Origin of the sequence: Paenibacillus sp. NPDC056722, assembly GCF_042790635.1 — a bacterium.
GTDB lineage: Bacteria > Bacillota > Bacilli > Paenibacillales > Paenibacillaceae > Paenibacillus_AQ > Paenibacillus_AQ agri.
The window spans coordinates 229,473-286,599 of the sequence record NZ_JBHTYV010000001.1 but is presented as its reverse complement, the minus strand read 5'-3'; the positions used below and the strand labels follow the sequence as shown (position 1 = coordinate 286,599).

63 protein-coding genes and 1 other annotated feature are annotated in these 57,127 nt (G+C 46.2%); of the genes, 53 read left to right on the top strand and 10 right to left on the bottom strand.

Annotation, left to right across the window (positions count from 1 at the left end):
• Nucleotides 1–41: 41 nt before the first annotated feature.
• Nucleotides 42–491, bottom strand: a complete 450-nt coding sequence (locus tag ACFRAM_RS01415; protein WP_379464237.1) for a hypothetical protein — start codon at nt 489–491, stop codon at nt 42–44.
• A gap of 88 nt (nt 492–579) precedes the next feature.
• Here ACFRAM_RS01415 and ACFRAM_RS01410 point away from each other — a divergent pair, with 88 nt between their 5' ends.
• The 9 genes from ACFRAM_RS01410 to ACFRAM_RS01370 all read left to right on the top strand — a co-directional run bounded on the left by ACFRAM_RS01410 (nt 580) and on the right by ACFRAM_RS01370 (nt 6,773).
• The gene (locus ACFRAM_RS01410; RefSeq protein WP_379464236.1) at nt 580–777 is read left to right on the top strand and encodes a hypothetical protein; all 198 of its coding nucleotides are present in this window, start codon (nt 580–582) and stop codon (nt 775–777) included.
• Nucleotides 778–801: 24 nt separating this feature from the next.
• Entirely contained in the window at nt 802–1,455 is a 654-nt protein-coding gene (locus ACFRAM_RS01405; protein ID WP_379464235.1) for a hypothetical protein, read from the top strand.
• A 16-nt stretch (nt 1,456–1,471) separates the two neighbouring features.
• Nucleotides 1,472–1,762 carry a hypothetical protein gene (locus tag ACFRAM_RS01400; protein ID WP_379464234.1) on the top strand — a complete coding sequence of 97 codons (291 nt, stop codon included), beginning with the start codon at nt 1,472–1,474 and terminating at the stop codon, nt 1,760–1,762.
• 143 nt (nt 1,763–1,905) lie between these two features.
• Nucleotides 1,906–2,631: a hypothetical protein gene (locus tag ACFRAM_RS01395; protein ID WP_379464233.1), complete on the top strand. Its 726-nt coding sequence runs from the start codon at nt 1,906–1,908 to the stop codon at nt 2,629–2,631.
• Between the two features lie 418 nt (nt 2,632–3,049).
• A complete protein-coding gene (locus ACFRAM_RS01390) occupies nt 3,050–3,589 on the top strand; it encodes a hypothetical protein (protein ID WP_379464232.1) in 540 nt (179 codons plus the stop codon).
• A gap of 66 nt (nt 3,590–3,655) precedes the next feature.
• Nucleotides 3,656–4,207 (top strand): tyrosine-type recombinase/integrase, encoded by a 552-nt coding sequence (locus tag ACFRAM_RS01385; protein ID WP_379464231.1) that lies wholly within the window; start codon nt 3,656–3,658, stop codon nt 4,205–4,207.
• Between the two features lie 270 nt (nt 4,208–4,477).
• On the top strand, nt 4,478–5,527 hold the full coding sequence (locus ACFRAM_RS01380) for a YecA family protein (protein WP_379464230.1): 1,050 nt from the start codon (nt 4,478–4,480) through the stop codon (nt 5,525–5,527).
• A gap of 187 nt (nt 5,528–5,714) precedes the next feature.
• Nucleotides 5,715–6,473, top strand: a complete 759-nt coding sequence (locus ACFRAM_RS01375) for a hypothetical protein (RefSeq protein WP_379464229.1) — start codon at nt 5,715–5,717, stop codon at nt 6,471–6,473.
• A gap of 72 nt (nt 6,474–6,545) precedes the next feature.
• On the top strand, nt 6,546–6,773 hold the full coding sequence (locus ACFRAM_RS01370) for a hypothetical protein (protein WP_379464228.1): 228 nt from the start codon (nt 6,546–6,548) through the stop codon (nt 6,771–6,773).
• 626 nt (nt 6,774–7,399) lie between these two features.
• On the opposite strand, the gene ACFRAM_RS01365 is transcribed toward ACFRAM_RS01370, so the two are convergent.
• The gene (locus tag ACFRAM_RS01365; RefSeq protein WP_379464227.1) at nt 7,400–7,825 is read right to left on the bottom strand and encodes a hypothetical protein; all 426 of its coding nucleotides are present in this window, start codon (nt 7,823–7,825) and stop codon (nt 7,400–7,402) included.
• 238 nt (nt 7,826–8,063) lie between these two features.
• Complete coding sequence (locus ACFRAM_RS01360; RefSeq protein ID WP_379464226.1) at nt 8,064–8,249, bottom strand: hypothetical protein; 186 nt, start codon at nt 8,247–8,249, stop codon at nt 8,064–8,066.
• Nucleotides 8,250–8,470: 221 nt separating this feature from the next.
• On the opposite strand from ACFRAM_RS01360, the gene ACFRAM_RS01355 reads away from it, so the two are divergent.
• Entirely contained in the window at nt 8,471–8,749 is a 279-nt protein-coding gene (locus ACFRAM_RS01355) for a holin (protein ID WP_379464225.1), read from the top strand.
• 13 nt (nt 8,750–8,762) lie between these two features.
• Here ACFRAM_RS01355 and ACFRAM_RS01350 read toward each other — a convergent pair whose 3' ends face one another.
• Nucleotides 8,763–9,437 (bottom strand): SOS response-associated peptidase, encoded by a 675-nt coding sequence (locus tag ACFRAM_RS01350; protein WP_379464224.1) that lies wholly within the window; start codon nt 9,435–9,437, stop codon nt 8,763–8,765.
• A 447-nt stretch (nt 9,438–9,884) separates the two neighbouring features.
• Between ACFRAM_RS01350 and ACFRAM_RS01345 the strand changes: the two genes are divergently transcribed.
• Nucleotides 9,885–9,986, top strand: coding sequence for a sporulation protein YjcZ (locus tag ACFRAM_RS01345; RefSeq protein WP_175373271.1), 102 nt, complete (start codon nt 9,885–9,887; stop codon nt 9,984–9,986).
• A 79-nt stretch (nt 9,987–10,065) separates the two neighbouring features.
• Here ACFRAM_RS01345 and ACFRAM_RS01340 read toward each other — a convergent pair whose 3' ends face one another.
• Entirely contained in the window at nt 10,066–10,404 is a 339-nt protein-coding gene (locus ACFRAM_RS01340) for a L,D-transpeptidase (protein ID WP_379464223.1), read from the bottom strand.
• 162 nt (nt 10,405–10,566) lie between these two features.
• Nucleotides 10,567–11,193, bottom strand: a complete 627-nt coding sequence (gene lexA / locus ACFRAM_RS01335) for a transcriptional repressor LexA (protein WP_066361701.1) — start codon at nt 11,191–11,193, stop codon at nt 10,567–10,569.
• Between the two features lie 328 nt (nt 11,194–11,521).
• Between lexA and ACFRAM_RS01330 the strand changes: the two genes are divergently transcribed.
• The 18 genes from ACFRAM_RS01330 (at nt 11,522) to ACFRAM_RS01245 (ending at nt 29,711) form a co-directional block, all read left to right on the top strand.
• On the top strand, nt 11,522–11,935 hold the full coding sequence (locus ACFRAM_RS01330; RefSeq protein ID WP_379464222.1) for a LysM peptidoglycan-binding domain-containing protein: 414 nt from the start codon (nt 11,522–11,524) through the stop codon (nt 11,933–11,935).
• Between the two features lie 110 nt (nt 11,936–12,045).
• A complete protein-coding gene (locus tag ACFRAM_RS01325) occupies nt 12,046–12,219 on the top strand; it encodes a DUF896 domain-containing protein (protein ID WP_379464221.1) in 174 nt (57 codons plus the stop codon).
• Nucleotides 12,220–12,300: 81 nt separating this feature from the next.
• Nucleotides 12,301–12,819 carry a DUF502 domain-containing protein gene (locus ACFRAM_RS01320; RefSeq protein ID WP_379464220.1) on the top strand — a complete coding sequence of 173 codons (519 nt, stop codon included), beginning with the start codon at nt 12,301–12,303 and terminating at the stop codon, nt 12,817–12,819.
• A gap of 42 nt (nt 12,820–12,861) precedes the next feature.
• Nucleotides 12,862–13,647: an HAD family hydrolase gene (locus tag ACFRAM_RS01315; protein ID WP_379464219.1), complete on the top strand. Its 786-nt coding sequence runs from the start codon at nt 12,862–12,864 to the stop codon at nt 13,645–13,647.
• Between the two features lie 470 nt (nt 13,648–14,117).
• Nucleotides 14,118–14,546, top strand: a complete 429-nt coding sequence (locus tag ACFRAM_RS01310; RefSeq protein ID WP_379464218.1) for a FixH family protein — start codon at nt 14,118–14,120, stop codon at nt 14,544–14,546.
• A gap of 172 nt (nt 14,547–14,718) precedes the next feature.
• Nucleotides 14,719–18,096 (top strand): methionine synthase, encoded by a 3,378-nt coding sequence (gene metH, locus ACFRAM_RS01305; RefSeq protein ID WP_379464732.1) that lies wholly within the window; start codon nt 14,719–14,721, stop codon nt 18,094–18,096.
• A 131-nt stretch (nt 18,097–18,227) separates the two neighbouring features.
• Nucleotides 18,228–19,166, top strand: coding sequence for a ribonuclease Z (gene rnz, locus ACFRAM_RS01300; RefSeq protein ID WP_379464217.1), 939 nt, complete (start codon nt 18,228–18,230; stop codon nt 19,164–19,166).
• A 224-nt stretch (nt 19,167–19,390) separates the two neighbouring features.
• Nucleotides 19,391–20,179 (top strand): TIGR01457 family HAD-type hydrolase, encoded by a 789-nt coding sequence (locus tag ACFRAM_RS01295; RefSeq protein ID WP_379464216.1) that lies wholly within the window; start codon nt 19,391–19,393, stop codon nt 20,177–20,179.
• 47 nt (nt 20,180–20,226) lie between these two features.
• Nucleotides 20,227–21,042: an Fpg/Nei family DNA glycosylase gene (locus tag ACFRAM_RS01290; RefSeq protein ID WP_379464215.1), complete on the top strand. Its 816-nt coding sequence runs from the start codon at nt 20,227–20,229 to the stop codon at nt 21,040–21,042.
• Complete coding sequence (locus ACFRAM_RS01285; protein ID WP_379464731.1) at nt 21,032–21,889, top strand: deoxyribonuclease IV; 858 nt, start codon at nt 21,032–21,034, stop codon at nt 21,887–21,889. The genes ACFRAM_RS01290 and ACFRAM_RS01285 overlap by 11 nt, the downstream gene beginning before the upstream one ends.
• A gap of 2 nt (nt 21,890–21,891) precedes the next feature.
• Nucleotides 21,892–22,236 (top strand): cyclic-phosphate processing receiver domain-containing protein, encoded by a 345-nt coding sequence (locus tag ACFRAM_RS01280; protein ID WP_379464214.1) that lies wholly within the window; start codon nt 21,892–21,894, stop codon nt 22,234–22,236.
• The gene (locus ACFRAM_RS01275; protein ID WP_379464213.1) at nt 22,233–22,565 is read left to right on the top strand and encodes a thioredoxin family protein; all 333 of its coding nucleotides are present in this window, start codon (nt 22,233–22,235) and stop codon (nt 22,563–22,565) included. The genes ACFRAM_RS01280 and ACFRAM_RS01275 overlap by 4 nt, the downstream gene beginning before the upstream one ends.
• Nucleotides 22,562–23,344 (top strand): ABC transporter ATP-binding protein, encoded by a 783-nt coding sequence (locus tag ACFRAM_RS01270; RefSeq protein WP_379464212.1) that lies wholly within the window; start codon nt 22,562–22,564, stop codon nt 23,342–23,344. Before ACFRAM_RS01275 ends, ACFRAM_RS01270 begins: the two co-directional genes overlap by 4 nt.
• A complete protein-coding gene (locus ACFRAM_RS01265) occupies nt 23,335–24,405 on the top strand; it encodes an SAM-dependent methyltransferase (RefSeq protein ID WP_379464730.1) in 1,071 nt (356 codons plus the stop codon). The genes ACFRAM_RS01270 and ACFRAM_RS01265 overlap by 10 nt, the downstream gene beginning before the upstream one ends.
• 707 nt (nt 24,406–25,112) lie before the next feature.
• On the top strand, nt 25,113–26,615 hold the full coding sequence (locus ACFRAM_RS01260; RefSeq protein WP_379464211.1) for a serine/threonine protein kinase: 1,503 nt from the start codon (nt 25,113–25,115) through the stop codon (nt 26,613–26,615).
• 339 nt (nt 26,616–26,954) lie between these two features.
• A complete protein-coding gene (locus ACFRAM_RS01255; protein ID WP_379464210.1) occupies nt 26,955–28,508 on the top strand; it encodes an ABC-F family ATP-binding cassette domain-containing protein in 1,554 nt (517 codons plus the stop codon).
• Nucleotides 28,509–28,528: 20 nt separating this feature from the next.
• The gene (locus tag ACFRAM_RS01250) at nt 28,529–28,837 is read left to right on the top strand and encodes a Dabb family protein (RefSeq protein WP_379464209.1); all 309 of its coding nucleotides are present in this window, start codon (nt 28,529–28,531) and stop codon (nt 28,835–28,837) included.
• Between the two features lie 124 nt (nt 28,838–28,961).
• Nucleotides 28,962–29,711 (top strand): winged helix-turn-helix domain-containing protein, encoded by a 750-nt coding sequence (locus ACFRAM_RS01245; RefSeq protein ID WP_379464208.1) that lies wholly within the window; start codon nt 28,962–28,964, stop codon nt 29,709–29,711.
• Between the two features lie 43 nt (nt 29,712–29,754).
• Here the strand turns inward: ACFRAM_RS01245 and ACFRAM_RS01240 are convergent, their stop codons facing one another.
• Both ACFRAM_RS01240 and ACFRAM_RS01235 read right to left on the bottom strand, forming a co-directional pair.
• Nucleotides 29,755–30,255, bottom strand: a complete 501-nt coding sequence (locus ACFRAM_RS01240; RefSeq protein WP_175373254.1) for a C40 family peptidase — start codon at nt 30,253–30,255, stop codon at nt 29,755–29,757.
• Nucleotides 30,256–30,537: 282 nt separating this feature from the next.
• Entirely contained in the window at nt 30,538–31,179 is a 642-nt protein-coding gene (locus ACFRAM_RS01235) for a thiamine diphosphokinase (RefSeq protein WP_379464206.1), read from the bottom strand.
• Between the two features lie 178 nt (nt 31,180–31,357).
• On the opposite strand from ACFRAM_RS01235, the gene ACFRAM_RS01230 reads away from it, so the two are divergent.
• Nucleotides 31,358–31,822 carry a low molecular weight protein-tyrosine-phosphatase gene (locus tag ACFRAM_RS01230; protein ID WP_379464729.1) on the top strand — a complete coding sequence of 155 codons (465 nt, stop codon included), beginning with the start codon at nt 31,358–31,360 and terminating at the stop codon, nt 31,820–31,822.
• 148 nt (nt 31,823–31,970) lie between these two features.
• Here ACFRAM_RS01230 and ACFRAM_RS01225 read toward each other — a convergent pair whose 3' ends face one another.
• Nucleotides 31,971–32,696 (bottom strand): alpha/beta hydrolase, encoded by a 726-nt coding sequence (locus ACFRAM_RS01225; RefSeq protein WP_379464204.1) that lies wholly within the window; start codon nt 32,694–32,696, stop codon nt 31,971–31,973.
• 268 nt (nt 32,697–32,964) lie between these two features.
• On the opposite strand from ACFRAM_RS01225, the gene pdhA reads away from it, so the two are divergent.
• From pdhA to ACFRAM_RS01165, 12 genes are all read left to right on the top strand, one after another.
• A complete protein-coding gene (gene pdhA / locus ACFRAM_RS01220; protein ID WP_175373251.1) occupies nt 32,965–34,032 on the top strand; it encodes a pyruvate dehydrogenase (acetyl-transferring) E1 component subunit alpha in 1,068 nt (355 codons plus the stop codon).
• 14 nt (nt 34,033–34,046) lie between these two features.
• Nucleotides 34,047–35,024, top strand: coding sequence for an alpha-ketoacid dehydrogenase subunit beta (locus ACFRAM_RS01215; protein WP_379464202.1), 978 nt, complete (start codon nt 34,047–34,049; stop codon nt 35,022–35,024).
• Nucleotides 35,025–35,072: 48 nt separating this feature from the next.
• Complete coding sequence (locus ACFRAM_RS01210; RefSeq protein ID WP_379464200.1) at nt 35,073–36,395, top strand: dihydrolipoamide acetyltransferase family protein; 1,323 nt, start codon at nt 35,073–35,075, stop codon at nt 36,393–36,395.
• Between the two features lie 4 nt (nt 36,396–36,399).
• Nucleotides 36,400–37,812, top strand: a complete 1,413-nt coding sequence (gene lpdA / locus ACFRAM_RS01205; protein ID WP_379464198.1) for a dihydrolipoyl dehydrogenase — start codon at nt 36,400–36,402, stop codon at nt 37,810–37,812.
• A 141-nt stretch (nt 37,813–37,953) separates the two neighbouring features.
• Complete coding sequence (locus ACFRAM_RS01200; RefSeq protein WP_379464728.1) at nt 37,954–38,640, top strand: class I SAM-dependent methyltransferase; 687 nt, start codon at nt 37,954–37,956, stop codon at nt 38,638–38,640.
• A 57-nt stretch (nt 38,641–38,697) separates the two neighbouring features.
• Complete coding sequence (locus tag ACFRAM_RS01195) at nt 38,698–38,943, top strand: hypothetical protein (RefSeq protein ID WP_379464196.1); 246 nt, start codon at nt 38,698–38,700, stop codon at nt 38,941–38,943.
• A gap of 497 nt (nt 38,944–39,440) precedes the next feature.
• Nucleotides 39,441–40,235 (top strand): thymidylate synthase, encoded by a 795-nt coding sequence (gene thyA / locus ACFRAM_RS01190; protein ID WP_379464194.1) that lies wholly within the window; start codon nt 39,441–39,443, stop codon nt 40,233–40,235.
• Nucleotides 40,236–40,260: 25 nt separating this feature from the next.
• Complete coding sequence (locus tag ACFRAM_RS01185) at nt 40,261–40,758, top strand: dihydrofolate reductase (RefSeq protein WP_379464192.1); 498 nt, start codon at nt 40,261–40,263, stop codon at nt 40,756–40,758.
• Nucleotides 40,759–40,981: 223 nt separating this feature from the next.
• Nucleotides 40,982–42,469: a glutamate synthase subunit beta gene (locus ACFRAM_RS01180; protein WP_175373243.1), complete on the top strand. Its 1,488-nt coding sequence runs from the start codon at nt 40,982–40,984 to the stop codon at nt 42,467–42,469.
• A gap of 529 nt (nt 42,470–42,998) precedes the next feature.
• Nucleotides 42,999–44,699: a proline--tRNA ligase gene (locus ACFRAM_RS01175; RefSeq protein ID WP_379464190.1), complete on the top strand. Its 1,701-nt coding sequence runs from the start codon at nt 42,999–43,001 to the stop codon at nt 44,697–44,699.
• Nucleotides 44,700–44,887: 188 nt separating this feature from the next.
• Nucleotides 44,888–45,114: a binding site (T-box leader), on the top strand.
• 60 nt (nt 45,115–45,174) lie between these two features.
• On the top strand, nt 45,175–45,981 hold the full coding sequence (locus ACFRAM_RS01170; RefSeq protein WP_379464188.1) for a class I SAM-dependent methyltransferase: 807 nt from the start codon (nt 45,175–45,177) through the stop codon (nt 45,979–45,981).
• 161 nt (nt 45,982–46,142) lie between these two features.
• A complete protein-coding gene (locus ACFRAM_RS01165; RefSeq protein ID WP_066361611.1) occupies nt 46,143–46,490 on the top strand; it encodes a VOC family protein in 348 nt (115 codons plus the stop codon).
• On the opposite strand, the gene ACFRAM_RS01160 is transcribed toward ACFRAM_RS01165, so the two are convergent.
• Complete coding sequence (locus ACFRAM_RS01160; RefSeq protein ID WP_379464186.1) at nt 46,420–47,538, bottom strand: hypothetical protein; 1,119 nt, start codon at nt 47,536–47,538, stop codon at nt 46,420–46,422. The genes ACFRAM_RS01165 and ACFRAM_RS01160 overlap by 71 nt on opposite strands.
• A 237-nt stretch (nt 47,539–47,775) precedes the next feature.
• Here ACFRAM_RS01160 and ACFRAM_RS01155 point away from each other — a divergent pair, with 237 nt between their 5' ends.
• From ACFRAM_RS01155 to ACFRAM_RS01105, 11 genes are all read left to right on the top strand, one after another.
• Entirely contained in the window at nt 47,776–48,258 is a 483-nt protein-coding gene (locus ACFRAM_RS01155; RefSeq protein WP_379464184.1) for a DUF5412 family protein, read from the top strand.
• An 82-nt stretch (nt 48,259–48,340) separates the two neighbouring features.
• Nucleotides 48,341–48,865, top strand: coding sequence for a hypothetical protein (locus tag ACFRAM_RS01150; RefSeq protein ID WP_066361606.1), 525 nt, complete (start codon nt 48,341–48,343; stop codon nt 48,863–48,865).
• 566 nt (nt 48,866–49,431) lie between these two features.
• Nucleotides 49,432–49,833: a GntR family transcriptional regulator gene (locus ACFRAM_RS01145; protein WP_379464181.1), complete on the top strand. Its 402-nt coding sequence runs from the start codon at nt 49,432–49,434 to the stop codon at nt 49,831–49,833.
• On the top strand, nt 49,830–50,906 hold the full coding sequence (locus ACFRAM_RS01140) for a DUF5808 domain-containing protein (RefSeq protein WP_379464179.1): 1,077 nt from the start codon (nt 49,830–49,832) through the stop codon (nt 50,904–50,906). The genes ACFRAM_RS01145 and ACFRAM_RS01140 overlap by 4 nt, the downstream gene beginning before the upstream one ends.
• 199 nt (nt 50,907–51,105) lie before the next feature.
• Entirely contained in the window at nt 51,106–53,109 is a 2,004-nt protein-coding gene (locus ACFRAM_RS01135; RefSeq protein ID WP_379464727.1) for a serine hydrolase domain-containing protein, read from the top strand.
• 72 nt (nt 53,110–53,181) lie between these two features.
• The gene (locus tag ACFRAM_RS01130; RefSeq protein ID WP_379464177.1) at nt 53,182–53,373 is read left to right on the top strand and encodes a hypothetical protein; all 192 of its coding nucleotides are present in this window, start codon (nt 53,182–53,184) and stop codon (nt 53,371–53,373) included.
• Nucleotides 53,374–53,893: 520 nt separating this feature from the next.
• Entirely contained in the window at nt 53,894–54,595 is a 702-nt protein-coding gene (locus ACFRAM_RS01125) for a hypothetical protein (RefSeq protein ID WP_379464175.1), read from the top strand.
• 284 nt (nt 54,596–54,879) lie between these two features.
• Nucleotides 54,880–55,137, top strand: coding sequence for a hypothetical protein (locus ACFRAM_RS01120; protein WP_379464173.1), 258 nt, complete (start codon nt 54,880–54,882; stop codon nt 55,135–55,137).
• A gap of 23 nt (nt 55,138–55,160) precedes the next feature.
• Nucleotides 55,161–55,721: a hypothetical protein gene (locus tag ACFRAM_RS01115; protein WP_379464171.1), complete on the top strand. Its 561-nt coding sequence runs from the start codon at nt 55,161–55,163 to the stop codon at nt 55,719–55,721.
• A 279-nt stretch (nt 55,722–56,000) separates the two neighbouring features.
• Nucleotides 56,001–56,279 carry a hypothetical protein gene (locus tag ACFRAM_RS01110; RefSeq protein WP_379464169.1) on the top strand — a complete coding sequence of 93 codons (279 nt, stop codon included), beginning with the start codon at nt 56,001–56,003 and terminating at the stop codon, nt 56,277–56,279.
• Nucleotides 56,276–56,809: a hypothetical protein gene (locus ACFRAM_RS01105; RefSeq protein WP_379464167.1), complete on the top strand. Its 534-nt coding sequence runs from the start codon at nt 56,276–56,278 to the stop codon at nt 56,807–56,809. Before ACFRAM_RS01110 ends, ACFRAM_RS01105 begins: the two co-directional genes overlap by 4 nt.
• Nucleotides 56,810–57,127: the final 318 nt, after the last annotated feature.

Here is a 57,127-nt window from a genome sequence, read left to right as displayed (position 1 = left end):
GGCATTCAAAGGTTTCAGTGTGCGAGATTACAATTTATCTGCTAGAGGAAATAGCGTCGCTGTTGTTCCATATATTCGGCGAGTTCTTTATCCTGTTCAATAATTCTTGGATCATTATCTTCAAGCACGTTTACTAAATTTTCTTCGCCCACCTCAAAGAATTTGAGCAGGTTTTTGAAATCGGATTTTTTGCCAAAACGCATAATTTTTTCTCGCTCAAGAGTGAATTGAACATAAGCTGTATCATCAAATCTACCATCGGATTTATACAACAGTTCTCCAAGTCTCCGCGGCATATCATTGGTGGCTGAGATGTATATAATTTCTTTATCCTTGTTTTTAAGTATCAATACTCCTGCTTGGCATGGGATGTGATTTTCTAAACCAATCAAGGAGATTAGGTCACTCCATCCAAACTCTTTTATTGCTTCGTATTGATGACTAAGCATACTTCTGAATTCTGATTTAGATATATAAGGTAAGTTAGACATTAGGCAACTCCTCTATAATATTTTCATCACTTATTATTAATTCAATATTCAGGTTCACAAATCCTTTTTCTAAAATGAGGTCCAAACAATGTCAGCCAATAAACACTTTACAGTAGTTTGTGCAAAATCAAACGATGACTCACTCTTAATAGATGATTACGATCTCATAGATAAAGATCTGGAAGAGTGCCTACGCCTAGGACGCGAAGCCTACGGTATAACTGAAACTGATTTATCCGTAGTAAGACCGTATGAAATTCACTCTATACTGACAGTAAATATCTAATACTGCCGGAGAGGAGTTTTAACAATGATTGAGTTAATGCCTACAGTCTTAGATAACGAACACAACCCCAAAGATGACGTTGTTAAGATATCGAAGATATACCAGGTGCAGTTTTTTGAAAACCCAGACAGCGAGGATATTCGCAAAACCACCTGGCTGCTTAACAAATACAGAACCATACAAGGACTTGTAGAGGATTATGAATTCGCTCTGCAACAACGACTAGAGAACGGCATGAATGAACTGGATATGGCTGGAGTGGAGGGAGCAGTGAAACGCCTTGGGACAAGCGATCACATCTCCAATCTGCCAGCAAACGTCCTTATCGCAAAGGAACAACGGCATATCAACTACCTATTGTACAAGCGCATTACAGAAGCCGTAAGACATGCGGCAGCAAACATCATAGATCCTCACGAGAACAAGATCATTGAGCTACTCTTTGTCGGAGATCGGAAGTACCGATACAAAGAAGCAGTAGAATATATGAGAAGAGGATATAAGAAAGTAGCCTACGGCATCGAAGCAACCACACTTGCGGATAAACGCCGAAAAGCCATTGCTTCCCTGGCGAATACACTTCTCTTCAACGGCACGTTGGATTATGTTACTATCGATTATGGAAGAGGACGAAGCAAAGAAGGGGAAATCGGCCTTAGATCGCTCAATAATCGTTAGGTATAGGAGATTCGGTATGGAAAATGGATTGTTGTTAGATTTCGCTCCTGAATTAAGAAATGAATTGACAACGCTCGCTAAAACATTCCAAGTAACTACTCAAACGGTTAGACAGTATTGCTTAATGGCCGGTGGGATAGAAGAAACAAAAGAATTACTCGTATTTAGAGAGAAATTGATACCATTGACAAGCGCAACCGGAATGTTCAGTGAAGACATGCTCGAAAGAATGGTCCAGGAATTTAACAGCGAGATGAACGATGAAAAAATTAAGGACTTCCGTCGTTTGTTAGAGGAACAGTCATGAGAATAAATGTACACAACCGCGAAGGAGAGATACCTGGATCGGTTTTTGCATGTACCAAACATTTAATAAAGCAAATGATTTGAAGGAACTTGAAATGTGTTGTCGAACTTCTAAGTCAAACTAATTAAAGGAGGAACCTTATTTTGGAAGACAAACAAAAAGAAGTAGGTAACACGTATAAGCCGATGATTTGGCTTATAGTTACTGTTGTGCTGTTATGGGTAATTAATTTATTTACTGGGATTTGGTTAAAGGATGATGGCGGGACATTCGGAGATATGTTCGGGGCCGTGAACGCTTTGTTTTCTGGACTTGCATTTGCAGGATTAATATTTACTATAATGCTCCAGCGAAAGGACCTTGCACTACAATATCGAACGCTAGAGCTACAATTAAAGGAGATGAAAGAGCAAAGTGACTCGTCCAAGGAGACGACAAATCAACTTGAACGACAACAACAATTAACAAGTTATCAACTTATTCAGAGTAATGTCAATAATCTTATAAGTATAAAGAATTATGTTTTAGACAAATATAAGACTCGTTTAAATGGTGAGGTGCTTAGGGGTACAGAAGCGTTGGATGGATTGTTTTTTTCTCATTCACATAATGAAGAATATTTAAAAGGTGAGCTTGATGATTTCAATATTCAAAGATACATTGCAACTATAATTTATACACTCCAATTCATTTTAGATTCGGACATTGATGATAAGCAAAAACAAACCTTGGCCGATACCCTCAACCTTCAAACTTTAGACTCAGAAATAGTTCTTATTTATAGGAGTATCTCAGCTAAAAGTCAACACGAATTGGCCTTACTTAAGCGTTTTGGATTTAATAAAAGACATGAATACCTTTTTTTCTGAACCATTTGAATTATTAATATCTGTTGACATGAATATCCGCAGCGTAAGCACACTACATATCAATTAATATAAAAACAAGGAAGCAAGAGACTTCTGGAAACACTCCATATCTGGTTGCGGCAATCTGTGACGGGCATACACAACCGCAGCTCATACCCTTAACTCCTGGGCAACCGTGATCTCAGCGGTGAAAGATATGGATCGAGAGCGTTCAGTCCGGAAACACAAATGATTTCCGGACATTATAAAAACAGTCGATGGCCCTCTGCGGGGGGGAGTACTAAGGAGAACTCTTGATAAGAGTTCTATTCTCAAGCATTATCGGCTGTTTTTATGATTCTTCTATACTCATCCTCTGATGAAACCTTACATGCACACACGCGTATGATTCTGTATCAGATATAAAGGGGAGTCGTTAATGGATTTTTTATTAGACATTATAACAAGCGAGAAATTTTATTCCGGCCTCATCGGTATTTCTGGTAGTTTAATTGGCGGACTGTTTACTTTATGGGGAATAAGTTGGACGCTGAAAAGACAAGAAAAAGACAAGGAACTAGATAAGTTTCCCGGTCGCGTAAGTAATCTTCTCGAACTTAGTATACGAGCCTCTAACATGTTTATTAAGTTTAGAGAATTAATTTCTGTGAAACAATATGATCATGATAAACGCGGAGAGATTGAAAATGAAATAATAGATATGCTAAATACTACGTATAAGCTTTCTTCGAGTATAGATAATGTAACCTTTGAAAAGGCTGATATTCTGTATAAAGAAGTAAGAGAGACTCTTAACAAGATATCAAGATCTTTAATATCGGGGAGAAGCGAAAATACATATACTATGGTAGAAGAGATCAAAAAGAATCTCATGGAATTTTCCGAATTCGCTATAAATCGTAGAACGGAGTTAACTCAACAGTTCAGTAATAAACTTAAAAAGAGTAAACGTATCTGAAGCGCCTTTGGCGCTTTTTATTTTGCACAGGAAACAATTCCTTAACCAAATAGAGGAGGGGATCAAATGAAATTCGTGCAGCCAATACGTGACCCGGTAAAACTGAATGAGATCAAAGAGTATCTAAAAGAGCAGAATCCCAAAAACTACATTTTATTTCTCATTGGAATAAGCACCGGCTACAGAATATCTGATATCCTCAGATTGAAGGTAAAAGATGTAAAGGAGACACACATTACAATCCGACAGAAGAAAACAGGAAAAGTGAAGATGGTTCTTATCTGTAAATCATTACGAAGAGAGTTGGATCTTTATATTTCTAACATGTCGGATGCTGACTACCTATTCCCATCCCGAAATAGAAACGGCAGGAAACCTTCCCCGATCACTCGAAATATAGCCTATAAGATTATTCGGAATGCTGCTGCTGAATTCGGACTCAAAGACGTAGGTACGCACTCGATGAGAAAGACATTCGGATTCAAAATTTATCTTAAAATGAAGGACATAGCGTTACTAATGGATCACTTCAACCACGATGAAGAAAAGGTGACTTTGAGGTACATAGGCCTCTTTCAGGAAACTCAGGATGACGCTTTGGAGGACTTTGAATTGTAGTGAATTCACCTCAAACAGGAAACGATGAATTCAAACTTGGGAAAAGAATACAAAATCAGCATTGACAAGAGAAGATGGCTGTTTATGAATTACACACAATTAGTATTAAGATGATGTGACGATTAGAAGGAAGTAGTGGAAAGCTCAACAAATAAATATATCATGTTACCGTCTATAGGTGGCGTGAATATTAAAAGATAGTAGTGGATTTTCGTTTTATATTGTAGTATCAGATGTATAAACAAATCCAAATTTTAGGAGTGCACTAATATGTCTACAGCAAAAAAAATAGAAAGAAATGACCCCTGTTCTTGCGGAAGTGGAATAAAATACAAAAAATGTTGCTTGAACAAACCAAAACGCAAATTTATTTCTGAATTTGGATTGCACACTTATAGTTCGCATGCAACCATCTTTTATCCAAATGATATGAAAAAAATGAAATTTGAACGGGATTACCATATTTATATGATCCATTTAGTTCCTAAACTAAGGTTTGTAGAAGAAACTCTGATCGTAACCCAAGACAGCGTTAGTGTTGGGATAAGTGTAAAAACAGAGGCGGAAGAACATGTGGAACTATTCCAAATATTAAAAAAGAGCGAATATGATTACACGAAATTGACAATTGAATTTGATAAACCTTTAAAAACAATCTCAATTATAAATGAAAAAGGACATGGTTCTCGGATAAGAGCCCTTCCATTGTATTTAAAGCATACCAAAAATCCGTTAGATTGTGAGATATTATATGTGGGCCAGTCGTACGGCACTGACGGTAATAGATATGCAAAAGATCGTTTAAAGGCTCACAGTACTTTGCAGCAAATATTGGCAGATATAATGTTTGATGAACCTGTTAGAGATGTCGCTATCTCTATGTGGGAATTTACACCAAGGCTGTTAGCCACATTTGATGGAATCAGTAATAATTATTTGACGAGTGAAGAAAATGATAACGTGCATATGATGAATGTTTTAAATTCGCCTCAAAGTATACGATTAAACAATCAAATGATAACAATTACCGAAGCAGCTCTTATAAATTATTTCAAACCTGAATATAACGATAAGTATGTAAATAACTTCCCCGACCCCACTCACGTTTATAAAGATTACTATAATTTAGATTACAATTCTTTGGTAGTGGAGCTTGATACCGACACAATAGGTGGAAACCTTTTCTCAAAAAAAAGATACTATCAAATTTACGAACCAATTGAATACAATTTACATTTTGATGAAACTAGAAGAAGTATGTTTGACATGTTTGAAGAAAAAAAGGGTATAAAAGAAAAGGGGATGCCATTAAAAGTTTAGAAAAATGGTAATTAAAATATTGACTCTGAATAGAAAAATGAGATTCATTATATTCAAGCGAATTAAGACAATAAAGAAGGGAAAATACGTTTCTCCTTCTTTATTGTCTTAACTGAATGAAAGGTCAGTTAGCTAGTATTGGAGATGTTACAATAAAGAGGAATTAATAAAGAGAGGGTTGAATGAAATGTTGAATAAATTTAAAGGATTTCCTGATAAGAAAGATATGACATATTGGATAATAATTCTAGCAGTGATAACAGTTATGGTAGCGACTTGGCGAACTGACAGTCCTGGTATATTATCCGATCAATTATCACTTGGTGGGACGTTGTTATCTATAGTTTTGGCTGTTATTGCAATAATATTTTCTTTTATTCAGTCGTCGGATAGCTCAAGGCAAAGTTTAGACATGGTCGAAAAATTCTCGAACGTTACTAATACGATTAATTCATTAAATGACATTAGTCAAAATCTTGTTGAACAAAACAAATCACAAATTGACAAAATCATTCAGGTGGAAAATATAACCCGTGAGTTTAACGAAAAAATTACTGGATTAAAAGCTGACTCTGACGCTGACTTGAAGTCTAAAGATAATATAAGTGAAGTAAAACAAATTCAGGAAGAATATTTAGAACAAGTAAAGAACATATATGGGGATGAATTTCTTGGTGGAATAACTGTTTTTGGAAACCAGTCGTTGTATAATACGATAAAAGATATGTATGGAAATTCATGGGTCCATATACAAGTTCTTTGGACGGATTTACGTCAAAGAGGTATCAAGTTATCGTTAGTTGAATTAGAAGTTAGGCTTCAAAAGATGGCTAATGAGAACAAGCTAGCGATAACAAATAAGGGAGTACATATTGTTTTTAAATTATTGGATATAGAAAATCCCGTAGTAACACCGAATAAAACCAATGATATTATTAATCCATAGAAGTATGAACGAATACAGAAGGTCAGGAAACATTTCCTGCCTTCTATTTTTATGTTTGGAGGAGGTGGAATCTTGAAATGGTACTATAAAGCCATATATTCATTCGCAAATGAAGTGCTTCCAGAATCGGTAAAGCGTCAGATGATGGGCGTGGGTAGAGTAACAGTAAACAGCAACTCAAACTCATGGGGCATTTTCAACTGGTTACAAAAGAAATACCAGCAGGCCCATAACATTGACTTAACCAAACTGCAGAACCATACAGCAGAAGAGCTGCTGGAGCTGCTAATTTCCATCTAGACAATTCACATGCCTTATACACCTATCTACGGATGGGAGATACAGAACTAACATTCACAGCCAAAAAGGATGGAGGTAATGATGAGTCTTGACAACAAGTTCTGGATGCACTGAAGAATATACTGGAAGAACCATTACCTTCACCTGGTTATCAGCATGGTCGATCATTGGATAAACTAGACACCGTTCAAAGAATGATGATCATGGTTCGTGGGGCGTGTGCCGGGGAAGTAGTACTGAATGAATGATATAACGATGTTATCGACATTGTGCATTAACACTTAATTGGCCACAGGCCTCAAAACACTGCTTTCACAATAATCTAGTCAGATACCCCAATGTAATGCCAATTGCCTCAAGCTAAAATGCGAATTGACATTTTGACCAGCGTGCCAAAAAGTCTACATACAAACCATAAGCGATAACTCAAAAAACAGAAAACCCCCGTTATCCGCTTGTAGGGTGGCTACGTTAGACAAGGGAGGTAGCGAAATGAGCCGGAAATATGGTTGGCTGACTGCGGTTGTGCTTTTAATTATCCTTGCTGCATGTGTTATCGGATGGATCGGAATGAGCTTCAATTCATAATTCTTTAGGTAGTTGACTTTAAGGAAGCTATTTGGAACTTACTTCACTTTCTCCAACTTAAAAGTAAACTGCCACTTCGCAGTGTTCCCGGAATAACGTCCACGGTTCTCGACAACGGTTACGTTCAGCTTCTTGGTCACGCTAGTTTTAATGGAGGAGACTTTAACGGAGGCGCTGGCTTCGCCGTCATCCGGGTACTTGTCTTGTTCCTGTGCTTCTGCATGAAGTTTGATTGATCCGGCAGCATTGGCGCTAACCGTCACGCTTTCCCCGTCATTAAGTTCTTTGCCATTAACAAAACCGCCCCACCACCATTCATTGCCCACATGATTGTTCTCCACTAATTTAGCTTCCACAAATGTGACTTTAATCTTTACAGTGTTACCAGCTGCGAACAGGGGCTGGGTACTCAACACGAAAATAAGAACGAACAACAAACTAAATCTAGCGATTTTCCGTAACATATACTCACCTTTCCAATTATAGGGTTTCCCTAAATATAGCATCTCTATGTCTATAGTTCTATATACATAGGAAAATATTTCGAAATGATAGGACTTTAGGGTGATTAGTAGATGGGAATAAAAAATTGTGGAGAGGATGAGGTTTGCGAGAGAGATGCGGGTGTAAGCACATGCCGCGGACCCCTCAAGACTGGCCTTGAAGGGTTCTTTTGGAAGTAACGGCATCTGTTAGCATCTGTTAATCCATCAGGTCATACATTGCGTTCATAAAGTAAGCGACTTCTATCTCCGCGTCCTGTTCGTCCATTCCCAACAAATCCACCATAAATGAATAGAAGCGCTCGAAAATATCCCCCGGCTTGAACTGCTCCTCCGGATGTCTAATTGAGTAATCGAGATATTGCTGAATCATGATTCCCCACATCGAACCTGCACCTCCTCATTCTTAGGAGTAATCTAACGCGGTTATGACGCTTAGTGTTATGCATGGCATTTTTCTTACGGCTAGCATTTTTGCAATATAGTATGCTGACAAGACAAATATTTGTATGCGGAACGGTATATTTTTGGAGAGAGGCCTTGATTATTGAGCATGTACCGCTTGAGTGAGGAATAGGAATAGAAGAGCAGAAAGGGGAGAGGTGGATGGAGAATCAGAATTTAACGAATGTTCTGGCCTTTGCATCTCTGTTGTCTGTCTTCGTGTTGACAGGGGTACAGCTGGTGAAAGTAACGGTGAAGGTTCCCAAGAATATTTTACCGTTAATCGGTGTAATTGTAGGGATGCTTATTGGAGCGGCAGCTTATCCGTTCACAGATATGGAACTCGTGCTGCGGTTATGGGCGGGGGCGTTGGCGGGTTTATCCGCTACAGGACTGTTCGAACTGGCCTTTAACAACCGGAATGGAAATACTAAGGAGTAAGTTAAGGGGGCTGCTAGTTGGCAGCCTCTTTCAATAGTTCGGGATAATCATTTTTGACATTACCGACAGCAGGGTCTACGGGGTATGCTCTCATTTTGGCAGATTCATAAGGCTTAAGCAGCTTTAATAAATTCTGGACATCGTGGTTGTCCCGTCCGAGCCAGTCGCTTTCATCTTCCGGTCGCAGAATAACAGGCATTCGGTCATGAATCTCTGCCATTAATGTATTGGGAGTGGTTGTGATAATCGTGCAGGTGGCCAGCTTCTGGCCTTTCGGGTCCATCCATATATCATATAGAGCAGCCATAGAGAAAATACTGCCGTCCGACATGCCGATTCTCATGGGCTGTTTGCGACCGTCTACCTGTTTCCAATCATAATAGCCGTCAGCTGGGATCAGGCACCGTCGTGACGCCACGAGTTTCTTGAACGAGGCTTTCTCCAATAAAGACTCCCCGCGGGCGTTGATCATCTTGTTGCCAATCTTGTCGTCCTGCGCCCAGGATGGGACAAGGCCCCAACGCAGTTCACCGATTCGGTTGCCGGTGCCTGTATGAATCACAGCCGGTATATGCTGCATGGGAGCGGCATTGTATCTGGGGGCATAATGAAGGATACTGGCGTCATTCGTAAGATATCTCAACATTAGTTCTTCAATAGAAACTGTAATGGTGTAACGTCCACACATGATGAAAGCCCTCCGAACATTAGTTTTTATCAGTGTACTATACTTCCGCGCCAGAAATAAATAAGATCTACCTTTGTGTGGACCTTTTACATTTCCCTCAAATGTAAGCTTTCACCTCTAATACAGGAGTACATTTTCTTTTCCAATTTGCCCATACTTCGTAGGGTATTGTTACATATTCTGTTCTGTAGTCATTAATCTGAAGGAGGAATTCACATGGGTGCAGAACATTGTGGACCGGTAGTAAGTCCTTGGACATCTACAGGAACGATTTTGGTGCTTTACATTCTGCTTGTGATCATTTTGAGTATTTGCTGGATTTAATGAAGAGAAAACTGAACTAATCTGACAATAAGTTAGCCGGGAAGAAAAATCATCTTATCTCAAGGGCGGATCTTTTGTTACTGCAAAATTTGGTGTCTTCATAAAAAAAAGGAGGAATTACTCATGGGTCAATATGCTGGAGGATACGGTTTGGGCACATCTACTGCTGCAATCTTGGTTCTTTTCATCTTGTTGGTTATCATCACTAAATCTTTCTGGCTTTAATTTGATTGCGTCTCCATGTTCAAGCCGTCAGACATTGTCTGACGGCTTTTTGCATTTCGAATCTTCTGACACTGGGAGCTTAACGCCGTATAGTCACCTGAGTCCCAATTGGAACCAGCGCAGCAAGTGTCAGCACATCTTGATTAAACATACGAATACACCCATGTGAGACCTGATGTCCGATGGAAGAAGGATCGTTCGTCCCGTGAATGCCATAATGCGGCTTGGAAAGTCCCATCCAGAATACCCCGAATGGGCCCCCGGGATTGGGCTGTTTGTTAATGATCGTATAATCTCCCTCTGGTGTTGTGGTCAGCATGGTTCCGATTCCAACAGGGAAACCTCTGACTACAGAATCGTTGTCCAGCAAATAAAGCATCCGTTGTGTCAAATCGACGATAATTCGGTAATTGGGCATAGGATCAGCACTCCTTTGATATCAGGATATGTGCGGAGTAGGGGTGCCGTTAATGCGAAGTGTTGTTGAAAATAAAAAGGTTATCACAGTGAGAGAGTATGAATAAACAAAAGACTGCTCCGCGTAACGGAACAGTCTTCTAAATAGAGAATTATTGATGAGTTAGTGGACATCCCGGAACAATCCGATGACCTTGCCCAGAATGCTTACCCGATTCAGGCGCAGTGGCTCATAGGACGGATTCTCTGGCTGGAGACGAATATGATCGCGTTCCTTATAAAAGGTCTTGACGGTAGCTTCATCGTCTTCAGTCATAGCGACAACAATATCACCGTTATCTGCGGTTTGCTGCTGGCGCACAATGACATAATCGCCGTTCATAATACCAGCATCGATCATACTGTCACCAAGAACAGAGAGCATGAACACTTTGTTGTCACCAACGTAATGCGTTGGGAGCGGGAAATAGTCCTCGATGTTCTCCGTTGCGGTGATAGGCACCCCGGCGGTAACCTTACCTACAACAGGAACACGAGTAATCGTCTGGGCAAATTGATGGACATTCTCCGAGTCTTCCTGGCCAAGCAGTTCAATGGCACGCGGCTTTGTCGGATCCCTGCGGATCAGGCCTTTCTTCTCAAGACGGTCCAGATGACCGTGCACCGTGGAACTGGAGGCGAGGCCTACAGCTTCCCCGATTTCCCGTACGGAAGGAGGATAACCCTTGCTGCGGACTTCGTTACGTATAAATTCCAGGATCGCCAGCTGGCGACTCGAAATCTTTGACATCAGAATCAACCCCATATAGTAATGTTTGGGAAAATTATAACATAGAACTGTCGTTCGCACAAACATAAGTTCTAACGTTATCAATAGTTTAAGAGAAGCGAACAAGGATGAGAACAGTAGGGAGAATGGTATATTCAATAATTGACTAGTACGTTGAGGGAATGAGCAAGATCGGCAAGGGAAATAAGCACATCAGGATCATTTTTTGCATCCAAAAAGGCAATTTAAAAAGAGGGGAACAATTGTTCGAAAATAGTATTGATCAAAACACATGTTCGTGTTATATTGTTTTTGAAAGTAAGAACAAGTGTTTGGAGGATGATGAATCATGTTAAAGTACAGTACATACCATAGCATCTATGACGAGGGTACAGAAGTTGACTCTGCAGGACAAACTTTAGGTTCCGGAATAATAAATAGAATTCAAGAAATCCCCAAGGTGCTGTCGAAAGGATTAAGTCCGTTGTTTAGAACATTTAACTTCTATAAGATAGCTCTTTTTTTGCTGCTGATTGTTGCAGGATTTACTGTAGTAGGTAATGTGTTTGCTGGTCCCGTCAATCTTGCGAAGCAAGAGAAGAAGATTGTTGTTGCACCTGGAGACACACTCTGGAGCATTGCTCTCAAGAATAAACCGGCCAAGATGAAGACAGCCGTATATATAGAAGGAATTAAACGATCGAGCCAATTGACCGACAGTCATATTCGAGCAGGAGATATTATAACAGTGCCGTTATTTTAAGAACTTCATGATCATAGATAGGAACATCAGAGAGCTTGCAGGGGGTAAACCTTGACAAGCTCTTTTTCTCATGGCAAAGTTAGAATGAATTTATTAGGGAGGCGAAATCTTTGGATATAGATGTATTGGTTGCACGAATTAATGAACTGGCACGCAAGCAGAAGAGCGAAGGCCTGAATGAAGAGGAAACGGCTGAACGCGCTAAGCTCCGTGAAATTTACCTGGGTAACATCCGCCGTAATTTTCGGTCCCAACTGGATACCATTGAATTCGTAGATAAATAAGCGCTGAACAAGGAGCAGAGGCTTCGTATGAACCCTCTGTTTCTTTTCATAGATATTTCAGGATGACTAGGGGGAAATGACATGGCCCGTTCTTGGGAAAGAATGGTTCAACGCAATTCACAGCAACTCAATAAGCAAAGAAAGAAACAGGGGAAGGATGCTATTCATTCCGCGAACTCCACTACAAAGACCAGCGATGTATTCAAGGGTCGCAATATCGTATTGCCCGTTGCTCTCGTTGCGCTAGGTGTGCTGTATTGGATCATCGGCACTCTGGATCAAAGTGGAGGTAGCGTCTTCATGCACTGGCTAGGCGTTGGGTTGTACTTGCTGCTGGCAGTTATGCTGTATTTCCGTCGTCCTTTCCTGAAGGTAGAGCGGAACAGATTATCCACTATCAAATTCAACCGCGAACGTTGGCTGCCTGCTACCGATATTGAGAAAATCACAGTCTCGCGTAGTGCTGTCACGATTAAGTATAAAGGCAAACGTACCACTTGGATGTTCTCCAAGCTGATTAACCGTTATGACACGGCTGCGATGGGCGAACGACTGCAAGAATTCGGTAAGGTCAACAACATTCCGGTAGAGCAATTGTAAACAATAGAGAGCAGTTCACTTCAGGGAGAGGGAGTTACTTAAATGCCGATTACCGCTGTACTGTTTGATTTGGACGATACGCTGCTTTGGGATGAACGCAGTGTTGAGGAATCGTTCCTTTCCGCTTGTGAGGGTGCAGGAGACGCTGTGAATCACCATGAGTTGGAAGCTGCTGTACGTAGAGAAGCCAGAGGTTTGTATGAATCCTATGAGACTTTTCCGTTTACCAAAATGATTGGGATTAACCCGTTTGAAGCGCTTTGGGCCAACTTCAGTGCTGGTGAACAGCCTGAATTCCGTCAGTTGGAACAGCTGGCACCGGTCTACCGCAAAGAGTCTTGGCGCCGGGGGCTGGCATCGCTTGGTGTAGATGACGAAGTCCTTGCTGAGACGCTCGCGGCCAAGTTTGCATCTGAACGCCGCAGCCGTCCTTATATGTACGAAGAGACCTTGCAGGTATTGGATCAGCTACGCGGAAAAGTGAAGCTGTTGTTGCTAACCAACGGTTGTCCTGCCCTTCAGCAAGAGAAACTGGACGGGGTGCCGGAACTGATTCCTTATTTTGATCATATTGTGATCTCTGGCAGTTTTGGCAAAGGCAAACCGGATACTTCGATTTTCGAGCATGCCCTTGGCTTGCTGGACATTGCGCCGGAGCAGGGCATCATGGTCGGTGACAAGCTGACTACCGATATTCTCGGCGGCTTGAGTACAGGACTTACGACCGTCTGGATTAACCGTACCGGTAAGGACAAAGATCCGGCGATTACGCCGGACTATGAAATCGGACATCTAGCGGAGCTGCTTCCGCTGGTACAAACTCTGTAAGGAACTTTTTTGTTTAGAGCCGCCTCCTGAAGTAGATTTTCTACGGATGGGGCGGCTTTTTCTATTACTAGTATGTTAATAAAGCAGTCTTTCCTTCCTGAAAAAATGTAAATAATGTGTATAATAGAAAGAGAATTATTACACCGAGGGCTCCATGCAGCAATGTTTGATGCTATAAAAGATGATTAAAAGAGATTAACAAAAAGCGAGTAGGAACGGAGGGGAAGATTGGAACTGTAGGAGCGATAGCGTTCGTCTGAAAGCTTTCCGAAAGAAAGCTAGCATCGAAAGCATAAACTGTCACCGGATTTCAACCGCCATAAGCGGTACAAATGAAAGAATTCTGGGGACAACAGTGACCGAAAGTCCAAACTTCACCGGAGTGACGCCGAGCCTTACGTTCGTATCTTAAACTCATCTTACATAGCAACTCTAGTAATAAGATAACCATTATATCAGGAGGGCTTCAGATGTTGAACCCGAGGAAAACGGTCTCATTATTAGGTATTGCATTCACATTGCTACTGGCAGGCTGCGCCTCCGGAACAGGTGGGGGAGGGCATGCCGGTCATTCTGTAGATATGTCTATGGAGCCGATCAAAGTAGAACTGGACTGGAGTCCGGCTGAAGTTACAGTGAGCAGTCCGGTTACATTCGAAGCTACGGTAACCCAGGAAGGTAAACCTGTGGATGATGCCAGGGAAGTGCTTTTTGAAATCGTCAACAAAGAGGGTAAGACTGAAAAAATGGAACTAAAAGGCTCTTCGGCAGGAGACGGGAAGTACACCGCAGAAGGAACCTTTGCCGAGGAAGGGCTTTACAATGTGACCTCTCATGTAACCGCACGGACACAGCATTCCATGCCAAGCAAGGAGCTTTCCGTTAAGCCATTGCCATAATTACGATAGCATGACTTGAACAACGATGAATCGGCAGAGACGGAAGGAAGACTTTCCGAATTCCCTTTATTCTGCTAAACTTACTCTAATGTTTTACTGGGGGGATAGGAACGTGGCTAAATATACACTTGCAGAGAGCTTACAGCAACGCATTTTGATTCTTGATGGCGCAATGGGGACCATGATCCAGCAGGTCCCGCTTACTGGAGAAGATTTTGGTGGAGAAGAACTGGACGGTTGTAATGAAATGTTGGTGCTTACAAGGCCAGAAGTTATTCAGACGATCCATGAGCAGTACCTGGAAGCAGGTGCTGATCTCATCGAAACCAATACATTTGGAGCTACATCAGTCGTTCTTGCGGAGTATGATATTCCGCAGCGGGCACGTGAGATTAACCTGGCAGCCGCCAAACTGGCGCGCAATGCTGTCGAAAAGTATGAGACTCCAGATCACCCGCGTTATGTAGTTGGTGCTATGGGTCCTACAACGAAGACTTTGTCGGTAACCGGCGGTGTCACGTTTGCGGAACTGGTGGACAGTTATGAGGAACAGGCAGTTGCCTTGATCGATGGTGAAGTCGATGTGCTGCTGCTAGAGACCTCACAGGATACCCTGAATGTTAAAGCGGGCAGTATCGGCATCCGTAATGCTTTTGAGAAAACCGGTATTACACTGCCTGTTATGATTTCGGGTACGATTGAGCCGATGGGCACAACGCTCGCTGGGCAGAATATCGAAGCCTTTTATATTTCACTGGAGCATTTGAAACCGATCTCTGTTGGCCTCAACTGTGCGACCGGACCAGAGTTCATGCGCGATCACATCCGGACGCTGTCGGATATTTCATCATCTGCCATCAGTTGCTACCCCAATGCGGGTCTGCCGGACGAGAACGGGCATTATCATGAATCGCCGGATTCACTCGCCCGCAAGATTGGTGCTTTTGCCGAAAAGGGCTGGCTTAATATTGCTGGCGGTTGCTGCGGAACGACACCGGAACATATCCGGGCCATGGTTGAGGAATTGTCGAAATTCCCGCCGCGTGAGCTGAACGGCACTCATCCGCCCGCTTTGTCGGGGATTGATCCAGTCTATGTCGAGGATGGTAACCGTCCTTACATGGTCGGAGAGCGTACGAATGTACTGGGCTCGCGGAAGTTCAAGCGTCTGATCGTGGAAGGGAAGTATGAGGAAGCTTCTGAAATTGCTCGGGCTCAGGTCAAGAGTGGTGCACAGGTAGTCGACGTCTGCGTACAGGACCCTGACCGTGACGAGAGCGAAGATATCAAGGAATTCTTGGAGCTTGTGGTCAAGAAGGTTAAAGTTCCGCTGATGATTGACACCACAGACCCGAAGGTTATTGACCTTGCCTTGCAGTATTGCCAGGGTAAAGCGATCATTAACTCCATTAACCTTGAAGATGGTGAAGAAAAATTCGAGCATGTTACACCTTTGATTCATAAATATGGTGCTGCTATTGTTGTCGGAACAATTGATGAGAGTGGGCAAGCGATCAAGGCGGTCGACAAGCTGGCGGTAGCGAAACGTTCCCATGATCTGCTCGTGAACAAGTATGATCTGTCATCGGAAGATATAATTTTTGATACGCTGGTGTTCCCGGTTGGGACAGGGGATGAGCAGTACATCGGTTCCGCGAAGGAGACGATTGACGGGATTCGCATGATCAAAGAAGCATTGCCTTCTGTTCATACGATCCTCGGGATCAGTAACGTTTCATTTGGTCTGCCTGAAGCAGGGCGTGAGGTGTTGAACTCTGTGTTCCTGTATGAATGCACTAAGGCTGGACTCGACTACGCTATTGTGAATACCGAGAAGGTGGAGCGTTATGCTTCTATCCCCGAAGCTGAGCGAATCTTGGCTGAGCAACTGATCTACAATACTAACGATGATACGCTATCCGCTTTTGTCGCTGCCTTCCGTGGCAAGAAAGTCGAGAAAAAGGAGAAGATCTCCAATCTCTCGTTGGACGAGCGTCTGGCTTCTTATGTGGTTGAAGGAACGAAGGAAGGTCTGATTCCCGATCTGAACGAGGCGCTGACTAAAGCGTCGCCGCTGGAGATTATTAACGGCCCTCTAATGGCCGGAATGTCTGAGGTCGGAAGATTGTTTAACAACAATGAACTAATCGTGGCTGAGGTGCTGCAGAGCGCGGAAGTCATGAAGGCTTCGGTTGGACATCTGGAGCAGTTTATGGAGAAGGACGAGACTGCGGTAAAAGGAAAGATCATGCTGGCCACCGTCAAAGGGGATGTGCATGACATTGGCAAAAACCTGGTGGAGATCATCCTGTCCAACAATGGTTACCAGATCGTCAATTTGGGTATAAAAGTACCACCGGAAAACATCATCGAGGCGTTCCGGCGTGAAAAAGCAGACGCTATCGGCCTCTCTGGCCTTCTGGTGAAGTCAGCTCAGCAAATGGTGCTGACCGCACAGGATTTGCGGAACGCTGGTATCGATGTGCCGATCATGGTCGGCGGTGCCGCGTTGACACGCAAATTTACCAAGACTCGCATTCGTCCGGAATATGATGGACTGGTGCTGTACGCCAAGGACGCCATGGACGGACTGGACATTGCCAACCGGCTTATGAATCCGGAGGAACGGGCCAAGATTGAAGAAGAGGTTCGTGCCGAAGCTGAAGCAGGTGCTACTGTAGCGGTGAAGACAGAACTGCCGAAGCTGACCCGTGCGGTTCGCTCGAATATCTCACCAGATGCTCCGGTCTTTACGCCACCGGATCTGGAGCGTCATGTCCTGCGCAATTATCCGCTGGGGCATATCGTTCCTTATGTGAACATGCAGATGCTGCTGGGTCACCATCTTGGACTTAAGGGTTCGGTGGAAAACTTGCTCGCTGCAGGGGACAAGCGTACAGTGGATCTAAAGGCGACCGTAGATGATATTCTGCATCAGGCGATGGTGAACGGGACGATTACACCACATGCGATGTACCGTTTCTTCCCGGCCCAGTCTAAGGGCAATGATATTCTGATCTACGATCCGCAGGATACCTCCAAGGTGCTGCATACCTTTACCTTCCCTCGCCAAGGGGTTGAGCCATTCTTGTGTCTGGCCGACTTCTTGAAGCCTGTGGATAGCGGCATTATGGATTATGTAGGATTCCTTGTAGTGACGGCAGGACACGGCGTTCGCGAAATGTCCACGGAGCTGAAGGATAGAGGAGATTATCTGCGCTCCCACGCACTGCAGGCAGTTGCTCTAGAGGTGGCGGAAGGTCTGGCGGAGCGTGTCCATCATATGATGCGGGATACTTGGGGCTTCCCGGATCCGGCGGATCTGACCATGAAGCAACGTCATGGCGCCCGTTATCAAGGAATTCGTGTTTCCTTCGGGTACCCGGCCTGCCCGGATCTGGAAGATCAGGGGCCGCTGTTCAAATTGATGTCTCCTGAAGATATCGGCGTTGAGCTGACCGAGGGCTTCATGATGGAACCGGAAGCTTCTGTATCTGCGATGGTATTCGCGCATCCTGAAGCGCAGTATTTTAACGTAGAGAAGCAGTAATTTCTTCTTGATGATAGCCGGAATGAGGGTGATTATAAATCCTCCCCGGCGAAGCCTCCCGGTTACGGGAGGTTTTTTGCTGGAATAATAGAAGAACGGCTAAGACACAATGCACAGAAAGGAGTAGAGCTATGGAAATATACTTCTTAGGAACCAATGCCGGGGTGCCGACCTTACAAAGAAACGTGACTTCGATTGCCTTGCGTCTGATGGAAGAGCGGCGCAGCTTCTGGATGTTTGATTGCGGAGAAGGGACACAACATCAGGTTCTTCGCTCTCCGCTGCGACTCGGCAAGTTGGAGAAGATCTTCATCACTCACTTGCACGGTGACCATTTGTTCGGATTGCCTGGATTAATCTCCAGTCGCGGCTATCAAGGAGGTACTGCTCCACTTACTGTATATGGACCTCCGGGGTTGAAAGATTATCTCGAGATCTCGTTGTCCGTCAGTCAGTCCCGTATCCCTTATAAGCTGGAAATCGTGGAGCATACCGGGGGAGTTGTGTTCGAGGACGCAAGCTTCCGTGTGGAGGCGGGCCTGCTTGAGCACCGGATTGATAGTTATGGATACCGTGTAACGGAAAAGGACAGCCCCGGCAGCCTCAATACAGAACGTCTGCTAGGCTATGGACTTAAACCGGGTCCCCTGTACGGCAAGCTGAAGAAAGGGGAGGCCGTAACAACACCGGATGGGTTGGTCATCCAACCTGCTGATGTTGTTAACGAGCCGAAGCGTGGTCGCATCGTAACAGTGCTTGGAGACACAAGACCCTGTGAGGAAGCCCTTCGCCTCTCACTGGATGCCGACCTGATGATTCATGAAGCCACCTTCGCACATGATCTGGCAGAAATGGCTCATCAGTATCATCACAGTACGGCAAGGCAGGCTGCGGAGACTGCACGCGACGCCGGAGCACGTTCATTACTTCTAACCCATTTCAGTTCCCGGTACATTTCATTTGATGAACTGGCTCCGCTTCAGGAAGAGGCGCAAGCCGTCTTCCCGGAGACGTTACTAGCCGAAGAGTTCAGCACATTTCCAGTGTTTCGGAGAGCGCCCGGAAAATAATTATTTTCCGGGAAAGCGCAGGAACTGACAGCCTTGTCCAAAAAATGCCGGAACCCAATCCGGGTTCGATTTGGGTCGACAAAGTGCGTTGAAATATAAAGGCTTTATGGTGAAAGTTGTATTGGAGTAATCTGGAAGCCTTATAACATAAGGGAATATTTAATTCATTGTATGATTAATTCACATCATTAAATATAGTTCTTGCCATTGGCAAAGGAGAAGCTATGAATAAAATCTCAGGATTGCTAATTGATCTCGATGGAACCTTGTATCATGGTCATACGATGATTGCGGGCGCGGATACCTTGATTGCTGGCTTAAGAAAAGCGAATATCCCCTTCTTGTTCGTGACCAATAATTCTTCGCGTACAGCGGAGGACGTAGCGACACATTTGCGAGGTATGGGAATTGAAGCCAAGGCTGATGAAGTATGCACTTCCTCGCTGGCGGCTGCCCGCTATATTGCCGAGGAATCGCCAGGGGCATCCGTGGCGATACTTGGAGAAAAAGGCTTGCACCAAGCTTGTGAAGAGGCGGGTCTGAATATTGTGACAGAATCGCCCCAGTATGTCGTTCAAGGAATCGATCGTTCCTTTACATATGACAAGCTGGCACAGGCCCAGCGCTGGATTTTGGGTGGTGCCCGATCAGTACTGACGAACCCGGATCTGATGCTGCCAGGTGATGGCGGAATCATGCCAGGTGCAGGAACGATCGGGGCTGCTATTGAAGCAGCCACCGGGGTTGCTCCAGTAGTTATTGGCAAACCGCATTCCCACCTGATAGCATATGCAACAGATCGGCTGGGGATTGAGCCCGGAGATGCTATTATGGTTGGAGACAACATGCGGACGGATATCGCAGCAGGTGCACGTGCAGGCTGCCAAACCATATTGGTCTATACAGGGCTCACCAATGCTGAGAACCTGGAACATTATAAAGAGATCACGGGAATTACCCCGGATGTCATTTGTGCCGATTTAACTGAACTTCAAGCATTTCTCGGTGTATAATGGCATAGGAACAACCATTCCACCAACCTAGAAGGGAAGATTGAGATATGCCGGAACTGCCGGAAATGGAGAACTATAGACAAAGGCTTGGTCAACATATTATCAACGTGCCGATTACAGGCGTAACTGTGAATAGAGAGAAGTCCATTAATCTGGAGACTGAGGCGTTCACTCAAGCACTGGTCGGCGCGCGTGTTGTATTTGTGGAGAGACGTGCTAAGCATATTTTGTTCCACTTGCATGACGGCCGCAGACTGCTGCTGCATTTAATGCTCGGCGGATTGCTTTTCTATGGCACTGAGGAAGAAAGACCGGACCGCAACACTCAGGTGGAGATAACTTTTGGCGATCATATTCTCTATTTCATGGGTTTGCGGCTAGGCTACCTGCATCTGCTGTCGGTTAAGGAAGCGGAAGCCGCCATGGGCAAGCTTGGACCAGAAACGTTAGATCGCCGGATGACCCTGGAGCGTTTCACAGGGATGCTCAAGGGTCGGCGCGGCGCGCTGAAGAGCCTGCTTGTGAATCAACAGTTCATCGCTGGCATAGGCAACTGCTATGCTGATGAGATTGCTTTTGAAGCCAGATTGCTGCCTTCTGCGCTTGTGCAGAACCTGACACAGGATTCCATCGCAAGATTGTATGAGGCCATCCGTAAGGTTTTGACCGACGCAACCGAGATCGGCGGCTATATGGAAATGCCATTTATGAATGGCGATACCGTCACAGGAACGTATAACGATCGGTGCATGGTGTATGACCGTGAAGGCGAACCTTGCCTGCGCGGAGGGGGAACAGTTGTTAAAATCGAGCTGTCCGGACGCAAAGTGTTCTATTGCCCGGACTGCCAGCATGAACAATAGCCCTAAAATCGGGGCACATGTCAGCATCCGCGGCGGATACGGCCGAGCGGCCCGGTTCGCCTGGGAGAGCGGTGCGACAAGCTTTCAGTATTTTCCGAAAAATCCGCGCAGTCTGAAGCTTAAACCGGTCGATGGCCGGGATGCTGAGGACTGCGCATCCTTTTGTCGGGAGCACGGAATCGTCTCTATTGCCCACACGCCTTATCCGACCAATATGGCGGCGGGGAAGGGTGCTGCAACACCTGGAGCGGTTATGGTGTCCTCGCTGCGAAATGATCTGGAGATTGCCGAAGCTTGCGGCTCTCTGGGGATTGTCGTGCATTTTGGACAATTTGGCGGGATGGAGCCGTTACAAGGCTATCAAAATATTATACAATGTATGAATGAAACCTTGGCGTCGTGGGAAGGCCGAACCAAGCTCTTAATCGAGAATCAAGCCGGCAATCACGGCCGGGAGGGTATGACGCTGGAGGAATTGGTGAAGGTTCGTGAACTAAGCCAATATCCGGAGAAAATCGGCTTCTGCTTCGATACTTGCCATGCTTATGCCGCTGGAATCTGGAACCCGGAAGATACGGAGGCACTGCTCCGTCGTGGAGACGACCTCGGCTATTGGCAGAATCTCGTTGCCATACATCTCAATGATTCAAAGTACCCTTTAGCCTCACGCAGGGACAGACACGCTGCCATTGGGCAGGGGTATATCGGAGAGAAGGGTCTGGCTGGACTATTGACGTCAGAGCCGCTGCAGGGTGCAGCGCTTGTTATGGAGACAGAGAAGGGACCGGACGGAAGTCATTCCCGAGAGATATCCCTGGTAAAGGCCTGGTTTGGAACGGAGGATTGACCTTGATTAACGTATATATGGATGATTACCGTAAGCGGCCGGAGGGTTTTGCGTTGGCCCGGACGACAGAAGAATGTCTGATGCTGCTGCGGGATTGTGAAGTTGATATTTTATCGCTGGATTATGACATGGGTCCTGATGACCATAATGGCGGTGAAGTGGCTAAACGGATCGTGCTGGAGGGTTTGTTCCCTCGTTGTATTTTTCTGCACACCTCTAGTCCTTGGGGCCGCAAGGAAATGTTCGAAATCCTGTACCCGGCTAAGCCGGATGGAACGGCTCTGCATAACGGTCCGCTAAGTGCGGAGCAACTGTACAAGATTGCTTCTGGTGCCGATGCCTTATGATGACACAGGAGATAAAGGAATCGGAATTACTGAAAGCACTGGAGATTCCCGGCCAGCCGCTGGTAGTCTTTCTTCATACACCACTATGCGGAACCTGTAAAGTTGCCCACCGAATGTTGGAGATCGCAGGACATTTGCTGCCAGAGGATCTTGTGATTCACGAGGCAAATGTCAACATGCTGCCCGAAATTGTGGGGAGTTACCGTATATCCAGTGTACCTGCTCTTCTAGTGGCTCAAGCTTACCGCCTGACACCGCCAGAAGTTCATTATGCGATGAGTTCGGTAGAACGGGTGCTGGAATACATAAGGAGGGGGATTACGCCATGATATCATTACAACATCTTACGCTCCGCAGGGAAGAGAGTCTGATCCTAGACGATGTGTCGCTGGAAATTAAAGAAGGTGAAAACTGGGCAATTCTGGGCCGGAATGGTTCCGGTAAAACCACGATTCTGGAGATGCTGACCGGATATATGTTTCCGAGTAGCGGCACAATCGAGGTTCTTGGCAATCTTTACGGACAATGCGATCTGCGCGAAGTGCGGAAGGAGATTGGTTATATCGGACCTTCCCTGATGGAGAAGCTGTCGCTCAGCGATCCGGTGTGGGAAGTCGTGGCTACTGGAGCGTATGCTTTCTTGCGTTTCTACCAGAGTATCCCGGAAGATGTAAAGGAACGGGCCCTCGCGCTGCTAAAAGATATGAATCTTGGTGCGCTTGCGTTCCATTCTTTGGGGACTCTTTCACAGGGAGAGCGCAAAAAAGTCATGCTGGCCCGTTGTTTGATGGCTGATCCCAAGCTGCTGGTCATGGATGAACCTTGTGCGGGGCTCGATCTGTACGAGCGGGAGAAAATGCTGGATGAAGTGGACAAGCTGAGACAGCGCAAAGTTACAGTGGTATATGTGACGCATCATATTGAAGAGATTGTGCCGTTGTTCAGTCATGTGGCGTTGATCAAGGACGGAAAGCTGGCCGGTTCCGGCCGCAAGGAAGAAGTATTGACGGACGAGATGATTAGGGCGACCTATGATATCCCTGTCCATGTGGAATGGGAAAACGGTCGTCCCTGGATAAAAATTAGACCTGGAGGCATATCCATTTGAACAACTTGATAGAAGATAGAACGGAGCAGGAAACTGCTTCGGAAGAAGTAATTTCACGTTATATTTGTACTGCCAATCATGGTTTTGCTCCCTATGCGCAGGAAGAGCTGCGCCGTTTGTTCGGGGCTGTAAAAAGCACGCTGTTGCTGCCGGGGGAAATCTTCCTAGCCACCCTTCAGGCAAAGCCTGAGGATGTGGCCGGACTGCTGGCGCAGCAGCCGCCAATCTTCTTACGGCATATTCAGCCTGTGCAATTTCAGGACGAGGGTAGTATGGAAGCATTGCAGCGTCTGGCCACCTACTTGAGCCGTCGCAGTGAGCTGGAAGGCGTGAAGGTGGCGCTGCATGTCCGCAAGAGTGCGGATTGTTTCTGGGAGCAGAGTCCAGGTGAGCTGCGCGAATGGATTCAGGGAGAATTGCAAAACCTTGAAGCTGAGTTCACTGTTCAGGAGCCGGCGTGGGTTATTTCCGTTTACGCGACCCAGGATGCTCTGTACGCCGGGGTTTCACGGCCGGAGGACAACCTCTCCGGCTGGAATGGTGGAGCAATCCGCTTCCGCAAGGAAGACGGGCAAATCTCCCGCGCCAAATTCAAGCTGATGGAAGCGGAGAAGGAGTTCGGCATTCCATTTGCGAACTTCCGCAATGCCGTGGACATCGGTGCATCGCCGGGCGGATGGACCTCATTCCTTCTGGAACGTGGCATAAAGGTCACAGCCGTAGATCCGGCATTGATGCACGCTTCCTTGCGTAACGCTCCTGGTCTAAAGGTGCTGCGCAAGAACGCCGGAGATGTGAAATTCAAGGATCACGAATTTGATCTCTTCGTTTGCGATATGAGCTGGAGTCCTAAGCTGATGGCGAAGCTTGTGACATCACAACTGCACAGCTTGGCTCCTGGAGGGACTGCCATCGTGACAGTGAAGCTGATGCACAAGAAGCCACTTGCGCTGATTAAGGAGCTCATCGCTATGTTCGAGAGCGAGCGCATGCAAATCCAGCGGGCGAAGCAGCTGTTCCATAACCGTGATGAGATTACACTTTATATGATTAAGTATTAACTACATTATTAGTTTATGTTCTGGGAAAGCATCCCGTTGACGACCGGCGTACCGCCGGTAATGCGTCTGCGGCGGTGCTTTCTTTTTTTATATATTTTTATTCTGGCTCAATATCATCATCTGAGATTAGCAAAAAAATATGAACAAACGACTTCGTGAGAACATCGGTTTGGCAGATTGGAGCTTATTTTTTGTGGAGTGAAGCTTATTTATAGAAGCCAACGGACTGTATAGCCGTTATTTGCGGGATGAAGCTGTTCTGGAGCATGTAGCGGACTCAGATGACGTTATTTCCTACTGAACAGCAAAATTTACACAGAATTTCTGCTCATAGCGGCTCTGGAGTCCGTTAGCTTCTTGAATCAGCTTGCTGAATAGGTATAGCGTCTCTGAGGTCCGTTAGCTTCTTGAATCAGCTTGCTGAATAAGGCATAGCGTCTCTGAGGTCCGTTAGCTTCTTGAATCAGCTTGCTGAATAGGTATAGCGTCTCTGAGGTTCGTTAGCTTCTTGAATCAGCTTGCTGAATAGGTATAGCGTCTCTGAGGTCCGTTAGCTTCTTGAGATAGCTTGCTGGATAAGGCATAAGGTCTCTGGAGTCCGCTCTCTCAGTAAATAATCCTTGAGTGGGCAAGCCTTGGTTTCGAGACAGATCTTTTATTCTATCACTGAATTTACAATGAGCAATCATAAAGGGGGAGATGTGTATATGCTGTATCCATCGAAACTAGCAGTAGGACAATTAATTGAAGAACGCTATCGGGTCGCCGAGCTAATCGGGTCCGGGGGGATGAGCCATGTGTACCTGGCCGAAGACCTGCGGTTGCCCGGCAAGTGGTGGGCGGTGAAGGAAAGTGTAAGCCCAGGCATAACGGAATATGCTTCTGGTGATATTGTAGCCGAGGCGGAACTGCTGATTTCCTTGAATCATCCCAGGCTGCCGAGAGTGACTGATTTCTACCCACCCGATAAAGACGGATATTCTTATCTGGTGATGGATTATATCAAAGGGGTAACATTGAGCCGTTATATGGAGCAACACCCGGGGCCACTGCCTTGGGATCGAGTGATCCAGTATGCCGTGCAACTGCTTGAAGTGCTGAAGTACCTGCATAATCTGCCTACACCGATTATCTATCGGGATCTGAAACCGTCCAATATCATGCTTACAGGGCAGCATGAATTGGTGCTGATCGATTTTGGCATTGCCCGAAACTATGGACGCTCAGGGGATGCCGATACGAACAAGCTGGGGACTGTAGGCTTTGCTGCGCCGGAGCAGTATGCCGGGCAGAGCCAGCCGGTCTCTGACCTCTATGGCCTTGGGGCTCTGCTGCTCCATTTGGTCACCGGGGGCAAATACTGCAGTTGGGAGCCAGGCATGGAGTCTAGGCTGCAGGGTGTCGTCCCTTCCCAATTCATTCCGGTTCTGCGCCGCTTGCTCAGGGAACGGCCCGAAGAGAGGTATCCCAGTGCCGCCTCGGTTCTTGATGCGTTGGCTTCACTAGATCTCAGCGGCCGAACACGAGTGGAGGAGACACCATCACGCCTGACCTCACGCGTGACGGATGCAGTTGTTGTGTCGCTGGCTGGTACAGCAAGTGGGCTTGGGACGACGCATACTTCATTAGCTGTAGCAGCTCGCCTGTCCAGGTACGGTCTCACGGCCTGGGTTGACGGCTCTCCGGATGGCGGAGTGTTCCATAATCTTTATGCAATGGTTCAGGGGCAGGAACTCGTTCCAACCGGTATGTACGATGTTGCATCCTTTGCGTGGAACAATGTTCATTACTGGACTTGTCCGGATAAAGGGAGCGGCAGGCTCCCAGAGGGCGATTATTCTTTCATTGTACTGGACCTTGGTACCGCCAGCGGAGAAGGAGCCCTCGAAGAGTTCGATCAGAGCGATATGCCGCTGCTGATTGCTTCAGGAGCAGACTGGCGTCTTGGGGAGGTGCTGCATTTGCTTCGCCGGCGTCGGCTTAAGCCGCAGCGGGACTGGAAGGTGGTTCTGCCGCTGGCTGGAGACAAAGCTGCTGTTCTGCTGAAGAAGGCGCTAGGTACAGCCGAGGTGTACGCATTGCCTCTGCAGCATGATCCTTTCCGGTCCAAGGGAAGGCTCGGTGATGTGCTGGAAGTGATACTGGAGGAGGCCATCGACATGCGGAAGCCGCAGCGGCGCAGTGCTCTTTTTCGCGGGAAAAGGCAGTAATTAAAAGCGAGAAGGAGCGGAGGGGAAGGTTTGGAGCTGTAGGAGCGATAATGTTCGCCTGAAAGCTTTCTGCAGGAAAGCCCGCATCGGAAGCGTACGCGTAATCTATTCGCGGATTTTATCCGCGAATAACGGTATAATCAAAGAAAACTGGACACAACAGCGGCCGGAAGTTCAAACATTCGCTGTAGTGACGACCGAGACTTAAGTGAAAACCTTAAAGTTTGTCTTATTTAATTTTCTGTGTCAGAGTGACGCATACTTATGCTAAAATGAATCGTTGTATGTTACGCAATCTCGCCTCATTTTAAAATATAGATAGGAGCTTGCAGAGAAGTTATGAGTTTACTGACAGTAGAAGAGGTTGCCCACAATTTCGGTGAACGCCAGTTGTTCAAGGATGTATCGTTCCGGCTGTTGGCCGGCGAGCATGTCGGATTGGTTGGAGCGAATGGTGTAGGCAAATCGACATTGATGAATATTTTGACAGGAAAACTGCTGAAAGACAGCGGGAAAGTTGAATGGACGCCGCGTGTGCGCTATGGTTATCTGGATCAACATACGAAGCTGACGCCCGGCAAAACCATACGTGATGTGCTGAAAGATGCCTTCCTCCCGCTGCTGGAACTAGAACGGGAAATGATGGCCATTACCGACAAGATGGGTGAAGCCACGCCTGAAGAGCTTGAAGTGCTGCTGGAGCAGATGGGTGAGATTCAAGAGGAGCTGGAGATTGGCGACTTTTATCTGATCGATGTGAAGGTAGAAGAAATGGGGAATGGTCTCGGCTTATCTGCGATCGGTTTGGATCGTGATGTAGCTTCCCTGAGCGGGGGGCAGCGGACCAAGGTGCTTTTGGCCAAGCTACTGCTTGAGAAGCCTAGTGTACTGCTGCTTGATGAGCCTACCAACTATCTTGATGTGGAACATATCGACTGGCTGACAAATTACTTGAAGCAATATCCGTACGCCTTTATTCTGATCTCCCATGATACGGAATTCATGAACAAGGTCGTGAATGTTGTCTATCATCTGGAGTTTACGAAGCTGACCCGATATACCGGGAACTATGAGCGTTTCCTTGAGATGGCAGAACTGAACAAGAACCAGCATATTGAAGCTTATGCGAAGCAACAGGAGTTCATCAAAAAGCAAGAGGATTTCATTCAGCGCAATAAAGCGCGGGCTTCAACTTCTGGCCGGGCCAAGAGCCGCGAGAAGCAATTGGATCGGATGGAAAGAATCGACCGGCCAGATGAAGCGGCTAAACCGACCTTCGTCTTCAAGGAATCACGGGCTAGCGGTAAAACAGTCTTCGAAGGCATTGACTTTGAAATTGGCTATGATCGCCCGCTTCTGCCGAAGTTGAATATGACCATTGAACGTGGTGAGAAGATTGCCATTGTCGGCTGCAACGGTGTCGGTAAATCGACACTGCTGAAGACGATTCTAGGCGTAATCCCGGCATACAGCGGAAAAACGTATCTTGGTGATTACCTCACACCGGCATACTTTCAGCAAGAGGTTAAGGCTGCCAATATTACGCCGATTGATGATGTATGGAACGAGTTCTCCAGTCTTAATCAGCACGAGGTGCGTGCGCATTTGGCCCGCTGTGGCCTGAAAAATGAGCATATCACCCGTCCGCTCAGTATGTTAAGCGGTGGGGAACAAGCTAAGGTGCGTTTGTGTAAGCTGCTGATGCGTGAGAGCAATTGGGTGCTGTTCGATGAGCCGACCAATCACCTTGATGTGATCGCCAAAGCAGAATTGAAACGTGCATTGCGGGAATACAAAGGGACTGTTCTGCTCGTGTCCCACGAACCGGAATTCTATGAAGACTGGGTAACGAAGACTTGGGATGTCGAGCAGTGGTCGTCACAATCTGTATAAATAATGGGGAGGCAAACAACATGAACAACGGAATTCTTCGGCATATGGTTTACTTCAGCTTGAAATATCCGGTGGATGCACCGGAGACAGCAGCATTTCTCAAGGATGGGGAGAGAATCTTAACCTCCATTACAGGGGTAAAAGAATTTGAGGTCCTGCGTCAAGTCAGCCCGAAATGCGATTTCCATTTTGGCTTCAGCATGGAGTTTGACGGCCAGGAAGCTTTTGATACTTACATGAATCACCCCATCCATCAGGAATTTGTAAAGCAACGGTGGGAGACGGAAGTAGCGAAGTTTCAAGAAATCGATGTTGTAAAAGGAAACTGACAACAAAATAAAGAGGGAGCATTTCATCGACGATGGAATGCTCTTTTTGTATATGGGGCACGCTAGGGTTACCTGTGCCGGGATGCCCGGCAGCGGTGAAGTCTTGACGCGGAGGACGGCAACGGTGAACGAGAGAATCGTATGGTTCCAAGAAGAACGGAAGAGCAGCAGACAAGAGCCGAGCACCGGGACTTATATTCAGGAAAAAACAGATCATGACGCTGTCCTCCAGGCCTTGCTGGAAGCAGGCCTGGAAATAACAATGAGCGAAGATCTGCGCGATCTGCGCTCATTGTTAGCTGGAGGCGAGCCCTCGCTACTCTTGACTGAGCTGGAGCGGGCTGATGAATGGGAGGGCTGGCAACTCGTTACCGAGCTACGGGATCAAGGGATGGATCTACCCGTACTCGTCATGTCAGGAGCAGGCTCTGGAGAAGATGCGGTAGCAGCTTTCAAGGCAGGGGCAAATGATTATCTGTCCCGACCCATTCATACAGGGGAACTGACCTGTCGTATCTTAAATTTACTAATTCTCAGCGGACGCCGCCGCAAGAATCATCTTTTGAAAATTGACGGGTTGATTCTGGACCCTAGCTGCCGGCATGTGAACCGGGATGGTAACCAGCTGAAGTTAACAGGCAAAGAGTTCGACTTGCTCTATTACCTGGCAGCTCATGCAGGACAAATATGCCCCAGAACCGAAATCTTGCAGCAGGTCTGGGGCTATAACTTTGAGGCGGACACCAATGTCGTAGATGTGTATATCCGGCATATCCGCCTGAAGGTGGACAAGGGCTATCGGAACAAACTCATTCACACGATAAGGGGAACCGGCTATGTAATGAGGGCGTCTCACGGAGACGCCACATGCTGAATCCAATCCTCTATCATAGTCAAAACTCTAATCTTTAGAGCTGTTACAGTACGCGGCGGGCTTTCAGGTAAGTTCTTTTCCAGTTGCCGGAGTTCAGATCCGAGACCGTAACACCTGGCGAGCCGTAGGTATGCAGAATTTTACCATTGCCGGCATACACTGCTACGTGAGTAACATTCTTGCCGTTTGCTCTGCTGCCGCTGGAGAAGAATACGAGGTCTCCGACACGCAAATTGGCTTTCGAGACGGCTTTGCCTACTTTGGATTGGGCTACAGAAGTACGGGGCAGATTAACACCGTATTTACCAAAAATATATTTGGTGAACGACGAGCAGTCAAAGGTACGAGTGCTTGAAGTAGATGCTCCGAATTCATAACGAACGCCCATATATTTTTTACCGAGATTTACAATACTTTGTCCTTTAGACGCTGTAGCTGCTGCGGCGTGTGGAGTGCCGATTTCAGTTGCTGCCAGTGTGGACAGGCCAATAGTAGTGCACATCCCGATGACGATTGCTTTTTTGAACCATTGTTGTTTATTCATGTTGTGATTCCCTCCAAGGTTTGTTTCGTATGTTTCGTTTCTTTCGCTGATTCGTAGTATAGCAGGTAATCTAGTGCCTATATATTGGAAGAGGTGGGGCAAATAGAGACGGGGCAAGGGATGTAAGCGTTTTATTAAAAAACGATTAAAAGTTACAAAAAATTAATATTTACAACGGATGATAGAATGAAAAAAGCCGAAAACCCTTTAACAGAAAGGGTTTTCGGCTTATACAAAATGCTTTTAAAAGTAACAACCATGTCTCTAAATCTCGTATGTAATTCAATCCTTGCTCTGAATAATCAGCAGCAGGCCGCTCTCAATCGATACGGTTCCGGACGCCGCCAGCAGTCTGTTGCTCACACCGAGTGATTGACCAAGCTTCAGTGTGGCGTTGCTCAGCGGATATTGAAAGCCTTCCAGCGTAATTCCGGTCACTTCAGGCGTTAGAGGCAGCAGGGATACATAGGTGAAGCCGCGATCCTCAACGAGGGCTTGTGACCCTGTAAGGGTAAGGTAATTATGACTGTCCATGATGGAACAGCTCACCTGACGCTGCATTGCCAGTGTCATCATTTGAATGCTGGCCAGCATATGGTCAATCCGCGATCCTGTCACACCCAGCATGAGGATCGATGAGGGCGATCTGTTCAGCGCCAGGTCCAGAGCCAGCTCGCTGTCGGTCAGGTCTTTGTCTATTGCATCGCAGGTAATGATCTCCCGGCTTCTGTTCCTAATGTCTTGCAGGGCTTCTGGGGATACAGAATCGAAATCTCCGACCGCAAGATCCGGCGTAATCCCATGGTTAATGAGGAATAAGGCACCCCGATCGGCACCGATAATAAAATCCTCTTCATCTAATACATTCAAATGTTCCGGAGACAGCTCCCCACCGGCCCAAATAACGACTCTTCCGGATGGCATCACTAATCCTCCCCTTCCTTACAATTCTAAAGATTCTGATCCAGAACCAAGTATCAAGTATAATGCAGTTTGAAAGGTTGTACAATTGCCCCGGACAACGCTAAAATAAGAATAGCGTGTCCAGCGAGATGCTGGAAGCTGTTGGATTGTATAGAAAAGAGATTTGGAGGTGAGTGAAATCGTAAACGTACTGTTTGTTTGTCTCGGCAATATTTGCCGTTCGCCGATGGCTGAAGCTGTGCTGCGCCACAAGATCCATGAACGCGGCTTGTCTAGTTCGATTACTGTGGATTCTGCTGGAACAGGGGACTGGCATATTGGCAACCCTCCGCATGAAGGGACGCGGCGTATTCTGGATCAGCATGGGATCAGTTATGAGGGGATGAAAGCTCGCCGGGTGTCCAGCGATGATTTTGAGAATTATCAATATATCATTTGTATGGACAATTCTAACGGAACCAATGTGCGGAAGCTCCAGGGCGGAGAAGAGGCCGAGCTGTTGTTCTTTATGGACTTGCTCCCGGAGGAAGAACTGCGTGAAGTGCCGGACCCTTACTTTACCGGAAACTTTGAACAGGTCTATGACCTGATGGATGCTGGTTGCGACGTGCTGTTAGACACCATCGTTAGGGAGAAGCTCTAGTTCATGCTTTAAGATTCGGAACAACCGTCCTTGAGAAGGGCGGGGGACCGTTTCTGCCCCTACCGCCCTGAAAGCGCAATCACACAGGGAATCTACATAATGTTCTCATGATGTTCATTTTTGCATGTCTCAAGACTGTTTCAGGTGTTTAAAAGAAATAGAGTAGCGATTCGGGCAGTTCTTTCTGCCAAAATCCCCAGAGATGAACGCCGTCTTTCTCCCGGTATGATACTGTGGCTCCGCGCTCTTCAAGCAGCGCTTTCGTCTTGCGGTTCATATCAACAAAATCATAAACGCCTGTATCCGTCTTATATTCCGTCTCCTGTAGTCCAACTACCATATTAATAGTAAGCCAAGAGAGATCCTCTTCATCTTCGATCATTTCACGCGTCTCGGGATAAAAGGCGCCGGAAAGGCTGAGGATACGGTTAAATATGGATGGATATGCTAAGGCCAGATGGAGGGACACACTGCCTCCCAGAGAGTCGCCAGCCAGAATACGCTCAGCAGGCGTACGCCGTACCGGATAATTGTGTTCAATGAAGGGGATAATTTCTTCGGCGAAGCAAGACAGGTATTGCTCAAACCGGTTGCCGAATGGCGCGTATTCCTGAGTTCTAACTTTCACGTCAACTTCAACGCCTACAATAATGAAAGGTTCGACATCTTCTTCCAGGATCAGCTGGCCTGCCAGCGTAGCGATTCGTCCGAAGTTGAAGAACTCCTCACCATCCTGGCAGTAGACTACGGGATAACTGAGAACTTCATTGTAGCCGGGCGGGAGGTAGATGCGCAGCTTGCGTTCCTCCTGCAGCGATTCGCTCCACAGGTTTTTTTTAACAATTGTACGTTTCAGAAAAACAGAATCATTCATAGCTGTTCTTGTCACCTTTCTTGTCGAATTTTGCATTCACGACGGCAATACGATAATATTACCAAGGGGTAAATGTGGCATACATCATTTACTTGTCAAAATGAATGGCATCTGTTATATAATTAAATTAAACCTGTTATACATACAAAATTTATGGAAACATAAATTTTATGCGTATTTCTTTGACGAAATAGATAAAACAGGTGTATAATAATTCTATAACAGAGGCAACTGATATTCAAATTTTTTTGTTGAGGTGAAGATGATAATGAGTAAAGTTCCTTATGAAGTGTACACAGAGGACGTCGAGGCTCTTTCGGTACTTTCCCCGGATGGAGAAGTTATCAATAAAGATAAACTGCCTGCTCTTACTGATGATCAATTGAAAGAAATTATGTACCGTATGGTATTTACCCGTACTTGGGATGACCGTGCGGTTAACCTGGGCCGTCAAGGTCGCCTCGGTTTCTATGCACCGGTATCCGGTCAAGAAGCTACAATGATCGGTAGTGAGTTCGCGCTGCAGAAGGAAGATTTCATCTGCCCGGGCTACCGTGATATTCCACAGCTTGTATGGCATGGCCTCCCGCTGTACCAAGCATTCCTGTATTCCCGCGGACACCAACATGGTGGACAAATTCCTGATGGTGTAAACGTACTGATGCCGCAAATCATCATTGGTGCACAAATTCTGCATGCTACAGGGATTGCAATGGGCTTCAAATTGAAGAACCAGAAGAATGTAGCGATTACTTATACAGGTGACGGCGGTTCCTCCGAAGGCGACTTCTATGAAGGCCTTAACTTTGCTGGACGCTTTAAACTGCCTGTAATTTTCTTTGTTCAAAACAACGGTTACGCCATCACCACACCATTCTCGAAGCAAACGGCTTCTAAGTCTATCGCTCACAAAGCGGTTGCAGCCGGTATTCCGGGAATCAAGGTTGACGGTATGGATATCTTCGCGGTTATCAGCGCAGTTCAAGAAGCTGCTGAGCGTGCTCGTAACGGAGAAGGCGCTACCCTGATCGAAGCTGTAACTTACCGTTTCCGTCCACACTCCCTTTCTGACGATGCGAGCAAATACCGCTCTAAGGAAGAAGAAGGACAATGGAGCGAGAAGGACCCAATTGCCCGTCTTGCTAAGTATCTGGAGAAAAAAGGCCTTTGGACCGAAGAAGATACAGCTCGCGTGAAAGAAGAAGCGAAAGCTACTGTTAATGAGCAAATCAAAAAAGCAGAACAAACCGAAAAAATGACCGTTTCCGGCTTGATTGACAGCATGTTCGAGGCAACTCCGAAACATCTGGAAGAGCAAAAAGCCGATTTTGAATAAGGGGGATAACAGGCATGGCACAAATGAACTTGAAAGAAGCGATCCGCGACGCTATCCGCGTTGAACTGAATCGTGACCCTAACGTCCTTGTTTTTGGGGAAGATGTTGGTAATGTAGGCGGTGTATTCCGCACAACTGAAGGTCTGCAAAAAGAATTTGGCGAAGATCGCGTATTCGATACGCCGCTGGCTGAGTCCGCTATCGGTGGTCTGGCTGTAGGTCTTGGTATTCAAGGCTTCCGTCCAATCGCAGAAATTCAATTTATCGGCTTTATTTATGAAGCTCTGGATCAAATCGTAATTCAAGCTGCACGTATGCGCTACCGTTCCGGCGGCAAATACAACTCACCAATCGTATTCCGTACGCCATTTGGCGGCGGTGTTAAAGCGGCTGAGCTGCACACTGACTCCCTGGAAGGTTTGATTGCCCAAAGCCCGGGTATTAAAGTAGTAGTTCCTTCCAACCCTTACGATGCTAAAGGTCTGATGATCGCTTCGATCCGTGACAACGACCCGGTATTCTTCATGGAGCACCTTAACTTGTACCATGCTTTCCGCGCTGAAGTGCCTGAAGGTGAGTACACCGTTGAGCTTGGTAAAGCCAATGTAGTTCGCGAAGGTTCTGATGTTACCATTATCGCTTACGGCCTGATGGTTCACACAGCTACTAAAGCGGCTGATCAACTCGAGAAGGAAGGCATTCAGGCTGAAGTTATTGACCTGCGTACCGTTAGCCCGATCGACATTGACACCATCATGGAATCTGTGAAGAAAACAAACCGTGCAATTGTGGTACAAGAAGCTCAAAAGAGCTCCGGCGTAGCCGCTGAAGTTATTGCACAAATCAACGAAAAAGGTATCCTGCACTTGGAAGCTCCAGTGCTTCGTGTAGCTGGACCGGATACAATTTATCCGTTCGCGCAAATCGAAGATACTTGGTTGCCTAACCCTGCCCGCGTAATTGCAGGCGTTAAGAAAGTTCTGGAATTTTAATATAAACACTCATCACGACATTCTATTACCATAAGGAGGTACTTGAACGTGGCTAAATATAATTACCCGTTCCCTGAGCTGGGCGAAGGCTTGCATGAAGGCGAAATCATCAAAGTGCTTATCAAAGTCGGCGATAAAGTAACCGATGAAGATATCATTATGGAAGTACAAAACGACAAGGCGGTTGTTGAAGTTCCTTGTCCGGTTAACGGTACCGTTCTCGAAGTATTGGCTAAAGACGGCGACGTGTTCCACGTAGGCCAAACTGTAGCTGTAATCGATGCTGAAGGCGATATCCCGGATGATGGAAATGCAGAAGCGCACTCCCAAGAAGCTGACGCAGCAAAAGGTAGCGCAGATACAACTTCTTCTCCTGCAGCAAGCAGCCCTGCTGATGCTAAAGAAGGCGGAGCAGCTCCTGCAGCTGTACCAGCTCCAGACCGTGATGTTCTGGCTACACCAAGCGTACGCAAGTTTGCTCGTGAACAAGGCGTTGACATCTCTAAAGTCAATGGCACTGGTAAAGGCGGAAAAATCACTCGTGAGGATGTTGAAGCCTTCCAAAACGGTGGTTCTGTAGCAGCACCGGCAGCAGCAGCTTCTGCTGAAGCGCCTAAGACTGAAGAGAAAGCTGCTCCGGCAGCAGCAGCTTCTGCAGGCAACGTGAGCCTGGAAGAAGAGCGCGTGCCATTCAAAGGTATCCGCAAAGCAATCTCGAACGCTATGGTTAAATCGGCTTACACTGCACCACACGTTACGATCATGGACGAAGTAGACGTAACTGAACTGGTAGCATTCCGTGCCCGCATGAAACCTGTAGCTGAGAAAAAAGGCGTGAAGGTAACTTACCTTCCGTTCATCGTGAAGGCACTCGTTGCAGCTTCCCGTCAATTCCCTGCGCTTAACGCTTCGATTGACGAAGAGAACAACGAAATTGTCTACAAGAAATACTACAACGTTGGTATCGCAACAGATACTGATAACGGCTTGATCGTTCCAGTTATCAAAGATGCTGACCGTAAGAGCATCTGGATGATTGCTAGCGCCATTAGTGACCTTGCACTGCGTGGTCGTGAAGGCAAGCTGACTCCGAACGAAATGAAAGGCAGCTCCATCTCGATCTCTAACATCGGTTCCGCAGGCGGTATGTTCTTTACTCCAATCATCAACTTCCCTGAAGTTGCGATCCTGGGTACAGGCCGTATCACTGAGAAACCAGTTGTTAAGAACGGTGAAATCGTAGCTGCTCCTGTAATGGCATTGTCCCTGAGCTTTGACCACCGTATTATCGATGGCGCAACAGCACAGAATTTCATGAACTACATTAAGACCTTGCTTGCTAATCCTGATATGCTAGTTATGGAGGTGTAATAATATGGTAGTGGGAGACGCTTCACTCGATATTGATACATTAGTCATTGGTGCAGGTCCCGGCGGATATGTAGCAGCCATTCGTGCAGCTCAGCTTGGTCAAAAAGTGCTTATCGTAGACAAATCGGAACTCGGCGGCGTATGTTTGAACCGTGGTTGTATTCCGTCCAAAGCACTGATCGCAGCAGCTCACTCTTATGAATCTGCACAACACGCTGACGTTTACGGTGTAACAGCTGAGAACGTTAAAGTGGATTTTGCTAAAACACAAGAGTTCAAGAACAAAGTCGTTAAGCAAATGACTACTGGCGTATCTGGCCTTCTGAAAGGCAACAAGATCGAAGTATTCAACGGTGAGTGCATGTTCATCAGCGAAACCGAAGCACGGGTATTCAACGATCACGAATCTCCGCGTTACCGTTTCAAGAACTGCATCATTGCTACAGGTTCCCGTCCAATCGAACTGAAACCTTTCCCGTTCGGCGGTCGTATTCTGTCTTCCACTGAAGCGCTTGAGCTTCCGGAAATTCCGAAGAGCCTGATCGTTATCGGCGGCGGCTACATCGGTGCTGAGCTGGGTCAAATGTACTCTAAATTCGGCACAAAAGTAACTATCATCGAAGGTTTGGATACTGTTCTTCCTGGCTTCGACAAAGACATGACTCGTCTGGTAGCCAAGAACATGGCTAAGACTGGCATTGAGATCGTTACTAATGCTAAAGCTGAGAGTGCTGTACAAAACGACAAGGAAGTTACTGTGAAGTATTCTGTGGGCGGCGAGTCCAAAGAAGTTACTGCAGATTACTTGCTTGTTACCGTTGGCCGTCGTCCAAACACGGATGGTGAGCTTGGTCTGGACCTTATCGGCGTTGAGCTTGACGAGCGCGGTCTGATCAAAGTTGACCACCAAGGACGCACTAACATTCCACACATCTTCGCTATCGGGGACATTGTTCCTGGTCTGGCTCTGGCTCACAAAGCTTCTTACGAAGGTAAAGTTGCTGCAGAAGCGATCGCAGGACACACTTCCGTGGTTGACTACAAAGTCATTCCGGCTGTTGTCTTCACTGATCCTGAGTGCTCCAGCGTTGGCTTGACTGAGAAAGAAGCTAAGGATAAAGGCTACAAAGTGAAGAGCGGCAAGTTCCCGTTCGCGGGTAATGGACGTGCAGTCTCCCTGAACGGTGCAGAAGGCTTCATCAAGATTGTAGCTAACAGCGAGAACAACCTTGTACTCGGCGCGCAAATCGTCGGTATCGAAGCTTCTAACCTGATTGCTGAGCTGGGTCTGGCAATTGAGATGGGCGCTACGCTTGAAGATATCGCATTGACTATCCATGCTCACCCAACCCTTGGTGAAATCGTCATGGAAGCGGCTGAACTGGTTGAAGGTCATCCGATTCACATCTTGAAATAGTATAACAATCGGCCTGTATGTCAGGCTGCTGAAGAGAGCGAGGACGCATATTGCGTCTTTGCTCTCTTTTTTGTTTTCCAAAATTTAGCTGGGGTGATAAACTGGATAAACGCATGATCAATAGGAGGGATGAACGTGGGGATGGACTGGTATGATGAGATTGCCAGAAGGAATGGCGGGTACAGGAATAACGCTGTTTTTTATACAGAAGGGATATCAGCTGAGCCTATATTTGAGCGTAGATTGATTGAGATGCTGCCGGGCTTTGATTCAGTGCTTGATGCGGGTTGTGGCCATGGGGATTTTACTTTACGGATGGCGGAATACACTAATTCCCTCATAGGCTTCGATAACTCCGTGGAAATGATTAATATCGCCCAAAGACTTCTCACCGAGGAGCAGACACCCAATCTCCAGTTTTTCTGGTCTTCGACCAAAGATAAGCTGCCATTTGCCGATCACCAGTTTGACCTCATCTACGACCGCAGAGGACCTACCTCTATCTTGAACCATAGCCGGATTTTACGTCCAGGGGGTACGGTGTTCGGAATTCATTCGGGCGCACTAGACAAGGTCAGAAAGCGGCTAGAGGCAAATGGATTTATACATATAGAGATCGAAGAGTTCCATGATGCGGTTTCCTATTTTCCAGATGAAAAAGAATTTGCAAAATTTATTTCCGGTATTCCTGGTAACCCGGATTATACAGACCCCAAGTATAGTGAGGAACTGGAGAACAAAATTAAAGCACATGTAATCGATGGTCGATTAGGCATCAGGGAGTACAGGTATATTTGGAAGGCCAGAAAGTCGAATAAAGCTGATTAAAGTTGAATAATGATTGGGAAGTGATCCTCATGAGAGCAGACCAGCTACAAGCAGGCGATGAAATACGTATTATTATGCTTTGAGCAGGTAAAAGGCATAGCCATTGGCAGATTTCAAAAGAGTTCAGGTATGACAAGAGAGCTGCTGACCAAAATAATCAAAAGTAAACAGGAGCTGGGGCACCTCCCCGTTATAGCAGATGTAGACTTCGGACATACTTCTCCCATGATTACTTTTCCGGTAGGCGGCCTTGCAAGCTTACATGCTGGTGTACTAAAGATTGAACTACAGATCACTGAATAAGGTGATTCAAATTTATCTATATGCAATTCATTTAATCTATCCTAGGTCGCTCCTGAAGCCTCGTCAGAACCCTCCTTACGGACGTTAAATGGCACCATGGGCCCTAAACGTGTGTTGGGCAAAAAGAAGCTCACAGCCACTCCTGAACGGGTCAGTAATCAACATGATCGATATGCGAGACCTCTTATGAAGAGTATAGGAAGCTGCAAGGGCGATCTGCACCTGTTGTTACAAGGGGAGCGAATCGTCTTTTTATCGTCAGAGCTTTTCTCAAAATCCTGCAGGAAAGGTAGCGAATCGGTTCTGTTTTTCTAGTTTTCTACAGTTTGGCAAGTTACAAGCAGGATCAGGTCGTGGTAAACTAATAGAACGGACGAAATGAAGAGCTGCTCCTTTAGGAGCGGCTTTACGTTTCTCGAAAGGCATATTCAAGGTTAAACAAAAGCAAATGAGAGAACCTTATATGTAATGTCATCAAAGAAGAGGGGCGTTAAACTTTGCGCAATTATTTGGAATTACTTCAGGATGTTTTGGACAACGGGGTGGAAAAAAGTGACCGGACAGGGACTGGTACCCGGTCTGTTTTTGGACGGCAGCTGCGGTTTGACCTTAGTAAAGGCTTTCCGCTTGTTACGACTAAGCGCATCCATTTGAAATCGGTAGTACATGAGCTGCTATGGTTCTTGAAAGGCGAAACTAATATCTCTTATCTCAAAGAGAACGGTGTCTCCATCTGGGACGAATGGGCGGATGAGAACGGCAATTTAGGGCCCGTCTATGGTTCGCAGTGGCGAGCATGGGAGACTGCAGATGGACGGCTTATCGACCAGATTACGAATGTCATCGAGGCGATTAAGAATAACCCAGACTCGCGCAGACACATCGTTAGTGCCTGGAACGTAGGCGAAATTGAGAACATGAAGCTACCGCCGTGCCACTTTGTATTCCAGTTCTATGTAGCAGGTGGAAAGCTGTCCTGTATGCTCACCATGCGTTCGGTGGACACGTTCCTTGGTCTGCCATTCAATATTGCCAGCTATGCGCTGCTGACCCACATGGTCGCCCAGCAGACAGGTCTGGAGGTCGGTGAGTTCATTTGGTCGGGTGCGGATGTGCATATTTATACAAATCACTTGGAACAAGTTGCAACTCAGCTGCAAAGAGATCCGTTTCCGTTGCCAACGCTGAAAATCCGCAGAAAACCAGACAGTATTTTCGATTATGTTTTTGAGGACTTTGAGTTTGAAGGCTATCAGCATCATCCGGGAATCAAGGCACCGGTAGCGATCTAACATCGAAGTGAAAGGAGAGATGGAAATGAGCATCAGCATGATCTGGGCCATGGACATTAAAGGTGTGATCGGCAAGGATAACAGTATGCCCTGGCATTTGCCGCGGGATTTTGCTTTTTTCAAGAGCGAAACGATGGGGAAAACAATGCTGATGGGCCGCAAAACATGGGATTCGTTAGGCGGTAAGCCGCTGAAAGGTAGAACGAGTATAGTGCTGACCAGAGATCACAGCTTTACTGCTGAAGGGGCTGAAGTGGTGCATACACTTGAGGAGGCACTGCAAGCTGCGAAGCGTACGGATGAGTTGATGGTCATCGGCGGAGCCGAGATTTACCGAATCGTGCTGCCTTATGCAGACAAGCTGACCGTGACCCGCATAGAGCATGATTTTGCCGGGGATACCTTCTTTCCAGATGTAAATTGGGATGAATGGAAGGAAGTTTCCAGTACACCGGGGATCAAAGATGAGAAGAATCCGTATGATTACCGTTTTGTAGTTTATGAACGTACGGAGCTGGCGTAAAAGCGTTTTCTCTAACACAACATGTGAAATAGTACAAATAATCAGCAGATTAATCCATTACAGTGCAAAAGTCTGGAATGCTAATATTATTAAAATTAGAAATTGCTAAACGATAGAATGCACAGGACTAAAGTTGCACTGTTCACGACATCATTAAGCCACAGGTATGCTACAATAAACTATAGATATCAACACGAAGAGAACGGATGGGGGAAACGTAAACATGTCTACACCTACAGGTTTTATGGAGTATAAACGCCAGCTCCCAGGTGATCGTGATCCTGAGCAGCGGGTAAAAGATTGGGAGGAGTTCCACCACCATTTATCCGAGGACGAGCTTCGGACACAGGGTGCACGCTGCATGGATTGCGGAACCCCTTATTGTCATACCGGTATTGATATGGCTGGCGGAACCTCAGGTTGTCCTGTACACAACCTGATTCCGGAATGGAATAATCTGGTGTATCGCGGGTTGTGGCGGGAAGCGCTGGAGCGCCTGCACAAGACGAATAATTTTCCTGAATTCACCGGCAGTATCTGTCCAGCTCCTTGTGAAGGCTCATGTACGGTCGGCCTGATTGGCCAGCCGGTTACGATCAAGACTATTGAGCTAGCTATTATCGACAAGGGTTTTGAAGAGGGCTGGGTGGTACCGACACCTCCGGAGAAACGTACGGGCAAGACCGTTGCAATCGTTGGTTCTGGTCCGGCAGGTCTGGCAGCAGCAGCACAGTTGAACAAAGCGGGACATACCGTTACGGTATACGAGCGCAGCGATCGTGTCGGCGGACTTCTGACTTACGGTATTCCAACTATGAAGCTGGATAAACGTGTAGTGCAGCGTCGTGTGGATCTCCTTGCTGCTGAAGGTGTGAACTTTGTAGTGAACACTGAGATTGGTAAGGATATCCCGGCACAACAGCTGGTGGACGAGTTCGACGCAGTCGTACTTTGCGGCGGAGCAACCAAAGCGCGTCAGTTCAACGTCGAAGGCAGTGACCTGAAGGGCGTTATGTATGCAATGGATTACCTGAACGGAACGATCAAGAGCTATCTGAGCTCAAATCTGGAAGATGGCAACTTCGTATCGGCTGCCGGCAAGGATGTTGTTGTTCTGGGCGGTGGAGATACTGGTTCCGACTGTGTTGCTACATCGCTTCGCCACGGCTGTAACAGCATCACCCAGTTTGGTACGCATGAGAAGGCTCCACTGGAGCGTGACCAGATTGCTAACCCTTGGCCACAGTTCCCGAATGTGTATACCCTTGATTATGCACAACAGGAAGCCAAAGCAGTATTCGGCGATGATCCGCGTGAGTTCTCGATCATGACGACTAAGTTTGTTGGGGATGAAGAGGGGAATTTGAAGGAGCTGCACACTGTGCAAATCCGCCGGATGGTTGATGAGACCGGACGCAAAATCTACCAGCCAGTGCCTGGCACAGAAGCGGTTTATCCTGCTCAGCTGGCGCTGATCGCAATTGGTTTTGACGGACCTGAACAAGATCTGGTTCAAGCGTTGAACCTGGAAACAGACCGCCGCACGAACGTGAAGGCACGTTATGGCAAGTTCAACACCAACGTGGAAAAAGTATTTGCTGCGGGTGATATGCGCCGTGGACAAAGCCTTGTGGTATGGGCAATTAACGAAGGTCGCGCAGCGGCCCGTGAAGTTGACAAATTCCTGATGGGCTCCACTGTACTTGTCTAAGAATACCATGATAAAAGCATAAATATTCTTAATCGAAGAGATCGTCTTTTCAGTTATCAGAACTGGGGACGGTCTCTTTTTGTTTGCACAACTGCAGAGATATTCGTTATCGCCCGTTATAAAATTTAAATCCTTTCCTTGACGAATTCCACGTGATCATATAAATTAATTACAATCTATGTAAGTCGAACTTTGTTCAGTTTGTAACCATATGGAAAAATGCATGGACCAAGGATCTGCAGTCCCATTATCGTTGGAACAGAGAGGGAACCCACCGGGTGAAAGGTTCCTCATAACGAGCGGAGTGCATCCTGCCTTGGAAGCAGCAGCGCGAGAGAACGTACAAACGCTGCCGGACTCGGCCGTTATCCGATGGAGGACTGCCACGATTGTCTGCGGCAGTTGAAACAGGGTGGTATCACGACGCATTCGTCCCTGACGAATGCGTCTTTTTGTTTTTCTGGCGAAGGTTCTGGTAACCGTCAGACAGTGAACAAGTTTTTAAAGAGTATCCAGGAGGATGATGAACATGCGTCAAAGCAATCTGTTACTCACTACTCTGCGAGAGGCTCCGGCGGAAGCGGAAACGGCAAGCCATGGCCTGCTGCTGCGGGCCGGTTATATCCGGCAGCTGGCCGCCGGGATTTACAGTTATCTGCCACTTGGACGGCGCGTCCTGCACAAGTTGGAGAACATTGTGAGAGAAGAGATGGACAAGGCGGGAGCCCAGGAAGTGCTGCTGCCCGCGATGCAGCCTGCTGAACTGTGGCAGGAATCGGGACGGTTCGGGGTATATGGCAAGGAGCTGATCACTCTGCAGGATCGCCATGACCGGGAATTTGTGCTCGGTCCAACGCATGAGGAAGTTATCACTACATTGGTACGGAACGAGATCAACTCTTACCGGAAGCTGCCGGTTACGCTGTATCAGATCCAGACTAAGTTTCGGGATGAACGACGTCCCCGCTCGGGACTGCTGCGGGGCAGAGAGTTCCTGATGAAGGATGCTTACTCCTTCGACAATGGATGGGAGAGTCTGGACCAATCTTATCAGACAATGTTTAATGCGTATCATCGGATTTTTGAACGCTGCGGACTGATCTTCCGTGCGGTGGAGGCGGATTCGGGAGCGATTGGCGGCGAAGGCGGCAGTCATGAATTTATGGCACTCGCAGATATTGGCGAAGATACCGTTGCTGCCTGTACGGCGTGTAATTATGCAGCCAATTTGGAGCAAGCCGAATCTGCAAAGACAAGTGAGCAAGTGGCGAAAGTTGTGGCAGATCTGCCAGCCATGGAGAAATTCCATACGCCAGACCTACGCTCCATTGAGCAGCTTACGGCAGTGGGGTTACAGCCTCAGGAGATCATCAAGACCCTGATCTATTCCGGCGGAGGGAAAGTATTTGCCGTTCTGGTCAGGGGTGATCATGAAGTCAATGAAATTAAGGTGAAAAAAGCAGTGGGAGCCGAGGAGATTACGCTCGTGAGCTACGAGAGTGTCGAAGCAACAGCGGGGACAGAGAGTGGCTTTATTGGTCCTGTCGGGCTGCTGATTCCGCTGCTCGTCGATGCAGAGGTAGCAGCTATGGGACATGGGGTAGCCGGCGCTGGCGAAGTGGATTACCATCTTCGTTATGTAGTGCCTGGTCGGGATTTCAGCCTGGATCAAGTAGGTGATTTCCGAAATGTGGAGGAAGGAGACAGCTGCCCGCGTTGTGGCACAGGACAGCTAAAATTCCATCTGGGGATTGAAATCGGGCATGTCTTCAAGCTGGGGACCAAATACAGCGAAAAGCTGGGTGCACGCTATCTTGACCCTTCCGGCAAAAACACGGACATGATCATGGGCTGTTACGGCATCGGTATATCCCGGCTGCTGGCCGCCGTAGTGGAGCAGAACCATGATGACCATGGGATAAGCTGGCCAGCGGCGTTGGCTCCATTCCAGGTTCACATTTTGCTAATGTCGGTGAAGGATGAAGTTCAGCGCACAGCTGCGGAGAATCTCTACACGGTGCTGAGTAAGCAAGGACTAGAAGTGCTGCTCGATGACCGGGATGAGCGTCCAGGCGTGAAATTCAAGGATGCCGAGCTGATCGGTCTCCCATTCACCGTCGTGATCGGTAAGGGAGCCGCTGAAGGTCAGGTAGAGCTTATTGAACGCAAAGTACTGACGAAGGAAAGCATGGGTCTTGAGGAAGCCATACTCCGGATTAGACAGGGCTGATTTTGCGCTATGAGACTAAAGCGTAAAATGATAATTTCCTGTACAGTCAGCGAGGAGAACCGCATAACCAATAGTATTAAGCGGTGAATTGAGCTTTTGACGAGTTTGAATGCGAAGAATAGTTAAAATTAAGTTTCTATTTACAGGTAATATTTGTAAAATGTATACTAAGTCCAATTAGAATATGATTAAACGCAATGATTGGGAGTATTAAGGAATAACTATTGCCCAGAGAGCTGTCGATTGGTGCAAGACAGTCAATGGTTCCCCCAACTCACCCATGAGCGGTAAGGTTGAACATTAGTAGATCTTAACGGCTAACCTCCGTAATCGGGTTCAAAGATTCGTTGTCGATTTACTTATAACAACGATCAAGAAGAGTGGTACCGCGAAGGTTAAACCTGTCGCCTCTTTGTAGGCGATAGGTTTTTTCTGTTTTTTCTGCATAAAAACTGTAAAGAGAGGTGTTTGGTCAATGGATAATGTTATTGATTATTACTCCCGGTTTGATGAATGGGGGAGGCTGGACAGGGAGCCGCTTGAGTTTACTATTAATCTGCATTATATAAAACAGTATTTAGCTTCGTCCGGAACTGTACTAGATAATGGCGCAGGACCAGGTAAATACTCAATTGAGTTAGCGAAGCTTGGATATAACGTAACGCTATCTGACCTAACACCTAAGTTAGTTGAAATAGCGCAACAGAAGGTATCTGAATTAGGATTGACAGAACGGTTTAATGGGTTTCATGTATTAAATGCAACACATTTAGAGGGGATACCAGACGAGATGTATGACGCTTCTTTGATGCTTGGTCCTCTATACCATTTACAAAAGGAAGAGGAACGAATATCAGCAATTAGGGAGTTGCATCGTGTAACAAAGCGGAACGGCATCGTTTTTGTCGCTCTCCAAAGCCGGATGAGAATGACAATTACATCTTTACAATATCCACTATTTTGGAAGCCCAATGATAACTTGGATACAATAAATGAGTTCTACGAGACCGGGGTGTTCAATCATAATGATAAAGGTCGATTTACAGGAGCGTTTTATTTTAACATCGATGAAGTAAAACCTTTTATGGAGAAGAATGGATTCGATACAATAGATTTAATTGGTTCTTCCAGCATCGGTGCAATGCTTTCAAATGAACAAAAGCAGTATTGGGCAGATCAAGGTGAGTATGATAGAATGGTTAATTTTCTCATTTCCATCGCTAAAGATCCTACGGTATTGGGAATATCATCTCATTTGCTATATATAGGGAGAAGAAAGTAATCCTGCAGGTTTAATCTTAAGTGGATTAGGTAGAATGGTTTATGAGTTAATGTTTTTAGACAAAATTCCGGTGTACGAGTTATTTGAGGTTATTGAAGCTTTTAAATAGGTAATCGTAATCGGATAGCTAAAAAATTGATGACAGACAGGAGTTAAATACGATGATAAAAGGTTTCGGAGGTATATTTTGGCGAACGAAAAATCTTGAAGTTATAAAAAAATGGTACAGTGAAGTGTTGAAGATTGAAATAGATCATTGGAACGGAACTGTGATCAAACCCCAATTAGGAAATGAGACTATCTTTTCTTTCTTTACCGAGGATGATAGTTATTTTCCAATAGAACAACAAGTGATGTTAAATTTCCAAGTAGATAATCTAAACGAGACTATTCAGCATCTTGAACATATTGGTGTCCCTCTTGCAAAGAAAGAAGAGATTAGTGAATTTGGGAAGTTTGTTTGGATTGAAGATCCTGAAGGTCGACTGATCGAGCTTTGGGAGAAATAACGGACAGAAATTCCTGATCATCCCAAATATCTGAAAATTCCGGTTGTTCCTTAAACATCTCAATATAGCGGCCTCTCATGTTCAGGTTGTTGACGACTTCATTTTCAGCCATGGCCAAATGATGCTGTGTCTGCGTACGATCTTTTTTCGATGACCAGATGCATATTGCCAAAAAGTAATGCGTGATCCCACCGGAGCCGTGTTTTATGTTAGATTCGAATAAAAGCTGTGCTTGCTGATACCGACCAGCCCATAAAAGACAGGCTCCGAGATCATTAGCGATAAACTTCTTCTTCTCTATATCAAGCGAGTCCGTTTCAAGTAGAGCCATAATAGACTGTACCTGTTGATCGTAGCTTTCCCAATCTTGTTTTTTTCGAAAAACCTCCAGCTTTATTGTGGTGGCGCCCAGCCAAAAAATAACCCGCTCTGGCCATTGTGCAGACTCATCCACGACTTTCATTAGACGTTCTGACTCTTTCATTGCTTCATCCATTTTATTGTGGAATACCAAATGTTCGCCGGCTGTCCTAATATAGGACGCTCGATTTTTACGGTTATCTTCAGTTGACTCTATGGAATTGATGATATCGTAATAGAGATCAAACCATTCGGTCATTCTGTTCACGCACGCCCAGCAATGTGCTTGTGTACCATCGAACATAACGGCTGGCCATGCTTTTGGTTCACAGTTCGCTTTTGTCCAATGCAGAAACATGAGTTGTTCGGCTACTGTCTCCTTGCATTTTTTTAATAGTGCCAATGTATCAACTAGTTCCCAGTGAGCCCAAAACCGTTCGTCCCGCTCCAGAGGTTCACGCAGGTAAAGTCTCAATTGATGTTCCCGTTCCTGTAACCCTGCATCGCCTAGGAAGCTCAAGATCCGATGCATTAGTCGGGCTGCTTCCTTGGTGTATCCGTTCAACGCGATGTCAGTCAATACTTGATCCCTAGCCGTTAACAATAGCGTCTCGTCCGTATTGAGTGGGTTAATTTCCTTGAAGTGACAATACTCATCAAACAATGAACGTGCAGCATTAATCGTCATACATTCTCCCCCTGTGTGCATAGTACGTTTATGTAACAAATTTATTACAGGCGCTATTTCACCGTCAAAAGTGACTAGAGCCTATTTTAGTTATCTGTTCCTGACTACGCCGCGTCTCAACCGAAGCAATCTTGCTGATACCTAGTTTATAGAATACAATAATATGGATTAATAGGAAATATTGTTGGTATTCAAAATATTGGAGAAATATTAGACCAGTCAACACTGGGGGATTATATGAAAAAAAGATATCTTGTTATTTTACTATTGATTTTCGGTATATTACTGTTAATTGGCTATAATAGGTACTTCTATAGTTTCAAAAGCCTTGATAATGCAACATTATTTTTAGGTCCCATAGAATCACCAGATGGTCAATATAATGCTAACGCGTATTATTTAGAGTATGGCGGTGCAGCAGGTGGGGTAATGTATATTGTCGAGGTTGAACAAATGCAGACTGGTAAAAAGAAAAAGGTATATTCAAGTAACCATAAAGATGATTTTTCGCTATCTTGGAAACCCTCCGACATCCTTTCTATAAAGAATGAAAGTCCTAAATATAATGACTATAGAAATATTGATTTGAATGTAAATACAGATATCTACGAAGAATCAGGAGCTGCCTGCCGAAGTCTATTGCTTAAAGGGGAATTCGAAAACTGCTACGAAGCGGAGGACATTAAGGTGGGTTTTATGTTTAAGCTGCTTGGTTTTTGAACTGACGTGCAGAGTAGTTTAATACATATTCAAGTTAGATGAAGTACTAATACGGTAAAATCACGTCTATAGGGGGCTTGGAATGTATCGGAAAAAGGCATTTATTATTCTTGCTACGGGATTTTTAATTTCATTGGTAGTGCTCGTCTATGTAACTCCTGTTGCAGGAAACCTTGTAGCAAATACAAGGCTTGAAGGATACGCTAGGAGCGTTGGGGTTAAAATTATAAAAAAATCCCCGCCGCTACCGAGTGTTACTTCGGGGCAAACTCAAATTCCAGTTATCCAGAGTAGTTATTGCTGGGGCCGTTTAGGATGTGCAGATTATGTAGGGGGAAGTACAATGTTAAAGGAGGTTACTCCCACTGCTATAACTCCCGAAGGAGACATTAAAGTTTCTTTTGCTTATAAACCAGCACCTAATGAGTTGTATATTCAGCAATTTATCGATGATAAAACAATACAAATCCCTTTGAATAAGGGGGCTTTTAACGCCCCCAAAGAACAAGGTACTTATTACTATGGGATTTCGGCGGTCTGGAAAACAGATGATGGTAAATTTTCGAAAGGTGATACATCAGCAGTTTTTGTTATTGAAGTTAAATGATTGAATTTACTGGATATGAGAACTAAAAAAGCATTAGGAGGAGGCAGTCGATCTAAATGATCGGTTGCCTTTGCTGTGCTTATACGCAGGAAAATTGAACAAGGATGCCACGGCAGCTGACCATAAATCAGCTGCTGTTTTTTATTAGGCTAAGAACAGGTCTTTTCAGTGCTTTATCTGAGCAAACTCATCAAGATGGAAGAATTTACATCTGAATCTTGTATATCATTCCCACATGTGTTATATATGTAATATAACACATGTGGAGGTGATGCGATATAGAACTACTTCGACATGTCAACATCGCGCATACATAATGATCGCCTACGCCATTACTGGTGCGCTGCTAATACCCTATTTCCTAGAAGTGCTACCGAAGGCCGAGAAACCGTCGATGTCTCTGTTCATGTGGCCGCTCGCAAGGCTGGACCGTATCAGAAGGCTGTGACTCCCTCATTTTTTTACATAACGGCAAACGTACTTGCAGTCGATATGCATTTGTACGGCAATATCGGCTCCACTCGCTTCTTGAAGACACACAGCAACTGCCATAAGGAGGGATATTTTTGTTCATAGAACTCGATCTGCAATCAGAAACACCAATTTACGCACAACTGGTTGACCAAATTGTAGAGGGGATCGCCTCTGGTACCTTGCAGCCGGGAGATCCGCTTCCGTCGATCCGGAGCTTGGCGGAGGACTTAGGAATCAATCTCCACACCGTCAATAAAGCCTACAATTTGCTCAAGCAAGAGGGCTTACTTCAAGTACACCGAAAGAAGGGCGTTATCATTCAGCCCGACGGGATGCCTGGCGTGACGGCGGATTTCGAAGAGAAGCTTAGGAGACAGCTACGGTCTCTTGCCGCCGCCGCCGCGGTGCGAGGTATGTCGGAAGAGGCATTCGCACAGGAGAGCAGGTCGGTGTACCGGGATATGATTACCAATCGTGGAGGGGAACAACGTTGAAACAAGAAGCCATGATCATAATGTTCAGCAGTTATTTGATGCTTACGCTGATGCTCAGCTTACAGGCCTTTATCGGCTTGCGGACCCTGCTGTTTGGTATTGTGTTACCGATGGAGGCCTTGCAGGACAGGGCCGTCCGAGTCATTCGCCGGAATTACGCTTTGCTTACCAGCGGTTTTGCGGTTGTCATCGGAGGCGCTTGCTTTTTATGGGTGCGTCATCAACCGGTACGGGGTCTCCTGATTTGGACGACAGCCCTCTTGCTTTTAATGAGTGCTTCTTTCTTCGCTACGTGGATCAGCCGGAGGTCCGCGGAGCGCTTGAAGGCAGCAAGAGGCTGGCAGGTTGTCGTGCAGAGTAAGCGCGCAGCGAGCCTCGGGATTGGCCGGACGCATAGCGCGGTGCTGAATTCTTGGTGGTATTCAGCAAATGTCGCCGTGATGGCGCTATGCATCTACTTTGCTATTGCGAGGTGGGATACGATTCCGGGGTGGTTGCATCTCGGAAAGTATGACTTTTACAAATCCGTATGGACCGTGTTCGCGTTGAACATCGTGCAAGCGCTGAATATCACCGTTTTCGCCGGTATTAATCTGATGATCAAGCGTGCCAGAACAGCGCTGGATCCCCAGGACCGTAAAGGTTCGTTGCAAAAACAGTTGAAGCACAAGAAAATTCATTCGATTCTGACTTGGGCCGCTTCGCTCCTAATGGTTGTATTCTTAGGGGTGGCGCAAGCCATAGCGTTGTACGGTTGGAGGGGGAATTTGCTTTTCCTCTCCGGTATGTTGCTTTGTACAGTGCTCTTCTTGGCACTGATCGGCGTCATGAGTTACCTGCGAATCAAAGGTATTGATCAGCTAAGGGACGTTCCGTCGATGGAGGAAAGGCACTGGAAGTGGCTCGGCAGTATTTATGTGAACCCTGAAGATCCGGCGTCGATCGTTCCGAACATTCACGGTTTCGGCTGGACAATCAATATGGCCAATTCGCTTGGTAAGATCATGATCGCCGCGATCATAACCGTTCCGGTGATCGAAATTATCTTATTTCTTCCTATTTTGAATAAATAATTTAATATCCGGAGGGGGAATTCGATTGATTAAAAGTCGATGGATAATTATAGCTGTGCTATCCTTGTGTCTGCTTCTGCCGTTAACCGCCTGCGACGACAACACACCAGTATCTGAGATGCAGAACATAGCAGAGGCACTGAATACGTCTGAGGTGATCGAACCAGTCGCAGTTCCGACAACCCTGCCGTTGGCGGAAATGGACTCACCATCGAACGAAGCTTGGCTTACATACGAAATTACCCGGAAAGTTGCAAAGGAGAAGGCAGATCTTCTGACGAAAACTTACGATACTAACAGCGTGCAGTATGCCATTATCGATCATGGCCACATCGTCGTATCCGGTCAATCCGGCAAGAATGATGAGCAGGGACAGAGGCCGCTCACGAAAGACACGATGTATGGGATCGGCTCGACGAGTAAAATGTTTACCACGGTTGCTGTTATGCAGCTGGTCGATCAAGGGGAAATCGATCTCGATACGCCGGTCGTCCAGTATATCCCCGAGTTTACGATGAAGGATGAACGCTACAAGCAGATTACACCGCGCATGCTGCTGAATCATTCTTCCGGTCTGAACGGATCGACAATTACGTACGCCTCTTTACTTGAAGATAACGATACTTACGCCCACGACACACTGCTGAAGCAACTGGCCAGACAGACCTTGAAGGCGGACCCGGGTGCTTACTCGGTTTACTGCAATGACGGATTTACGCTGGCCGAGATTCTGGTCGAACGTGTCAGCGGTATGGACTTTACCTCTTATATCCACCGATATATTACGAAACCTCTAGGTATGGCCAATACGGAGACGCCGCTCGATTCTCCGGATACAACGAAGATGGCGGGACTCTATTATCCTACCTACATAGGACAACTTCCCAACCAGTCGGTTAACGTGATCGGAACGGGGGGCATCTATTCCACGGCTGAAGATTTGGCTGTATTCTCGCAAATTTTCACGGGGAGAGCGGAAGAAGTCTTGTCCGGCAAATCGGCTGCGGCTATGGCGCAAGACGAGTACAAGACGTCATTGTGGCCTGACGATGCGGACAACTCATTAGAATACGGTCTCGGCTGGGACAGCGTCAATCTGTATCCCTTCAGCGAGTACGGGATAAAGGCACTCACCAAAGGAGGGGACACGCCTCTTATTCACTCGTCGCTCGTTGTGCTTCCCGAACAGGACATGGCTGCAGCCGTCGTCTCTTCTGGCGGGAGCAGCACGTACGACCAGCTTCTGGCGAACGGAATCCTGCTTCAGGCGCTAAAGGAGAAAGGGATACTTGCTGAATTCAATCCTGAGAAGTCCTACGGCGTGCCGGTAAAGGCTGATATGCCGGAGTCCATGCTGAAGTATGCGGGAATCTATGGTGCATATACTGGAACGTTTAAGATCGATATTAACAAAGGCGGCGTTATGTCTGTCACTTCGGAGCAGTTACCTGGTAACCCGCCCCAGATCTACAAGTATTCGGCGGACGGCACGTTCCGGAGTGTAGATGGGAACGAGATGATCAGCTTCGTGACGGAGGAGAACGGCCGCACCTACCAATGGCTTCGTCGATACATTTCGTTACCGGGTCTTGGGCAGACGGCAATGTCAGAGTATAGCGCCGAGAAGCTCCAGTCTCAAGAACTTCCGGCAAAGACAAAAAAAGCATGGATGCAGCGCGACGGCAAGAAGTATTATTTGCTGAATGAGAAGTATTCGTCGATCTTTTATTTGGTGTTGCCGCCAACCCAATTGAACGTGTCGAAACAATTGCCGGGGTATGTGCTAGATAAGCGAATTACAGGCCCGGATACGGCCGTCTCCGAATTACAAATTCCGGGAATGAACGGGCGGGATCTCTCAGGGTTAACGTTCTTTACGCAGGAAGGCGTTGAGTACCTGGATCAAGGCGGAATAATCTTTGTGAACGAGGACGCCGTGAAGCCTTTTAACTTCGATAAGAAGTCTATCGTTACGATTCCGCCCGACGGATACGCCAGATGGTATACGATAAGCGACACAGACGGGGGCAAGACCGCCCAGGTGAACATGTCCTCGAACGCCTCCTTCGCTGTTTATGATGTGAAGGGAACATGCATCTACTTCAGTGTCATCGGAAGCAAGGATCCGGTTGTATTGCCCGCGGGAGGATCGATTGTTTTCGCCGGAGATGCCGGCACGAAGTTCGAGATTTCCGCTCAGTAACTTCGTAATAGGCATTTCATAACTGGCCAAGATAAAGTCCTGCGTATAAGATTGTTGAATGGAGGTGGCGTGATGAGTGAGAAAAGAGAAAAGGTGATAATTATAACTGTATCGTCACAGGATGTTTTTCTTACGACCGTAGAACAGGAGGTAGAAAATAAAATTAATTCATGGTTGAGCAACAACAAGAGGAAAAACGTTAAAAACATTCAACTATCTTCTTCTGGAGATAAGGCAAATGCGCTAATATGGTACGAGGAGTAAGAATAGCACCTTCGGGTGCTTTTTTCATGTCTATAAATGATCTTCTGTGAGCCCATTCAAGGCATTGTTTCGTTAAGCTTCCGTTTGTCCGTTTGTGAGGACAGGGCTGGAGAAGGGCAAGACGGCGGCGATGAGGAAGAGGAAGTTAGCCACATCAGAGTTAAAGAGACGAAGGAACAATATACGCTGGAATAATCTATCAGTTTTTTTATAACTAGATTAAATCACTTTATGATACAGTACTCTAAAGTCATAGGAATCAGTCATAATCTGCACAGATCCTCAAAAGGAGAGGTATTGTAGTGGTTTGGAATATTCAAAAGTTTAGAGGTTTTTTATCAGCCTATGTCCTAGTTATTCTCATGCTTACAGGTGCTGTACTTCTAGGGCACAGGGATATTCTCTTCCCGGAAATTGCAGGGATTGTAGTGGGTATTATGGTGTTTAATGTACCGAGTTGGATAAAGAAGCCTCTTCATGTGTGGTTGTCGCCAAATTAGCTGCATTCATAGGGACTTCCTTGAACACCTTACCTCTGGGGCCTCTGCTGAAAATATGGTTAGGTCTTGTGATTATTGTTATTCTAATGCATATTTTCCGTGTCCATTTTGGGCCAACGATTCCAGCGGGATTGTTGTCGATCTTTTTTGGAATACATGACTATGTTTTTGTGATTACAACAGGTGTCTTTACATTCGTGATTATGTTGGCCGCATTTAGATTAAGAGATCCGGAGAAGATGCCTGGTGGTTCGCAACAATTTCGAAAGAAGCTGGACACACTTGTCATAACCATCGTTAAAGGCCTATGGATTGGTCTGGCATTTGTAACAAAACTAGACGTCTTCGTGGTTCCGCCTATATTTGCTCTCATTTTCGAGGCTTTTCATGCTAAGGAGTTTACGTGTAAGTTGATTCCATCGCGTACAGCGGTATTAACGATCACAGCGATCCTGTCAGTCGGTGTCTATCACTTGTTGCCCGGTTCGACAATTGTGGTTGGTGTTATAAATGTTCTGATTCCAATCATTCTGTGTACGTTGTTCAAAGTTCCTGTCCCTGTCGCATTTGGTGTCTCGTTGATGCCACTCAGCAATCCGGCATGGGGGAGCTGGTGGTTTCCAGTCGGTGTCTTTGTCACAACAGATTTTTTGATGTGTTTCTCTGCAGAGTACCGGCAATTCAGGAACAAGCGATCAGAGACGGCTGCGATTTATGGATAGGATAACTAGGCGAAGCGGGAGGTAGGTTTGAAGAATAGTTTGAATACATGCCGTAGAGAGCCGTCTGCTGAGGGATGTATTTAAAAATGTTTGGTTTGATCAATGGGGGCGGTTTTTAACCGTCTCCTTTTTTTGTCTGATTCGGATTAACATATGAAGAATAGAATATCCATGAACCCTCGTACCCCCGGTCCGAAAAAACAAGAGAACATTCGCCTAAGAATCGCTGTATCATGCTTAATGGTAGTGTCATGAGTAGCCTGAGCGAGAGTATCTGAATCTTAGTGGGAGCATCTAGTGAACGAGGCGTGGTGAAGCTCATCAACGATGCTAAGAAGTATCAGGAATTTGGAGCCCAGCAATTTGCAGATGAGGTGGCGCCGTGTGTGACAGGTACTCGATTTGGAAGCGGGGCTATTGCAGTTGCTGATCCAAGGGTTCCGGAACGACTAGGCAAATATACCGATCAGTACCGGGTACAGTCAACGGGTGAACCGGCGGCTACGGTGACGGGTTCCATGGATGTGCAGAATGGAGCGTAACTAATTGCAGATCTTTCGCTGAAATGTGCTCCGAGTGCGGAAAAACTCCAGAAGAGCTCGCTGCGGAAGCTCGCAAAAAGGCGTATGAGGCGGATCTCAAGACTGTTCAGTTTCAGGCGGATTATTTCGACTTGTCCCCGGAAAAACAGATCGAAAAGTATGAGGCTCTACGCAAGAAGCACGCGCAGTTTTTGGCAGAGTCCATTGATGATACTCGTACTTTGGCGCTGCAGATTAAGCGTCTGGGTGAAGACAGTATTCAGGCGCAGTATGATTTTTCAGCCGAGTGGATCAAGCAGGAAGAGCGGCGTATGGAAGATAGCGGAAAAACGGAGAAGCAGATCGCAGAAATGCGGCTAAATTCCTGGACGCGCATGCGTGACCGATATAAAAAGGACTCCGATGAGTACAAAAAAGCGGACGAAGAGGTATATAAGGCGCGCAAAGATGTAACTAAAAAGACTCATGATGCTTCTTCCAAAGGTATCGACGAGGAGATGAGACGTCAAGAGGATGCGGGTAAGACAGAGCGAGAAATGGCGAACTCACGCCTATATATGTGGGAAAACATCCTGAAACGGTAAAAGGAAGGCAGCGAAGAGTATAAGAAAGCAGACGAGCAAGTTCGGAAGGCGCGGAAGGACCTTGCGTCAGCGACTGATAAGGAGACCAAAGAAACGTACGATAGCCGCTCTAAGCTCATCGATAAGGAAATCCGCAGGCTTGAAGATACTGGCGCTACCGAGGAAGAGATCGCTAAGTACAAGGTGAAGGCTTGAACGGAGCTGCGTGATCAGTATGATAAGGACTCGGATTTTTACGAGAAAGCTGACGAACAGCTCTACCAAGCGCGGAAATCCCTCGTGGATAAAACGACCACACTCGCGGACGATCTTGTCAAAGAGGAAAAGAAGCGTATCGATGCCGCGAAAAAGGCAGATTTAGCAGCAATTGAGGAGCGTAAGAAGAAGTACGTAGCCACTCAGGATGAGAAGCTTAAAGCAATTGACGATCTGCTGGCGAAGGAATCAGAAGCAAATAGGAATATCGACTATGGAGAAGATTTGGCAAAGAAGAATGTTAGAATTGACCTACTCTCTTCTGCAGTAGTAATGAAGGCATCAAAGAACGGAATAAGTTGATTGAAGAACGGGATAAATTCGTCCTTAATCACAACCGCGACTTGCGAAGGCGTGAGCTGGAATCGCAGAAAATAGCTCTTCAGAAGGAAACAGAGACTCAACTGGCTGCATATGAGACAGAGAAAACGAATGCTGAAGCGCAGTATGATGCATTGACAGCGGCCTTTGACGCATACAGTGGTGACATTAAGGATATCGCGTCCGGTATTGCTGCGTTTCGTGTATCTGAATCTGCTTCGGCTAATGCAACGATTCTGAAGGACTTGGACACCTTTGTCACTCAGCATAAGTCGAAAATGGCCGAGGTAACTGTGACTAAAGCAGCTTCACAGAAAGATCGGGACCTTGAGGAATACAATGCGAATAAGGACGCCTGGAATCGTGCGAAAGCTGCTAGCGACACTACGAAAATGACAGGATTGTCGAAACGTAATCAAGAGCTGCGCGATCTTTACGAAATAACTAAAGACAGTGGGAAGAAGCTGCAGCAGTTTAGTGTTGGCGGTATTGTGGCGCTGTCGATCCATTAGCCAGTTACTCTGCTTCGGATTGGATCAAAGTATTACTAAATACCATTTGCTCCAGTGACTATTTTGGTTATGCCGGGCGTGTATGTGAAGAGCGTTAACCTTATAGAGCGATATGTTTCTTTGGTCGGAGTCAATAAAGAGACATGTATTGTTAAAACTTATACGAATGACTACTATCATTCGCCGATTGATTTATCGTCTAATGCGCACTTATTGAACCTGACGATTATCGCGGATGATGATGGTTCAACGACGTCAATGTAGCCTACTCAGAGTCAGGCGGAGTAACAAATGCTGTTTACCCAGATACACCGCATG

Excerpts from the sequence above, each read along its gene's own strand:
- ACFRAM_RS01415 (WP_379464237.1), bottom strand. The coding sequence starts at position 491 with ATGTCTAACTTACCTTATATATCTAAATCAGAATTCAGAAGTATGCTT.
- ACFRAM_RS01410 (WP_379464236.1), top strand. The coding sequence starts at position 580 with ATGTCAGCCAATAAACACTTTACAGTAGTTTGTGCAAAATCAAACGAT.
- ACFRAM_RS01405 (WP_379464235.1), top strand. The coding sequence starts at position 802 with ATGATTGAGTTAATGCCTACAGTCTTAGATAACGAACACAACCCCAAA.
- ACFRAM_RS01400 (WP_379464234.1), top strand. The coding sequence starts at position 1,472 with ATGGAAAATGGATTGTTGTTAGATTTCGCTCCTGAATTAAGAAATGAA.
- ACFRAM_RS01390 (WP_379464232.1), top strand. The coding sequence starts at position 3,050 with ATGGATTTTTTATTAGACATTATAACAAGCGAGAAATTTTATTCCGGC.
- ACFRAM_RS01385 (WP_379464231.1), top strand. The coding sequence starts at position 3,656 with ATGAAATTCGTGCAGCCAATACGTGACCCGGTAAAACTGAATGAGATC.
- ACFRAM_RS01380 (WP_379464230.1), top strand. The coding sequence starts at position 4,478 with ATGTCTACAGCAAAAAAAATAGAAAGAAATGACCCCTGTTCTTGCGGA.
- ACFRAM_RS01375 (WP_379464229.1), top strand. The coding sequence starts at position 5,715 with ATGTTGAATAAATTTAAAGGATTTCCTGATAAGAAAGATATGACATAT.
- ACFRAM_RS01365 (WP_379464227.1), bottom strand. The coding sequence starts at position 7,825 with ATGTTACGGAAAATCGCTAGATTTAGTTTGTTGTTCGTTCTTATTTTC.
- ACFRAM_RS01360 (WP_379464226.1), bottom strand. The coding sequence starts at position 8,249 with ATGTGGGGAATCATGATTCAGCAATATCTCGATTACTCAATTAGACAT.
- ACFRAM_RS01355 (WP_379464225.1), top strand. The coding sequence starts at position 8,471 with ATGGAGAATCAGAATTTAACGAATGTTCTGGCCTTTGCATCTCTGTTG.
- ACFRAM_RS01350 (WP_379464224.1), bottom strand. The coding sequence starts at position 9,437 with ATGTGTGGACGTTACACCATTACAGTTTCTATTGAAGAACTAATGTTG.
- ACFRAM_RS01345 (WP_175373271.1), top strand. The coding sequence starts at position 9,885 with ATGGGTCAATATGCTGGAGGATACGGTTTGGGCACATCTACTGCTGCA.
- ACFRAM_RS01340 (WP_379464223.1), bottom strand. The coding sequence starts at position 10,404 with ATGCCCAATTACCGAATTATCGTCGATTTGACACAACGGATGCTTTAT.
- lexA (WP_066361701.1), bottom strand. The coding sequence starts at position 11,193 with ATGTCAAAGATTTCGAGTCGCCAGCTGGCGATCCTGGAATTTATACGT.
- ACFRAM_RS01330 (WP_379464222.1), top strand. The coding sequence starts at position 11,522 with ATGTTAAAGTACAGTACATACCATAGCATCTATGACGAGGGTACAGAA.
- ACFRAM_RS01320 (WP_379464220.1), top strand. The coding sequence starts at position 12,301 with ATGGCCCGTTCTTGGGAAAGAATGGTTCAACGCAATTCACAGCAACTC.
- ACFRAM_RS01315 (WP_379464219.1), top strand. The coding sequence starts at position 12,862 with ATGCCGATTACCGCTGTACTGTTTGATTTGGACGATACGCTGCTTTGG.
- ACFRAM_RS01310 (WP_379464218.1), top strand. The coding sequence starts at position 14,118 with ATGTTGAACCCGAGGAAAACGGTCTCATTATTAGGTATTGCATTCACA.
- metH (WP_379464732.1), top strand. The coding sequence starts at position 14,719 with ATGGGGACCATGATCCAGCAGGTCCCGCTTACTGGAGAAGATTTTGGT.
- rnz (WP_379464217.1), top strand. The coding sequence starts at position 18,228 with ATGGAAATATACTTCTTAGGAACCAATGCCGGGGTGCCGACCTTACAA.
- ACFRAM_RS01295 (WP_379464216.1), top strand. The coding sequence starts at position 19,391 with ATGAATAAAATCTCAGGATTGCTAATTGATCTCGATGGAACCTTGTAT.
- ACFRAM_RS01290 (WP_379464215.1), top strand. The coding sequence starts at position 20,227 with ATGCCGGAACTGCCGGAAATGGAGAACTATAGACAAAGGCTTGGTCAA.
- ACFRAM_RS01285 (WP_379464731.1), top strand. The coding sequence starts at position 21,032 with ATGAACAATAGCCCTAAAATCGGGGCACATGTCAGCATCCGCGGCGGA.
- ACFRAM_RS01275 (WP_379464213.1), top strand. The coding sequence starts at position 22,233 with ATGATGACACAGGAGATAAAGGAATCGGAATTACTGAAAGCACTGGAG.
- ACFRAM_RS01270 (WP_379464212.1), top strand. The coding sequence starts at position 22,562 with ATGATATCATTACAACATCTTACGCTCCGCAGGGAAGAGAGTCTGATC.
- ACFRAM_RS01260 (WP_379464211.1), top strand. The coding sequence starts at position 25,113 with ATGCTGTATCCATCGAAACTAGCAGTAGGACAATTAATTGAAGAACGC.
- ACFRAM_RS01255 (WP_379464210.1), top strand. The coding sequence starts at position 26,955 with ATGAGTTTACTGACAGTAGAAGAGGTTGCCCACAATTTCGGTGAACGC.
- ACFRAM_RS01250 (WP_379464209.1), top strand. The coding sequence starts at position 28,529 with ATGAACAACGGAATTCTTCGGCATATGGTTTACTTCAGCTTGAAATAT.
- ACFRAM_RS01240 (WP_175373254.1), bottom strand. The coding sequence starts at position 30,255 with ATGAATAAACAACAATGGTTCAAAAAAGCAATCGTCATCGGGATGTGC.
- ACFRAM_RS01235 (WP_379464206.1), bottom strand. The coding sequence starts at position 31,179 with ATGCCATCCGGAAGAGTCGTTATTTGGGCCGGTGGGGAGCTGTCTCCG.
- ACFRAM_RS01225 (WP_379464204.1), bottom strand. The coding sequence starts at position 32,696 with ATGAATGATTCTGTTTTTCTGAAACGTACAATTGTTAAAAAAAACCTG.
- pdhA (WP_175373251.1), top strand. The coding sequence starts at position 32,965 with ATGAGTAAAGTTCCTTATGAAGTGTACACAGAGGACGTCGAGGCTCTT.
- ACFRAM_RS01215 (WP_379464202.1), top strand. The coding sequence starts at position 34,047 with ATGGCACAAATGAACTTGAAAGAAGCGATCCGCGACGCTATCCGCGTT.
- lpdA (WP_379464198.1), top strand. The coding sequence starts at position 36,400 with ATGGTAGTGGGAGACGCTTCACTCGATATTGATACATTAGTCATTGGT.
- ACFRAM_RS01200 (WP_379464728.1), top strand. The coding sequence starts at position 37,954 with ATGGACTGGTATGATGAGATTGCCAGAAGGAATGGCGGGTACAGGAAT.
- ACFRAM_RS01195 (WP_379464196.1), top strand. The coding sequence starts at position 38,698 with ATGAAATACGTATTATTATGCTTTGAGCAGGTAAAAGGCATAGCCATT.
- ACFRAM_RS01185 (WP_379464192.1), top strand. The coding sequence starts at position 40,261 with ATGAGCATCAGCATGATCTGGGCCATGGACATTAAAGGTGTGATCGGC.
- ACFRAM_RS01180 (WP_175373243.1), top strand. The coding sequence starts at position 40,982 with ATGTCTACACCTACAGGTTTTATGGAGTATAAACGCCAGCTCCCAGGT.
- ACFRAM_RS01175 (WP_379464190.1), top strand. The coding sequence starts at position 42,999 with ATGCGTCAAAGCAATCTGTTACTCACTACTCTGCGAGAGGCTCCGGCG.
- ACFRAM_RS01170 (WP_379464188.1), top strand. The coding sequence starts at position 45,175 with ATGGATAATGTTATTGATTATTACTCCCGGTTTGATGAATGGGGGAGG.
- ACFRAM_RS01165 (WP_066361611.1), top strand. The coding sequence starts at position 46,143 with ATGATAAAAGGTTTCGGAGGTATATTTTGGCGAACGAAAAATCTTGAA.
- ACFRAM_RS01160 (WP_379464186.1), bottom strand. The coding sequence starts at position 47,538 with ATGACGATTAATGCTGCACGTTCATTGTTTGATGAGTATTGTCACTTC.
- ACFRAM_RS01155 (WP_379464184.1), top strand. The coding sequence starts at position 47,776 with ATGAAAAAAAGATATCTTGTTATTTTACTATTGATTTTCGGTATATTA.
- ACFRAM_RS01150 (WP_066361606.1), top strand. The coding sequence starts at position 48,341 with ATGTATCGGAAAAAGGCATTTATTATTCTTGCTACGGGATTTTTAATT.
- ACFRAM_RS01135 (WP_379464727.1), top strand. The coding sequence starts at position 51,106 with ATGGACTCACCATCGAACGAAGCTTGGCTTACATACGAAATTACCCGG.
- ACFRAM_RS01130 (WP_379464177.1), top strand. The coding sequence starts at position 53,182 with ATGAGTGAGAAAAGAGAAAAGGTGATAATTATAACTGTATCGTCACAG.
- ACFRAM_RS01115 (WP_379464171.1), top strand. The coding sequence starts at position 55,161 with ATGTGCTCCGAGTGCGGAAAAACTCCAGAAGAGCTCGCTGCGGAAGCT.